Here is a 56227-nt window from a genome sequence, read left to right on the forward strand (position 1 = left end):
AACATTAGTGAATGACATTATGAAATAATTTAATAGTGTAATACTACTGTACCTACTAATTATTTGTAAGCGTAAAATAGTCCACACCTATTCAAGCAAGTGTGGACTATCGTATGATGTAATTAATTCTTTTTTATACGACATGTTTCAGGTAAACTTTCGGACCAAGGAAGAAGCTGATCTAGTTCATTGACATCTTCCATATTTATGTTTGGCAGTGATTCAAAAAGATAAGTTAGGTAGTTGAATGGATTTAGTCCATTCTCCTTCGCTGATTCCACAATACTATACGTAATGGCGCTTGCCTTTGCACCACGTGGCGTGTTTGCGAACATCCAGTTTTTTCTTCCTATTACGAAAGGCTTGATGGAGCGTTCGCTGCGATTATTATCTATCTCCAAACGACCATCCTCTAAAAACACCACTAACTTATCCCACTGATTCCGGCAATATTTGATCGCTTTTCCTAGAGCACTCTTTGGTAATACCTTTGGTGTTTGTTCACGAAGCCATGACGAAAAAGCGTCTAGAATTGGTTTACTTCGCTCTATACGTAGTTGATACCTTTTTTCGAAAGAAAGGTCTTTTATATCTCGTTCGATTGCAAATAGTTGATTACAGAAATGAAGGCCTTCGTTCGCTGTTACACTCGCTAACTGACTGGATTCAGGCAGTGCCTTCAAGCATCCGTAAAGCCGCGTCGGGCATGAGCCCAACAACCAGACAGTTTTACATTCGGAATTCCGTTGTAACCAGCGTATCCATCCACGTGTAAATATCCATGAAAACCTGAAAGAAAGTTTTGAGGATGCTTACTTGCCCTAGTTTGCTGATAATCAAATAAGATGATGACTGGACCCTCTTTCCCTGTGCGAAATAGCCATAGATAAGAGGTAGAGTTTGCTTGTCTGCCAGCCTCTCTCAGTACTTGTAGCGTCGTTTCATCCGCATGTAAAATGTCCTGCTCTATGAGCAGTTGGTGCATGCGATTATATAGCGGACTTAACCAAGTATTGGCTCCATGGAGCACCCAATTGGATATCGTTTGTCTTGATAGATTTACTCCTAATCTAGAAAACTGCTGTTCCTGGCGATAGAGAGGCAAACTTTCTACATATTTTTGGTTCATAATATATGCCATTGCGGAAGGAGATGCTAGACTCTTAGGAAATACAGGAACTGGCATTGGTGCCGTGACAATCGGCGTTTCTAGTTCTTGTTTCTCACAACCGCGGCAAGAGTAAACATAACGAACATGCTCCACAACCTTTACCTCTGCCAGAATTACTTTTAATTCTCTCCGCACTTCTGTACTCATCTCATGTAGGGAGTCACCGCAACACGAACAAACTTGCTCCGAATCGGATAATCGGTATTCCACCGTTTCCGTAGGCAAGTTTTCCAATTTCACTTCACGTTGGCCCTGTACTTTTTTACGATGATACGTAATCGTTTCCAACGTAGGCTCCTCTAGTTTAGGGTCCGCCACTACTTCTGCTTCGTTAAATAGTGGTAACTCTAGCTGGGCAGGGGTTGTTTTTTCGCTCGAAGAACCGAATTGACGTTGTTTACTATGACGGAATTGTTCCTCAAACCATTTTATTTTAGCCGTCAATTCCAGCGTTCTGTTTTTCGAGCGAATCACATTTTTGTTGAAGTTCATCTATTTGATTGGTTGAGTTAGTAGATGTCGATTTCATACTTAAAATATACTACAAAATAGTAGAAAAAAACCAATTTTTTTTGATTAGATTATGGTTCTTGCAGTCACTTCAGGATGGGCATGACGCTGTTTCATCGGTAATCCATCTAAAAGCCAACGCAACTGGCGATAGCTAATACTTAATGTAGAAGAACTGTCATCATCTGGCCATTCAAATGTACCGCGTTCTAACCGGCGGTAATACAGCCAAAATCCATTTGTCTCCCAATGTAGTATTTTCAACTTATCTCGTTTACGATTACAAAAGACAAAGAGGCAAGGAGAGAAGGGATCAAGTTCGAACCCTTCTTGTACCAAAACTGCCAAACCATCAATCGATTTACGAAGGTCTGTATTGCCACGGGCGAGGTAGACTCGCTCTATATTATTTTCGAGAAGCATTACGTGTTCAACGCCTTTATTACTTCTCTAAGGAAGTCAGGGTCAAACCCTGGCTTTACATCAATTGTTGCTTGTCCTATCTTGATCTGTAAGGTTTCTTTCACGATAATGGGTGATTCCTCTTTCACCATCATGGGAATCCATTTAGAATTAGTAGAATTTTCTTTTTTACCTGGACCTTCCACTTTCCTAATCCAATACTTTAGGCTATGAATGCTGACATTATTAGCCTTACACCAGTCGTGTTGGGTTTGACCACTTGCTCGTAAATTAGCGATCCGCTGTTCCCATTCTTTAAACAATGTTGCATTTGATTTTTTGGACATAAAAAACCTCCTCAAATTATGATTTGAAGAGATTATCTCAAAAACTAATACTGATTAAAATGTGGGGAGTATTTGACGCTTACATAATACTCAATAAAGATTGGTCACAAATGTTGTCCTATCAACGTTTGTGAGTTTTTTTGCATCCACCGTCGAACTTCTGCTTATATCTAAGATACGCTTAAACATACCACTAATTTGTATAACAACCCATGATCGACTCCTAATGCTACTTAATATGATAATACGATAAATCGCTATCTTGAATGGTAGATGTCATATAGAGGACATTACTATTCTGTTTGAACGCCTTTGTTAAAAGCATTTGGAATCTGTTTTAGGTATAATGTAGGTAGTGTTTAAGGATAATGTAAGAATTACTATAGATACTTTATTTTAAGAATGAAAGTGCCCCCAGTGCGTAAATGGTGGAGAAAACTTTAATTGCGATGTGTTAACTAAATATGACGATTTGGAAGTGCAGTGGCCAGATATTGTTCTATTCTTAAAAGCAGGTAAGGTTACCGTAAATGTATTGAATAAAACGGTAAAATTCTATCAGAATCTATAATTCGGGTCTAGATTCATTGCTTCTATTTACATATTTTTATTAAATGTACTGTCAGAACAGGTTGTACTTGTAGAAGGAAGCCTCCTATATTTTGATGATTATAAATTCTCGGAAATAGAAGGTATTCCATTTGTTGAAATAGAATACCCACAGTATAGAATGATACAGAGTGGTTATAAGCATGCTATTTCTTCCAAAAACGAATAATAGAAGTATTTAATCAAATAATTTTAACTAACATTTCTTAAGGAAGGAGGATTTTATGAAAAACAAAGCCGAGATTTTGGATCTTATCAATAAATTGGATGATCATATTGCAGATGATTTTGAGTCGCAAGATTTAGATTTTAAACAATGGAATTTTAGAAGTAGAGAAGATAACGTAAAAAAGATGATTACCTATGCTGTATGTATGGCTAACGGTGGTGGAGGTAGTGTAGTCTTTGGTGTAGTAGATAACGTAAAAGGAAGGGAAAATGCACTAGAAGGAATACCATTTGACATTGATACGACGATTCTTCAAAAAAGGATTTACGAAAAGACAGATCCTCATTTAACTGCAACTTTTGAAGATTTATTTGTAGAAAACATTCGATTGTTAATCATGCACACCTTTCCTGGTATGCCTCCATATACAACTACAGATGGAGCAGCAACAATTCGCCAGGGCAAAGATTGCATGCCGTTTACAGGGACATTAAGAAGGCAAATGATTGATACATCAGGCCAACTGGACTATACAGAAGAAATAATTTATGAAGATTGGACAACGATATTTTCTCATTCAGCAATGGAACGAGTACGAGAAATTATGAATCGTGAAAGAGTAGATGAAACACTTATCTCTTTAAGTGATGAGGACTTACTAAGAGCAATAGGTGGGTTGAAAGATAAGTATCTTACCAAAGGTGCATTGTTATTAGTAGGCAAGCCAGAAGCTATATCTAGAATTATTCCACAACACAAATGGTCATACAGAAAAATGATTAGTGATACAGATTACTCACACCGAGATGATGGTACACAACCTATTTCATTAGCATTATATGAATTAGAAAGATTTATTTCAGTAGATAATCCACTCGTTACAATTGAGTCGGGATTAGTTCACCCGGAATTTACTACATATCCTACAATTGCTTTAAGGGAATCTCTCCTAAATGCCTTTGGTCATAGAGATTATCGTATGTTAGGAACTGTAATGCTAAAGCATTATAAAGATCGATTAGTTCTTACCAACCCAGGACAATTTATTGGTGGTATTACACCTCATAATATTCTTCATCATCCACCAGTAGCAAGAAACAATCATTTAATGGACCTTCTTGATAGATTAAAGCTTGTTAATAGATCTAACCTTGGAGTGAAACGAATATTTAAATCATTGTTGATTGAAGGTAAAGAGCCACCAATCTACCGTGAAGTAGGTAATAATATAGAACTAACTTTTATTTCTTCTCCATTAGATCAATCATTTCAAAAGCTTGTACATGAGATATCGACTAAAGGTGTTCCTGTAGAGGTAGATCACTTGTTGATACTTCAATATCTAATGAGGCATGAGCAGATTGATACTAGCCACGCTGGATATATTACACAAAGAGGAACAGACCAAGCTAAAGAATTATTAAGTGTTATTATGAAAGACTTTGATTTAATTGAACCAATCGGTCGTGGAAGAGGTAGATATTATACTTTGTCGCGAAACGCTTATCGTCTTTTACAAGATAGTTTAAGGTATGAACGGTTACAGAACTTAGATAAAGAAGCGATAAAAACAAGGATTCTAACTGTATTAAAGGACAGAGATTTAACAAATGCGGAAGTCCGTCAGATAACGGGTCTAGATAGAAGGCAGGTCAATTCGTTAATAAAGGAAATGGCTACTGACGGAGTAAACATCGTTGGTCACGGTCGTGGTGCTAAATATACCATAAACAAGTAAATGTTCAATTTGAACAAATAAATGTACATTTAAAATAACTCAAATATATTGATTTAATGCATAATTAAATAATAAATGTACAAATAAATGTACATTTAAATGTATTTTAAGATATTTGTAAGAAATAAAAGTAAGGATTGCGGTTGTTGTTGGATTAACAGCTGCTGAAATTGATCATATTAACAGTCAATCAGTAGTAGTTTCTTTTAATAATGAGATTTAATGTTTCTTTTTCTTTAATCATTGTGTTCTCCTCTACAGTGAATGTATATAACATTAAATTTTTTTGCACAAATTTTACACATCGCCTAAAACCTAATAATATCAATACTTTCAGACCTATCTCGACCCCAACCACCAATCTAAAAGGTGTACAGCAACTTGTAAATGGGTGGAATTTAGACGTTATTTAAAATGTCATATAGTCTTCAGAATGATTGAAAAGAAAAAAGGGTAGTCAGTGTATTCCACGGACTACCCTTGGTTTTATCTCGGTAACTATTTTTTATTTCCTATATACCCTTTTAATAATTTGTCTTCTTTGCCTCAAGCGTTCTCCACTCACCTGATTCCACTTTTGGTGCACTTGCAGGCCCTATATGAGCACCAAATTGAACAAGCTTCCCTAAATACATGACCGATTGATTGAGCTGGTCCAGCTTTTTCTCAATACGGTATAGTAAATAAAAGGTAACGACAATGGGAAATCCGTATTCTCCAACAAGTGTCAACCATGCTTCCATTTTGATTCACCTCTTTTCTAAGAATAAATTTGTATCACTAATGTTGCATTAATTTAGTTTCACTATTATAAATACTCAAAATGTTCAATGAAGTTATTTTGTGCAAAGAAAAAGTCCTTTATAATGGATAAGTCAGGTGGTAATCCCGTCCAAATCCAATAATAAAGGACCATTCGCATGGATAAGATTACACGAAAAACTTCATTTGGACAATGGTTTTCACCAATAAATTTTCAATTATTTGAAGAACAAGTGAAAACAATGAAATTAGATATTTATACGAAAAAACTTACGACGGAATCATTCTTGAAGTTATTACTTTTTGCACAGTTAGAAGAGGTAGAAAGTCTCCATGCGCTAAGTGATTGTTTGTTTGATGATGAACTTCAAAAAGGTATTGATCTTGACTCCATTAGTATTTCTCAACTTTCACGACGATTGAACGGTATGAATCCTGATTTATTCCAACTACTTTTCCTTGATTTAGTCGCACAAATTCATGCCAAAACACGTTATACGAAGCTCATCATGCCATTAAAAATCATTGACTCAAGCACATTGCCACTTAATTTAACGAATCATAAATGGGCAAAGTTCAGGAGAACAAAAGCAGGGGTAAAACTACATTTACGTCTTGTGTTTATGGAAAAAGGGACTTCCTACCCCGAAAAAGCCTTGATAACAACAGCAAAGGAACATGATCGTGGTCAACTAGAAATCATGGTAGACGACAAGGAATGCATGTATGTGTTTGACCGCGGTTACCTCGACTATGAGCGCTTTGATCGCATGACGGACGATGGCTACTTTTTCCTTTCTAGACTACGGAAAAACGCTGTGATACGGGAAGTTTACGATTTTGAACTAGCGGAAGAATCATCGATTTTATCCGATCAAATGGTTGTGATTGGAACGACTCAAAACCGTGCTGAAAACTACTTCCGACTGTTAAAAGTGATTGATTCAAAAGGAAATGAACTTCAATTAATCACCAATCGATTTGATTTAAGCGCCGAAGAAATTTCAGAGATGTATAAATCTCGTTGGGCAATCGAATTATTTTTCAAATGGATTAAGCAACATCTCAGCATCAAAAAGTTCTACGGACAAAGCGAATGGGCGATCCAAAACCAAGTATTTATCGCACTCATTGTATTTTGTTTGCATGTTTTAGTTCAAATCGAAACGGATAGTAAGCGAAAAACCTTACAAATTAGCCGCTATTTAAGGGCTGCATTGTGGAAACCAGCGCATATTTGGCTTCGAAAGATTGAAGGAAAAGCCATTCCTTAAAAAGGATTTGTCGTCGTTGAACTAGTCAATTGTAAATAATTTCCCAAATGGGTGGAACCACCTTTGGTTCGGTATTTATCTTTTTGGCTCTGAACAGGAAGAACTTTAAAACTGAAAATTCAGTCAGTATTTATGCAACACTAGTGAATTTGTATAACATATACATTTTCAAACTCACTGTCTAGCTCCAGGCGCCATCTGCTCCTCGTAAACTCGTTCGCAAAGGTGCGAAGAAGATAGAAGATGATTCAGGACGTACTTGCCTCGTGTCAAATAACCTGCCCGATTAAAAGTATAAAGCGCTTTTTATCGTGCAGAACATTTGCATTTCAGTGATGAGAGGGTGCATTCCGCTTTTCGTATTGTCTAGCTTCATCCGCTATCTGCTGTGAAAAATAACCTTCCAGTTAGAAAAGTAAAAAACACTTTTCAACTGAAAGAACATTTTTCTTCGCAGATATACAAGCGGATTACGCTTTCCAAATAAAAAGGAGAGGTAAAAAACCTCTCCACTTCAATAAGTGCAATTTCAATTTGCTGAATTTGACGATCCACTACGCGGGCACCACGCTCCTGAACTAAATACCCGTTAAAGGGACGTAAACACTTTATTAGCAATAATAAGATCCATTACCTCCGACACTACTTGTGCACTCACAGGCTCTTGTGGTTCATCCATGGAGATAGTGACGTTTTCCCACATTCATTTGTGAAAAGTAACTCTAAACGTTTTGACATTTCGTTTCACCTCCTTCTTCTACTCATTTAGAAAATATCTAGATGAAATACTACGGGGAGTGACAGGCACTATTTTTTACAAGTTCCTCTCGTTTGCCCAGTCGGCCTTATTTTTAGTAAAATAGTGTTTGAACTTTACATCTAGAAAGAGGGTAAATCATGACAAAGCCATCCATTTATGGATTAACATTTGAACAACTAACTACGTGGTTATTGGAACGTGGCCATAAAAAAGGCCGTGCTGGTCAAGTTTGGGATTGGCTATATCGAAAACGAGCCACTAATTTTAACGAAATGAATGATGTTAACAAAGAATGCCTTCAAGTATTAGAAGACAACTATGCAATAGAAACCCTAGTGGAACATAGTAAGCAAGAAGCGTCCGATGGAACCGTCAAATTCTTATTTAAACTTGAAGACGGCGATCTCATAGAAACGGTCATAATGAGAAAAAATTATGGTTTATCTGTTTGTGTAACAACACAAGTAGGGTGTAATATTGGCTGTAGCTTTTGTGCCAGTGGTCTATTAACGAAGAAGCGCGACTTGACAACAGGAGAAATTACTGAGCAAATTATGAAGGTTCAGCTTTATCTAGATCAGCAAGGAAAAGGAGAAAAGGTTAGTCATATTGTTGTTATGGGAATTGGTGAACCATTCGATAACTTTGAAAATATGATCCATTTTCTCGAAGTGGTAATTGATCAAAAAGGACTTGCTATCGGCTCAAGAAGTATTACGGTTTCAACAAGCGGTCTAGTTGGGAAGATTTATGAATTTGCTGATCGAAAACTGCATGTAAACCTAGCCATTTCTTTACATGCTCCTAACGATGAACTGCGTACGAAAATCATGAAAATTAATCGAGTCTATCCAATTGCTAAGCTAATGGATGCGATGAAATATTTCTTACAAACAAACAGAAGGATTATGATTGAATACATCTTACTTAAGGATGTCAATGATCAAACTCAACATGCCCTTGAACTTGCAGAGCTATTGAAAGATATCCGGCAAGGCGTGGCAGTTAACTTAATTCCATATAATCCTGTCGATGAACATGATCAGTATCAACGGAGTGACCCGAAGAAGGTACTGACATTTTATGAGACCTTCAGAAAGAAAGGGATTATTTGCAGCATTCGCCAGGAGCATGGGACAGATATCGATGCGGCTTGTGGGCAATTACGAAGTAAGCAAATGAAGCAAGAAAAATAGTGGAAACACGCATGCTTTATAAAATAAGCGATGCGTGTTTTTCTTCATGCTTTAGAGCTTAAGTATGTTTTATTATAAAAGCAAATACTCCTATATTTTTTTGAAGTATAGAAGGTGAAAAAAGTGAATTCAAGTAAAATAGATTTGACTGCTAGTGAAATCGGATACTTATGAGGTATCTATCGTGCCCAAAGTCTATACCAGTCCAAAAGTGTAAAAGAACTTGAAAAAATGGCGTGTATTCCAGAAGTTATTTACATTGTCATTTACAGTCTTTAGGATGATAGAAGAAAAACGGGTAGTCACGTGTAATCCACAGACTACCCTTGATTGTATTTAGATTACCATTTTTCTTTATATCATATATACCCCTTTAATAATTTGTTTTCTTTGCTTCTAGTGTTCTCCACTCACCTGATTCCAATTTTGGTGCACTTGCAGGCCCTATATGAGCACCAAATTGAACAAGTTTCCCTAAATACATGACCGATTGATTGAGCTGATCCAGCTTTTTCTCAATACGGTATAGTAAATAAAAGGTAACGACAATGGGAAATCCGTATTCACCAACAAGTGTCAACCATGCTTCCATTTTGATTCACCTCCCTATTAGAATCTTCTACATAAAAAGGAGAGGTAAAAACCTCTCCACTACATTACAGTGCAACTTCAATTTGCTGAACTTGACGATCCACTACTCGTGCACCACGCTTTTGAACTAATGCTCCGTGATAGGATGTGAACACATTATTAGCAATAATAAGATCCATTGTCTCCGACACAGCTTCTGCACTTACAGGCTCTTGAGGGTCATCAAGAGAGATTGTGACGTTTTTTCCACCCTCATTTGTGAAAAGTAACTCCAAACGTTTTGTCATTTCCATTCACCTCCTTCTTTATCTAACGTATAAAATCCCTTGATTACATTGTTAAATCATACGTATTGCCGCGTTCTACACTTTCTAACTCATGCTTTTGAAGAGAAGCCAGAGCTACTGCTACTTGGAGCAAGTTCTCGCCTGTTGCTCTCGTAGCAATGTTTTGAAAGCTTTTCGTTTTGAAAATCGGCTCTCCTTCATCGGTATAACTAGTAATGAATGATAACGTCAGTCTTGAATTTACGATCTTTTCCATCGTCGTTCACCCCCTTTCACTATATAAGTATCAACTTCTAGTGAAAAAGGGTGCATTTATTTTTGAAAAATAGAAAGTTTTTTGGTTGATAGAAAAATCTACTAATATCAAAGGTTTCTTTTTATCGTTGATAGTCAACTTCGCCTCGGCCGGAACATGATAAGAGTGTTCTTCAAGAAATAGTGGAATGGGAGGGGAAGTCTTGTGGGGCTCCAAGGGAACATGGAAGCTGAGAAGTTGTTGCTAGGGTGTATCTTGATGAATAACTCGGTTATGAAGGAGTTGGTTATTCAGCCTGAGCATTTCTCTATCCTTCATCGAGATTTGTTTCGTGCCATGATAGAAATTTCGGTTCGAGGTGAGATGATTAACCGGGCTACTTTGTTTGAAAAGCTAGGGTCTAACTATATGAGTCAACTAAATATTGGCGAGATGATGGAGGCTGTACCTTCTGCTAGTGGATTTACATTTCATGAGGAGCTGGTTCTTCGTTATTGGAAAAATATTTTTTGCAGGAAACAGGAAATGTGGTTTCGGATGAGAAGGTAACGTCTTTTTGGGGAGAAATGACTATGCAGTGGGAGTCTCTGAGACTGGAAAACTGTATCGCGTACAGGTTGGGGCGTTTGCTAAAAGGGAGAATGCGGAGGCGATGGTGAGGAGGTTGGAGTTGAGGGGATTGTAATAGGGTCTATTAATGTGTTAGGTAACTATCATACATCTAGCTAAAAAAATAATAGTGGCCAAGGAACCTCTGGCTGGGTCCACTGCCACTTCCTTAAAATAAGGGTAGATATTACCTTTAAACGCAGAATATAGCTTGGTTAGGGTGAAAAGTGGGCCAAAGGGAAGTGGGCCAAAGGGACAGGTTCGTCGTCCCAGAAGTTAACGGAACAATGGGAAAATGAACCTGTTCCTTTGCCCCTTTTGCCTTTCACTCTGTGTAGGTAAACGTCATCTCCACCCTGGCTTTCAGTTCCAGTGTTCCTGGCTGTAGTGGGATGCCTTCTGTAGAAGCAGTGAGGTCCATTGTGCGAAAAGGGATAACGTCTGGCTGAATGATTTCTTCTACTTTTTTAGGGTTTGTGTGGAGGTGGACGTTGAGACTAGCAGCGATAGATGTCGCTTTTGTTTTCCCATCATTTACAGCACGAAGTAATGCTTGTTGGTAAAGAGCTGACGAGTTGTCGATGGAAAACTGGATGTTTCTGATCGTATTAGCACCGGCTGTAACCGCAGCATCGGTAACCCTTCCTGCCATAGTAACGTCTTTCAGTTGGATGTTCAGTAAATGGAAGCAGTGGGGACGGTTCTTGTTGCTTCTTTTGTAACCCGAAGGAAGCAGGAGAACCGTCCCCGCTGCTTCCTATTACAGCAACCTCCCCGTTACTGCCACAACAGCACAAAAGGCTTCTTAAAGTATTACCTCCATTTAGTTTAATGACTTTCCTTTTTGAAAGAAACGATAATAAAAATAATTCCAATAAGGAAGAATAACGCTATAAAAAGGTTATCTAATATTGGTATTGTTTTTGGATTAGTTGCATACTCTCCAGTGTTTATTTGTGCTGACCAATAGACGTATCTACTTAACCTTTCAATCGTAAAAATTAGTCCGCTGGTTAAAATGAATACAGAGCCTAAAATTAGACTTATTTTTTTATCCAAAACAGTACCTCCTTGATTTAATAAAGGAATTCAATTTTTAAAAAACCTAATTCTCCTTATTTATCTTCTCTAACTTTTCTATCCTGCTTTCAAGCTCTTTAATTTTAAAATCATATTCCATATTTTTAAATTGCTTTAATGAACGGTCAATTAAGCTTTGAACAATAAGGATAAATATACCAAAAAACAAAGGAGCAAAAATTAATAATATAAAAGAATCCAAATCAGCACACCCCATCTCTCTATCCTATCTTAACTAAACTGCTTCGTTAGTTTAATTTTGCAAACCTCCCCATTACTTCAATGTCTTCTTTACTCTATTTAATGTTACCACTAATCCCCTTTTATTTGGTATAAATATGTAAAAAAAAGTCTCTGCTTATTGCAGAAACGCTAACCCGTTAGTCAAAACTATTTATATACTTTATCTTCTAATTCCTCAATTCTTTGGAAGCAGTGGGGACGGTTCTTGTTGCTTCTTTTGTAACCCGAAGGAAGCAGGAGAACCGTCCCCGCTGCTTCCTGCTTCTTCACTACATTACTCTATCAACAGATACGTCTGAACCAACTATTAAACTTCCTTCAGCAATTTTATCTAAATGCCACCACCAATAATCTAAAGGGATATTGTTTTTAGTGGATAATTGGAAGTCATAAACTTTACTAATATGTTTTAGCATTTCGTCAACGTTGTTTAGGAGCATTAAATCATACATATGCAAAAGGGAGATTTCATAGTTGTCTAATTTACCAATTTTCTTCTGTATTTCTGTTCTATCATGCAACATACGCAGCTGTTCATAAGGGCTACAATCTAAGTCCCGCACATCTTCACCGTAATTTAAAACTTCTTGCTTGTACTGACTCATTTGAACACATCCTTTACAGTACCTAAATATGTATAACCAGGATTATATTTGAAATAGTTAGGGGAGACAAGGGGACAGGTAGGTTGTCCTAGGAGATTTGAGACAGTGAACCTGTCCCTATGTCCTCCCAGGTGCAGGCACTTTTTTCAGCTTTTGGAAGCAGCGAGAACCGTCCCCGATGCTTCCTTCTTAAATTTAATACTCCCACCAGGATGATACAGGAACAGGGAGTTCCTCAAGAAGAACTGTTTCTCCTATTTCTGGTGCTATGATATTTACATCTTGTGCTTCTGCTTCAAGCAATGCACGCTCAACTGGTTCTGACCAGCCATGATATGCTAAGGAAAAGGCTCCCCAATGCATAAGCATCATTGTCTCACCATTCACATCCAGGTGTGCTTGGACTGACTCCTCAGGGAACATATGGTTATCGGACCAACGCTCGTCATATTGACCTCCTTCAATTAAAGTAAGATCAAAGGGTCCATACACTTCTCCTATTTTCTTAAAGTGTGGAGCATATCCACTGTCGCCACTTGTAAATACTCTTGTTTCCTCCCCTAAAATTACCCAGCCAGACCACAACCTTGAATTTCTGTCGAAGAGACCTCTTCCAGAATAATGGTGAGCAGGAACGGAGGCTATCGTTAGGCCTTTCCATTCTAATTCATCCCACCAATTCATGGGGGTAATCCTTTCACTAGCCACTCCCCATCTTAATAAATGGGCGTCTATACCATGGGGAACAAAGAAATGCTCTACCTTATCTTTCAACGCAAGGATGGAAGGGTAATCTAAGTGATCATAGTGATCATGGGTAATAAAAACTGCATCAATTGGAGGTAATTCCTCCATAACATCTAAGATATCATCACTAAACCGTGTGCTTCCGATGAAAGAAACGGGAGAAGCAATGTTTCCGAACATTGGGTCTAACAGTATTTTTTTGTTATCTATACTTAGTAAAAAGTTCGAGTGTCCAAACCAGGTTAAACTGTCCTCTTCATTTTTTATTGTCTCCCAATCAAAGGTTGCAATTGGAATAGCTTCAAGTGGATGCTGGTCATCTACACCACTTATAGCATCTCTTAGTAACGAAAAAATGGTAGAGAAGTCCATGTCCATATCCAACTCAGCTTCATTCATATTCACAAAATCGCCGTCAACATAGTTATCAAATTGGCGATATAATTCTTTTTGTTCATTGGTTGGGCTTCCACCGAAAGTAGGATGTAACTGTAAAAAAAGAATTCCTGCTGTTAGAAATAGTAGTACAATGCCTAGTAATGCAATCAATATTTTTTGCCACTTTTTCATCTTTTTCCTCCAAAACAAAATATACTTATCTGATAAAATGAGTCTCTCATTCTATGATTATATAACGCTAATATGAACAGAATATGAATAGAAGCAAAAAATGACGAGAATTTTAAAAGAATTGCTTACTACCACCGGACACTAATAGTTTTTCAGTAGGGGAACAGGCTCCAACTTCTCCAACAGGTGTCTTTACTGTTTTGGGAGCGGGTTTTCTTATGGAAAAAGAGTGGAAGAACCGCCCATGGTTTAACGATAAATAGTAATAGGCTATAATGGTGGGGTATCAGTATTAACGATTAGATATCATTATTAGGTTAGTAGTATATATTGACAACGAGAAAAAATATCTTCTGAAGGTTGCGATTAGTCTTTATCAATTATATGTAAATACAAGGGGGAACCTTACTATGAAGGAAATGCCACTAGATCAAAAAGAACAACTATTATTTTTATTGAAAGCTCGTTTTGAGAAAAATATGGACCGTCATAAAGGAATGGAATGGACTAATGTTCAAGCTAAACTTGAAACTAATACGGAAAAACTGTGGTCACTAAATGAAATGGAACAAACAGGCGGAGAACCAGATGTCGTCAATTATGATGAAAACACAGATGAATACATATTTTATGATTGTTCAGCAGAAAGTCCTAAAGGCCGCAGAAGTGTTTGTTACGACCGTGAAGCGCTAGAGTCCAGGAAAAAACATAAACCGGAAAATAGCGCTATGGATATGGCAGTTAGTATGGGAATTGAAATTTTAACGGAAGAAGAATATCGGGAGTTGCAGAAACTAGGTAATTTCGATTTGAAAACGTCGAGCTGGGTGCAAACGCCTGATAATATTCGAAAACTAGGCGGTGCTATCTTTTGCGATCGTCGCTACGATACTGTCTTTATGTACCACAATGGAGCAGATTCCTACTATGGAGCAAGAGGATTTCGCGGCTCACTAAAGGTGTAAGTTATTGTAATGACAAGGCTAGGTTGAATTTATAATGGAGCTGGAATAATACCTTAATTTGAAGAGTGAAAAGCATGAGATCAGGAAGAATATATGATTTCATGCTTTTTATGTTGATTTCTCAATTTGAAGTTTGAGTAAAAATTTTCTATTTATGTTACAGTCACTTCTAGTGTTTATAGTAAGGTAGATCAACGTTGAATGGAGATTTCCAATTAAATAAAGATTATAAACTCAGAAATGTTGAAATCTCAACGTTTCTGAGTTTTTTGTTGTTAAGGAATTTATAGTTTGTAGGCATTGGAAGCACTTACATTTTTGCAGTATAAAGTCTGACTAGTGAAAAACTAATAGGATAAAAATACTATATATTAGTTGTTATTCTTGGGTGGAATGGTAATTAAGTAGGGGATAATGACAAGGTTTACCACATACACATTTTTAAAATAGATATTTTTCCAATTTGCTACCGACATAAATATATGTATAGCTTAAGAGTGGAGATTTATATTTCACATAGAGTGAAAGGTTAGCAGTATAAAACCCAATATCAATAGACGAATGGTACTTATTTACTATTTAAGTATAAATTTAACTTTAAAGGAAAATGTGTTACAAAAGCAGTGATTTAGAACGATTACTTTTGAGTTAACAAAGCGAGTATAATGATAATGTCTTTTATTTAATTACATAGTTTTCCATATAAACATGAGTATTACACTAGTTTTTTTTGTCTCATAGAAATAATGTAGAAGTTGGATGAGAAAAAGTTTTTATTCAATGGTGGTGCTAGATATGTTAACAATTGCTTATCATACTGATATTGGATTGAAAAAGAAAACAAACCAGGATGCTCTTTTGATAAAGACTGCAAATTCCTCTGTGGGGGAAGTAGGTCTTTTTGTTGTTTGTGATGGGATGGGGGGGCTTTCCCATGGAGAATTAGCAAGTGCATCCGTCATTCAAAGCCTGGCTTCTTGGTTCGATAAGGAACTACCAACCCTACTTTTTTCAGATTGCTCCAAAGATACGATAATAAATGAATTGCAAGACCATATTCAGAAGTTAAATGGAAAAATACGTTCCTATGGTGAACAGACCAATAGTAAACTGGGCACAACCGTCACAGCTTTTCTCATTTTAGATGAAGATTATTTTATTGTACAAATAGGAGACAGTAGAGCTTACCAAATTCACACTGAAATAAATCTGTTAACAAAGGATCAGACCTTAGTGTCGAAGGAAATAGAACGAGGGAATTTGACACCGGAACAAGGGAAAAAGGACCCACGTAGGAATGTGCTCCTGCAATGTGTGGGAGCTTCGCTGTCACTTAATATTCCTATCACTACTGGAAAAGTACAAAAAGACGCAATATATATGCTTTGTTCTGATGGATTTCATCATCGTATTACCTCACAAGAGTTTTATAAAAATCTTCATCCTGAGCAACTACATAATAAACAGCAAATGCAGGAAAAGGCGCAAGAGCTTGTGGAGTTAGCTAAACAAAGAAAAGAAACAGATAACATAACAGTGCTTTTGTTAAGGGTCTCCTAATGAAGAAAAGCGCAATGCTTATCGACTATCAAAGAGGAAACCTCAAGGTGATTTTACAAATGTTTTAATTAGTTATAAGACAGGGAAATCTCCCTTTCTTGTGGAGGTGTAATACTTTTGATTGAAATTGGAACAATCATTGATGAAAGGTATGAAGTTCTTAAAGAAATTGGTCGCGGTGGAATGAGTATTGTTTATTTGGCCATGGACAATCGTTTAAATAAATCCATCGTGATTAAAGATATTAGAAAGCGGGCTTATAGTAATAATGAACTACTTATTAATAGTTTAATCGTGGAAGCGAATATGCTAAAGAAATTGGATCACTGGGCGCTTCCAAAAATCTACGACATTATTGAAGGAAAAGATGGCATCTATGTTGTCATGGATTACATAGAAGGAGAGTCACTTAAGGAAAAGCAGCAACGAGAGGGTATATTTGACCCAGACTCTGTAATAGATTGGGGAAAACAATTAGCAGATGTATTGGCGTATCTTCATTTGAGGAAACCAAACCCAATAATCTATCGTGACATGAAACCAGATAATGTGATGCTTACTCCAGAGGGGAAAATTAAGCTTATTGACTTTGTGGTATAGCGAGGGAATATAAACAGGAAAGCGTAACGGATACGACAAATTTGGGAACAAAAGCATATGCTGCGCCAGAACAGTTAGCGGGAAAACAAACAGATGCAAGGACAGATATCTATAGTCTTGGAGTAACATTATATCACTTAGTAACGGGAAAGAGTCTATCCGAACCACCATTCGAAATCCGCCCGATCAGGCAATGGGACTCGTCCTTGCCCGAAGGTCTGGAACACATCATAACAAAGTGTACACAGACAGAACCAGAGAACCGATACGCAAATTGGGAAGAGCTTTTGTTCGACATGGAGAACGTTGCTAAGCTGACAAAGGATTACAAGAAAAGCATGGCGAAAAAACTTGCATATTTTTTGCTCCCACTTAGTTTATCTATCGTTTTTGGAACTACTTCCTACATAGGTTATGCAGAAATAAAGAAAGAGCAGTTCCAAGATTATATGAAGTTAATCAACGAATCTAGCCGATACATTATTAACGGAAACGAAGCTCAGGCGATTGAAGTATTAGAAATGGCCATCTCCACAGTGGACAGTACACGACCCGAAGCCTACATCAATCTGCTAGATCTATATATTAATAGAGGAGAAGCAGATGCAGGGTTGGCAAAAATGCAGTCGTATATTAGTAGTGGATACGGAAAGGTCCATGAAAACAGTCGTGTTCTATTTAAAGTGGGGATGACCTATTTTGATGTGAAGAATGATTATTCCAATGCTTTGAAGTTTCTCCACCAAGTAGATGAAGAGGTACTCCCAGAGGTTCAGTTTTACAAAACCCTGGCTACGACTATGAGCCAAATGAATATCGACTATGAAGTATTTTCAGAGAATTTAATAGAGTTGGAAAATTATAATGACGGACTGGCTAATACAAGAAAAAAAGTAGATAACTATCATTCATTAGCTAATATCTACAGTTCATATAAGGCGCAAATACCTGAGGCAAATACTAAGGTCATCGACTTGATTGAGAAGTCTCAAGATATTATTAACAGGCTGGATAGTGAGGAATTACACTATCGTTTCGAATTGGACTTCTCACATAAACTTGCTCAAGCATATCACAGTAGGGCAACCAATTCTGGGGCTCAGGAAAATGCTAGAAATGACTTTGAACAAGCTATTGAACATTATTTTTTACTGCTTGAACTTGATGTAACGAATCAGGAGGAAATAAAGCTGAGAATTGGATCTATTTATCAGCAAATGGGAGAAAATTCACAGGCAGCAGAGCAATTTCAGGCGGTTATCCAAGAGTACCCAGAGAGTACAGCGGCCTATGTGCGTCTGATGAATTTATTCCTTGATATGGAAGCCGCAAAAGCGGAAGGGAACAGAGACTACCAAGACGTTTTGGAGTATTTTCATGTAGCAAGGCAACTGCCTGGAGCAGGGGAGGATGACGGTCTAGAACGGCTGATTAGAAGGTTAAAGAATCTGAGATTGATAGATTAATAAAGGAGTGTCTTGGTGTTGGCCTATCAAATAATGTTTTACGGAGGAATGGTTGGGGCTGGAATTACTTTACTTCTCGCTGTCTTTCTGTTTATCCGTTTAAAAATTTGGATTGTTATAAAGGACCTTATGGGCTACAGCTCTGCAGTGAAACGTAGAAGTCCATCGAAATCAAAAGAAACAGGTGGGCTTTCAACCCGAAAATGGACTACATCGAGACTGCTTCCAAAACGGCAGAGGGGGAAAGAACAAGCTGCAGCAACTACAGAAATGCTAGAAACGGAAGCGGGTATAGCAGAAACTGCCTTATTAGAACAAGATCTTGAGGTGGAACAGACCGTACTACTGGATGATGAAGTGGAAGAGACTACATTGTTAACGAGTGAGTTGGAAGAAACAACGTTGTTGGATGAACTGGACAGCAGTGAGGAATTGGATAAAGATTTTTTTATCCAAAAAGAAGAAGTAATTATTGTTCATTCCCATAAAACAATTTCATAAGGAGGGATATCGTATGACAGCGGTTCTGACATATTATATAAAACTGGTAGGAAAAAACAAAGGTAGTCAAACTAGAGTAATGCTGCCAGAAGGCTTAGGGGGCACAGCTAAATGGGGCAAGGGGCTTTGGCGTGATATACAGTCTAAAAACGGAGTTCTTCTATATGGGAGGGAGCATGGCTATTACAATTCTACAAGTAATAAATTTCGAAACACTAACTTCGAAGCAATCAATCGAAGTGTTGCAAATCTGGGGGAAACTAAAGCGAAGGTTGCTTTTTCGTCTGCAGGAACAAACGCTTAAAAGTGGGCTAAAGGTGTGGGATGACTTCAACTGGAGAAATTCAACAACACTGACAAAGAGCGGAAAGGCACTTGGAATATTCGGAACTGGAATGATTGTCTATGATAATGCCCGACAACACGGTATTAAGTCGTCTGAATTTGTGGTAGATACAGTTATTGACGTTGGAAGTGCAGCTGGTTCCATGGCCGCAGGGGCTGCAGTTGGATCTTTGTTCTTACCTCCTGCAGGGACTGTGGTAGGTGCTGGTGTAGGTTTAGGGATAAATGCACTTGCTAATGTAGAATTTGGACCACCTCTCAATAATAGTGTCATAGGTTTTACAAAAGATATAGCAAACAAGGCAGTTGATGGTATTGCAAGTGGAGTAAGCTCGGTAACAAATAGTATAGGTAATAATTTGAAAAAAATATTTTGGTAGGTGGATTGGATGTTTAGAGATCTAAAAGAAGATAGTTTTGAGCAGCTAAAAGATGTAGCCTATGACCGGACACATCCTGGTAACATCATTGTTTTTTTATGGGGGGCACTTGTAATAAGTAGCGTTATCTTTGCCTTTACGTTTCTTGGAAGTGGTAGCGATAATGTCTCTTCTCCAATTTGGGAAGATGTTCTTACAGTAAGCAGAATACTGCTGATAATACAATTTATTTGTACGCTCCTATTTAGTCTTCCGAAGATAGCGTATTCCTTTCAACGGATACAAATACTTTTCGTTTGTATTGTATCTCTAAAAGTTTCATTAGAATTTTATCTTGGTTTTTTTCTTTTAAGGGCGGATCGTAATTTACCCGAAAACATGGATCAATGGGGCTTGTTTGCAATCCTTGGAGGAATTGTGATTTTGGTGTTATCTATTATAAGGGCTCTAGCAAGAGTACGGAAAGGTCACTTTACATTAGGTGGAAAGGGGCTATATCATTTTCAGCAATCAAAGGGGTACGTCAGTTTACCAATTATATTTACTGCCTCTGTTTTTGGGGGGATCTTTGGTAGAATCCATTTTGAAACAGCAACAGGACAGCTATTTGAGGTGCTTATGTTCTTGCTATTGGCCATTGTGATTCAATATATAATTGCGATGGTTTGGCCAGAATTTCTACTTATCAGTTATTGTAAATTTCGCTTTTCTAGTTTTATAGTTCAAGAAGAATCAAAAAGTCATAGGGGGCATAGAAAGAAAAAAAAGGAAACGGAGCCATTATCCTTCTGGGTGTTGAAACCTATTTCCGTAATTAAAAGTAGAGCAGGTTTATTAAGGGGAGAAAAAGCACCGTTTACTGCATTGGTTATTGTATGGATTCAAGGTAGCACCGTCTTTTTTCTCATTCTCTTACTCCTTTACTTAAGAAATGCTGCACGAGGTGTCATTGAAGTGACTCTCGTGGAGGATATGATTTCCTACTTGGTTGTTGGAAGTGTTTTTTCATTCATTACTGTATTAATCCTAAGGATCTTTTTTACCTTTGTGACTAAGATGAAAGCTATTCGATGAATAGACTCCTAGTCACTTATAGTAAGGATATAGACCTTGAAGTGAAAAGAGAATAAGAGAATTTTAATTGGAGGCAAGAAATGTTTCATAGATTACAAGAAGAACAAGTCGCAAAGTTAAAAGATGTAGCGTACGAGCGGCTTTATCCTGGGAGTATTTATATTTTCTTATGGGGTGTTCTATTCGCTAGCAGTGCTGTTACAGCAATTACGAGCTTTGCATTTAACTATAGCATATACATTAATGCTTCTTATTGGGAAACAGTTATTACAACTAATTATGTTTTACTGGCTATTCAAGCTATAGGAACGTTGCTCTTTTCCATACGTAAAATAATGTTCAAATTTCAAAGAATACAAATGATATTTGTTTCTATTCTATCCCTAAAATTGTCCCTTGAGTTTTACCAGATTTTTTACCTCATAAGAGAAGATAGAGGATTGCCTTCCATGTTAGATACAGGAGTCCTTGTCATTATAGCTGGTGGATTAATATACCTCCTCTTTTCCACAATAAGAGCTGTGAAAAGAGTAAAGCAAGGCCATTTAAGAAGCGGTGGGGAAGGCTTATACCAATTTCAACATTCTAAAGGATATGTTAGTTTACCAATCATTTTTGCTTTTTCCGTATTAGGGGCGATGTTAGCTAGAGCAAACGTTGAAACAGCTATTGGAGAGGTTGCTCAAGTACTACTATTTTTACTAGCGATGATACTTATTCAATATGGTATAGCAATGGCTTGGCCAGAATTTTTGCTTGTTACATATTGTAAATTTCGTTTCTCCTCCTTTATTGTTCCAGAGGAAAAAATCAATCAATCAAAAAGACATAGGGAGACGAAGAAAGTGCGAACTAAGGATAGTTATCCATTGACATATTGGGTGACCAAGCCTTTCACAGTTTTGCGCTCTAGGGCAGAATTAATAGGAGGAGAAAGAGCACCATTTCTAGCTCTATTTATTGTTTGGCTCCAAGGAACGCTGCTTTTCTTCGTTATCTTTTGTTTACTTTATTTAAGAAATGCTATGCAAGGAGCAATTGTTGTGGAAAATGTTATGGATGATGTGTTCGTTTATCTATTCCTTGGAGGAGTGGTCTCCATAATTTTGATAGGATTTGCACGACTAATGCTCATGTTCGCAAGAAAGCGAAAAACGGTTTAAAGATGCTATCGAAATAAAGAAAAACTTTGACCTTGCAATAGGTAAAGTTGGTATTCATGATCGAAGACAAGAAATATAGTCCAATAGGTGGTGAATATATGAAGATAAAACGAGGTCCACTAGTTTTAAATAACGTGCTAAGCACTCAAAAAAGAGTTCATGTAAATGAATGGGAGATGCAGCGAAAGAAATAAGAAATGCCATTATTAAAAATGGCTTATATGCGACAGGTCCGGTCGTTTATAAAATGAGTAACTATGATGAAAGAACGAACGAAGCAGATTTCTTCTTTTATATTCCTGTAAATCACCCCGTAGAATTGAAAGAGAATGAGCAGTTTGCCTTTATGGGGTTGTGGGAGTTTACAGATACATTACTAGTAAGACATGCGGATTTAGATGAAGATTTAGACGAATCTTACAATATTCTCCTAGAATGTGCAGATGCTTATCATCTCACTTTAATAGATTCTTTTTATCATGTTTATTTAGATGTGTATGGCGATGGAGTCATTGATGTTTTTGTTCCAGTCGAAGAGGGGGGCGGAGAATGAATGTTGTAAACCCCTTAGATTCCATACGGTATACGAATGTGGTTTCAAGGAAGTATCAAATTCATTATACCGCTATGGAAGATGTGATTAAAGATTTCGTAACACAAATTGTTGAGCAGGAAGCAACATTGAAAGGACCATTATTCTACTCGTTAAGTAATGTACCAATGGATGAAATTTTGCATATTGAACTATTCATGCCCATTAAAGAAGACGATATCGCTTTAACAGATGATTACTATTTTCATAGTTACTTTAGTATAGAAGACATGGTTTCCCTTTGTTTATTTAATGACTTTGAGGCAAAAACAGAGGTTGCCTACAGGGTATTGATTGATTATATGGAAGAGAATAAATTAAAGCAAATTACCCCCATTTTTCATGTTCTTTCTGGAGATGAGGACTTTCCTTATATTTATGTAAAAATCGGTATAACGTTAGAAGAAGTTATGGAGAAGACTAGCGTCGACAAAATGGAGTAAGGAAGTTACATATGAGGATGTAGGAGGAAGTCGTCATGATTTTAACACTATTTGATAAGGGAAAAGCAGTTACTACCGTTTTACCCCATAGGGTGACAGGTCAATACATACTTTCTTCCTATGATCAGGAAATTATGGCCGTAGAAGGGGAAAACGGCAACTGGTATTTAAAGTCGAATAAACAAGCATATTTGAAGGATACTCATCAACAGCGTGTTAGGAAACTTCAAATAGTTCCCTTCCAAACGTATACCATTTTTAGGGAAAAGGGGCCAGTTGCTTTATTATATGTGGAACCGCCGACAGATGGAAGAAATGAATTTACAAGACACCAGGTCACTGCAAGTGAAATAAATATTGGCAGATCACAACAAGCTCAGATTTGCTTTAGGAATCAATTAGTGTCGAATCTTCATTGCCGGATCGTTTACGATACAGAAGGGAATGCGGTGGTGAAAGATAATGGTAGCTCCAATGGCACGTATGTGAACGGAGAGAAGGTAACGGAAGCAAAGTTGAATATTGGTGATGTTCTTTATGTTATGGGGTTGAAAATCATCTTTAATGGACGTCTCCTTTCATTAAATAATCCGCACCAATCCGTACAGAGAAACGCAAAGTGAAATAGCCAACCAAGCTAAGCGATTAACAAACTAGTTGAATCCATACTTTTTACTTAAAGGAGGGGAAAAAATGGCTGTAGAAGGAATTAAAATATCGTTAGGAGAAGTTAGTAAGACAGCATCGCAGATTCGAACGTTAAATGCTTCATTGTCTGCCAATTTGGAAGAAATCAAAAAGGAAATGAATGCCTTATCGCAAACGTGGCAAAGCGATGCCTCCAATACGATTCGTGGTAACTTTAATGCATTAAGTCCGCGATTTGAAGAGTATCGTCAAGTAGTAGACAGCTATGCTAAATTCTTAGATAATACCGTAACAAACTATAACGCTGCGGAAACGGCAATTAATAATAACGCGAATGCATTTAAGTAGTATTACCTTTCATGTTGCTTGGTGAAGTGAGTGGCAAAGACTCATGCGGGATAAGGAATAGTAGAAGACCCCACGGTGAGTATGAATTTTGTGAGCGAGGCTTACCTTGTTAGCAAAAGTGTCTGCCTTTATACATTCTAACCAACAACATTTTGTAGCACCCATGCAGTTTTCTTTTTGCATGGAGATTCAACGGGCAATTGGCTGTTATGGCTAATTGCCCGCCTTTAAAAAATATGGTCATTATACATACATTTATACGAATTATATAACTGTGAATATTTTAATGGAATGAAGTCAATGGCGAAAAGGGGGAGTCGTGTTTTGCAGCTAAAAAAGCGTTTGCTAATCAGCTTGATAATCGTAATAGCAATAGTAATTGGAACGGGCTGTATGAATGTAGAGAAAAAGCTGTTAGCTGATTTGGAATCAAAATACGATAAGGAGTTTGTCATTGAACACTATGATAAAGGTGGCTTATTTTATTCATCAATACCAAAAGGAATTACTGCGACAGCTCACATAAAGGGAGAAGAAGATGTTGTTTTTACCATCCGTGAACGAACTAGAGAGAAAGGCACTTTCAATGATTCCTATTTATTAGCCCGCTGGGGAAAAGAGTTAGAAGTTAACTTAGCTGAGGATATTGAAAAGAATTTGCCTGAAGGAGCGGAGTATCGAGTTTTTCTACGTTCTGCAGCGGATACCTTCGACGAGTCCATGAATGATCTTCAGGCAGAGGAATTTATTCAATCGAACCAGGACATGGCAGTGGTACTCCTCGTAAGTATAAAAGTATTAAATGAACCTGATGTAGAGGCTTATAGTGAAGGGATTTATAACTTATACAAGTTAATACAAGGGCTTGGTACGGAAAGGTACAGAGTGTCTGTAGGATTTCTAGATGAGTCAGAAGATATTTCTAACTTCTTAAAAACGGCCTTTGTTAACAATATAGGTTGGGATAATCTAAATGCGAAAATGTATGGGGTAGCCTACATTGATGAAAGATTCAAAGATAGTATCACTAATAGTGACGCTGTAGTGGAGAGGTACAAAACCATGGAGGAGAGATAAGTGGGGGAAATAGTCAATGTCAAAAAGGAGGAGTCGTGTTTTGCATCTAAAAAAGCGTATGATAATCAGCTTGATAATCGGAATAACAATAGTAATTGGAACGGGCTGTATGAATGTAGAGAAAAAGCTGTTAGCTGATTTGGAATCAAAATACGATAAGGAGTTTGTCATTGAACACTATGATAAAGGTGGCTTATTTTATTCGTCAAGACCAAAAGGAATTAGTGCGACAGCTCACGTAAAGGGAGAAGAGGATGTTGTTTTTACCATGCGTGAACGAACTAGTGAGAGACACTTTCAATGATTCCTATTTATTAGCTCGTTGGGGAAAAGAGTTAGAGGTTAAATTAGCTGACGAAATTGAAAAGAATTTGCCTGAAGAAGCGAAATATCGATTATCTCTCTATTCGTCATTGGATACCTTCGATTTATCTATGAAAGATCTTCAAGCAGAGGAATTTATTCAATCGAGCAAGGATATGTCAGTTGAACTGCTCGTAAGTATAAAAGTACCAAATGAACCTGATGTAAGTATTTATAGTGAAGGAATCTATAATCTATACAAGCTAATCCAGGGGTTTGGTACAGAAGGGTATCGAGTTTCCATAGGTTTTGTCGATGAATCAGAAGATATCTCAGATTTCCTTAGAACGGCCTTTGTTAACAATATAGGGTGGGATAATCTGAATGCAAAAATGTACGGGGTTATCTACATAGATGAAATATTCATAGATAAGATTACTAACGTAGATGATGTGGTGGAAAGATACAAAACAATGGAGGAGCGATAGTTGATGCCTTTAAATAGTTTGACAGATGAAGAGTATCTTATGTTATCAAACCTGTCAGTATAGATTCAACAGTATTTTTGCTTAAAATGTCTTCCCATGCATTTAATCGTATTTCAAAAGAATGATAAGCCTTTTCATAGAGTGGAAATAGTCAATGTAAAAAAGGAGGAGTCGTGTTTGTCGCTAAAAAAACGTATGATAATAATCATGATAATCGTAATAGCAATAGTAGGAGGGGCAGGCTGTATGAATGTAGAGAAAAAGCTGTTAGACGATCTGGAAGGAAAATATAATAAGGAATTTGTCATTGAACACTATGAAAAAGGCGGCTTATTTTATTCTACGGGGTCAAAAGGTATTAGTGCGACAGCTCACGTAAAGGGAGAAGAGGATGTTGTTTTTACCATGCGCGAACGTACTGGAGAGAAGGGAACTTTCAATGATTCCTATTTATTAGCCCGCTGGGGAAAAGAGTTAGAAGTTAAATTAGCTGCGGATATTAAAAAGAATTTGCCTGAAGGGGCAGAATATCGTATTCTTCTTCGTTCCGCAGGTAATACCTTTGACGAGTCCATGAATGATTTACAGGCAGAGGAATTTATTCAATCAAACCAGGACTTGGCAGTGGTACTTATCGTAAGTATAAAAGTATCAAATGAACCTGACGTAAGTATTTATAGCGAAGGAATTTATAATCTATACAAGCTAATGGATGGGGTTGGTACGGAAGTATTCATGGTGTCCATTGGATTTGTAGATGAATCTGAAGATATTTCTGATTTTTTAAGAACGACCTTTGTTAACAATATAGGATGGGATAATCTGAATGCGAAAGTATATGGGATTATAAGTATAGATGAAAGATTCAAAGATATGATCAATAATGAAGATGCTGTGGCAGATTGGTATGAAAGCATGGAGGAGAGATAGCCGATGCCTTTAAATAGTTTAACAGATGAAGAGCATTATTTACTGCTAAGGCTGTCTTATATCAATATTGATCCAATGAGGAATGTGGGGCAGGGGGTTAAGTCGTTAACTCTTCAACAATTTATTACTGATGCAAGGCGCTATTATACTGATGAAGAAGATGATGGTGTTTTGTTAGAAATTAAAGAAATTGAAGAAATACTGAAAAACAGTACAAACCTACAAGAAATTAGATTAGTAGGCTACCAAAACAATAATCCAAATAGTGGAAATAACAGTAGTGGTGCATCAACGTCAGGATTTGTTGGATATGCTTTTGAAGATGCAAATGGAAATGCAGCGGCTTTATATCGAGGTAGTGAAGACCTTACAGATAAGGACCATTTGCGGACAGATTGGTATTCAAATGTGGAAGCAGGGTTTGGGAAAGAAATTCAGCAGCAGGTGGAAGCAAATGCTTTTTATGAAAAACATGTGGCACATGCTGATGGGGAGAAGCTTTTATTAGGGCACTCTAAAGGGGGAAATCTAGTAACACATGTTTATACCAATCACCTTGAAGATCCCACCTTGCAAGCCTACGTTGTCAATGGGCAGCCGATTCACTGGATAAACTTAACGAATGAGCAACGACAGAGCTTAATGAGTGACAATTACACGTTTATTGTACACACGGGAGATTTTGTCTCCGCTCTTGGCTTTGCTCCCTATGTTGATAAGACAGTAACGATAAGCAAAAACAGTTGGGTGGATCATATCAATCCAATTTATCCTCATAGTTTAGTGAGTGTTACATTTAAAGAGAGTGGGGAATTTTCTGAGTGGATAGAAGGGCCATCACCAACCAGAAGGATCGCTAACCCTATTGTGGAAACAGCTATGAAAGGCATGGAAACTCTCGGTGCAATAATAACAGGAGATTTGAAACAAGCAGGGGAAAACTTTAAGAATTTAGTTGGTAGCCTTACTTATACGATTGTAAATGGTGCACTTGTTATAGTTGAAACAACAATAAAAGGGTTAATGGAAGAAGCAAAACGAACAATAGATTCGTATATTAGTGGGCTAAAAAAAGTTGGGCAATTTTCCAAAAAGCTCATTGATGGTACAAAATCCTTTTTTAATAATATGATGTCTAGCGCTAGAAAGATGAAAGATGTAGTTTCGGGGATATTTAGCGGACCAGGAATATCTATCGAGCCGTATATGAAAGTTAACCTACCAAGAACCGCCTATTATAGTGCTAGATTACAAACGATAAGAAAAAGGATTAATCAATTGAATCATGGAGTGAATATGCTACGTGGAGACGTGAATGATGTGTTCGGTTTAAATCGGGTTCTTTGGATGACGTCCAATCTAGTAATGTCTTCGGATAGAAGAGTACAATTGAATATAAACTATTTAAATAACATGGCAGCTTTACTGGAGCGGAATGAAAGAGACTTAGTTAATAAGGCTAATTCTCTTAAAATGTAAATATATAGATTAATTATTTTAGGGGTCGGTAACATGATTAAATGGTTGGATTTCTCATCTAATAATGATGGACAATTAGTGAAATTGCTAAATAGAAGCGAAGTTTTGCGAAGGGAAGAATTAGAGTCTTTAAGCACACATGATGAAGGTGTTTCTGGACTTGTTCCCTTCGCTTTGGCTGAACAAGCTAACGGATGGGAGTTTAGTTATCATTTAGAGAATATGATTACGCTTGAGAAACATTTCGGTGAAGGATTGACGAAGGAGAAAATCGTCACCTCTTTCTTACCTATTTTGAAGCTTATAACAAACTTTCAAGAGAATGAGGTTGACTTAAATAAGCTTGTTTTACACGAGCGATATATTTATCTAGACCAATATAATCAACCGTATTTTATTTATGTACCATTTCAACCAAGTGACTTGGAAACCACCACACTGTTGCAGTTTTTCCGAAAGATACTTTCGAAATTTCCCTTTGAAGAAACGGATGACCTTGTCTTTTTCGTCAAGTTACATAATTATTTGATTCAGTCAGATACAAGTGATATATCTGCTTTAAAAGAAAAATTAATGGAAATGGGTGGTATAGAGGAAGCCACTGGGAGTATTTCTCCGGTATTGGATATGGGGGGGAATGCACACTTTTATAGTCCTACTAATAACTCCATAGATGCCTATTCCTCTAGGATACAAGATAAGAAGGAAGGCAAAACGAGTACTCCTTCAGACCTCCTTTCGGCTCATAACGAGAGTGTTCAATCTACCTCCTTCTTTTTACAGAGAAGTGATGGAGAAGATGGGCCAGAGGATACAAAAGGAACTACTGTTCTTGGTACATTGGAAATGGAGGAGGTAGAAGGAACGACGACACTGGACGATGTTGCTTACAAACCTCATCTTCTGCTCCTCTCTACCAATGAAAAAATTATACTTACAAAAAGCACGTTTACGATTGGAAGAGACTCAAACAATACGGATTACACGCTCTCCAGTAAAGTGATAGGACGAGTGCATGCAAAAATCCTTTCTTCAGATGGTGTTTATTTTATTAAGGATAACAATTCCCGTAATGGCACATATGTCAATGGAGTAAGGCTTCAGCCAATGGAAAGAATGAAAGTGAAGCATGAAGATAAGATAAAGATGGCAAATGAAGAATTTGAGTTTCGAATATTTTGAATATGGTGTGGGAGTAGCAAGCGCTCGTGACTTGAAAGTGTACACACTAAGGAATAATAATGCTACAGTTGTTTTGTTACTTTAGATGAAGAAAAGGAGAGCAGGGGTGCAAATTGACCTTGTTCTCTTTTTTTCTACTGTCTTTCCATCATTCTCTGTTTATAAACATCTGTCTTATCTATTATCATCCAAGCATATAAATTGATATTTCTTTTTGTCGAATGTATATTTAGATCCAGGACAAAATACCTATTTTGAAAAAGGCATACTTACTCGAAAGGTAAGGACGCAAAGCCACGGATCTAAGGCGTATTTAGTTATCAAGGAATGACTACTGATAACTAGTGTAAGCTACGATGGCCGGGTTGCAAAAAAAGCGAGGATACCCATCCACCTTTTTTTGAGGTGGGTTTTTTATACTTTTGAAATAAGGAAGTTTACTAAAGGGAGAAAGTCTACGAAAACGACAAGCTATCATGTTTTAGTACGCATATAGCTAGATGTTCGTTGTAAACCGCTTTTCTATCTAAGTTGTTAGGAAAAAAATGAAGTAGCCCCCACAAGAAACGCAACAAAAGTGATTAAATCACTATAAAAGGAGAAAAGAACAAATGAAGAAGATATCAATAAGAAATAGTTTATTTACGAAAATAACATTCATCACATTACTATGTATCGTAGTTCCTATGCTGGTTAATTTGTTTTATACTACCCATCAATCTTCTGAGGCATTAGAAGAAGAGGTCATAAACTCACTATCACATGTTACCAATGAGAAGAATAGTCAAGTTGACCTTGTTTTTGCTTCACAATTCGCATTGGCTGATTCCGTTGTTGAGGATCTTTATGTTCGTAACTTTTTTATCAATCTAGAAGACACAAATGAAGTGGATCAAAGCGAGCTTACTAGAATAAGAAATAGATTAGAAGAGAAAATGACTAATGCAGATGGATTATATGAAAATGTATTCTATTCTTTTGATGGAAGCGCCTTTGTTGATGGTGTAGGTGGAGCATCCGTAGGACACGTTTTTGATCGGGAGAATGAGGCTTATTATTATGAGCAGCTAGAGAATCCAGGAGTTGCTGCAAGTGATTATATGTATTCTCCCATAACTGGAAGGCCAGTAATTGCTGTTTCCGATTCTATTCTTAATAATGCAGGGGAAGTAATCTCTGTTTACGTCATTGCATTGGATGTGAATAAATTAACAGAGCAGTTAGTAACAGGAAATGACGATGATTCTATACACACAATGATTATAGATCCAAGTGGATTAACTATTGCCTCTAAGGAAGAGGAATTTACTCTGAATCTTAACTTTAGTGAGGAAGAGAATCTACTACCTTTTTTTGAAAAAATGGGAGAAGAAAGTATAGGCAATGGATTCATTATGTTAAATGGCGTAGAGAATATTGTAGCCTTTGAGAAAAATGAAGATTTTGGTTTTTACGTCATAACCTATATGCCGGTAGAGCAATATACTTCTAGTATAAAGGAATTAGCTAATGGAATTCTTCTAGTCATTGTTGCAAGTTTAGTAATCACTAGTATTGCTGTTGTGCTATTTGTAAGATCCTTTGTTAAGCCTATCAAGCTTCTCTCTACAGCTGCAAAAAATATTGCAGGTGGTGATTTAACAACAACGGATATCAAAGTTACGAATAAGGATGAGGTTGGAGAACTAGCTAGCTCGTTTCAGATTATGGTTGCAAACCTTAGAAACATGGTAGAACAAATACAAGTAACTTCGGAAAAAGTGGCATCTTCTGCAGAGGAATTTTCTGCTACATCGGAACAGTCAGCGGAAATTAGTAAGCAAGTTGCGGCAGCAATACAAACGGTTGCGCTTGGAGCAGAAACGCAGGCGCAAAATGCCTCTACAAGCTCAGGGATGGTTCAAGAAGTAACGACAGGTGTAACGCTTATCTCACAAAGTGCCCAAAATGTTACAGATGCTGCATCAGATACAACAGATAAAGCAAATTCAGGTGCGTTACATATCAAATCATCTATTTCTGAAATTGAAGCAATGAATCAAGCAATTCAAGATGTTGCCGTAAAAATGGAGAATTTAGGAGAACGAACACAAGAAATTGGACAAATTGTTGGAGTAATCACCCAAATTGCGGACCAAACCAACTTATTAGCACTCAATGCTGCCATTGAAGCTGCAAGAGCGGGAGAACATGGAAGAGGCTTCGCTGTTGTTGCGGATGAGGTAAGGAAACTGGCAGAGCAGTCCAAACAATCTTCTCAACAGATTTCCAACCTCATTAAAAGCATTCAAGTGGAAACAGCAGAAACAGTAACTTCCATGATTGCAACTTCTGAAACATCAGCAGAAGGTATTGAAGCTATAAGGTCAGTAGAGCAAACATTTACAGATATACGTGGTTCTGTTCGAAATGTGACAAAACAACTAGAAGAAGTATCTTCTGCTACAGAGCAAATGAGAGCATCTATGGAACACATAACAACGAACATGAATGAAATTAATAACATTTCTACAGATACCGCTTCTAAAACACAAGAAGTGTCAGCTTCTGTGCAAGAGCAGCTAGCATCAACGAATGAGATTGCAAGCTCATCTATTGAAATGGCAAAGCTTGCAGAAGAATTACAAGAGCTGGTAGAGAACTTTAAACTAAATCGGTAATGGATGATCTCAAAATATTGATAATAGAAAACAATAGATAAGTTTAGTAGCGAACAGATATGCTCTGTTCGCTATTATTATAGGAAAAATCTATTCATTGCATTTACATATAGAGTGATAAGCGTTATTATTATTTTATTATGGTAAAGCACTAATATAATGAAGTGTGAAGTGTAGTTCCAAAAATAGTATAGACTCCTAAGTTTTTCTATCGATCACATAAGTAATAGAGAGCTTTGCAAAGAGGTAATCAAGTTATATCTTCTGAGCGAAGTTTTTTCTTATTGTTGAGTAACTAGGAAAGGAATAAGAGTAGTTTGTAGATGATAGGTTCCTAGTTTTAATAAAATAAGAGAACAATGGCTTCATTCGCTTGATACATGATAGGAGAGGCGATTCATGAGTTAGTGCTTAGCGCATTTGGTCCTTGATTCTAGGAGTAAACTATATGGTTTTTTATAACAGAAGGGAGTAATCGTATGAAGAAAATTGCTATTCTTGGTAGTAGTGGTGGGAACTTATACAATTTAGGAGGGAAGTCCCCTGAGAAGCTACTTCATGAGATTTTTGCACAAAGCGATGTAGCTGAAATAAGTATTTCTAAGATTCAATTCATCGCTGCAGCTGAGTCCATGGATGGGGCAAAGGATTCAACAAAAGCATCCATATACAGTATCGATGAAAACGGTGGGCTCGTTCGTAGTTATAGTGGAATACTATCTGATGTAAATGAAGAAGCAAGTAAATTAGACAAGGAAATTGCTAGTAAAATTAGAGAAGGGGAAGTAGACGGACTTGTTACGATGAGTATTGATCCAGAGGGTTCTAATAAGGAAGCTATTATTGCAGCAATCGAGAAGAACATTCCGATCGTTGGTACAGGTGGAACTTCCATGGCTCTTATTTCTGCAAAGGGTGCAAATGTCATATCCACATCGGGAACAACTGGAACGACTAATAGAACGAGGGCAATTACATATATCTCCTCTCTTTGTAAGCATTGGGGAATAAAATATAAACCTATTATTGGAAGCTCGTCGGTGGCAAAGTCAGAAGGAACGGTGAACGTATTTAGGAATATTAATATTCGTGGGATCATGGTGTCCGCATTGCCAGGTTTTATCGCAATGGCAATTATCCTGGCCTTAAGTAAAATACCAGGTTTATCTGGGTTAGATGACGTCTTTCAGGTTATGATACAAGCATTACCTGTGGTAGTAGCCGTAATTGCGGCAAAACAGGTGTCTGAGTTAGAGGAAGTATCCATCGTAGCGGGTGTGATTGCAGGGGTATTGTCCGTAAATGGCGGAATTATCGGTGGTATTCTCGGTGGGATAGGTGCAGGTATTTTTGTACAACTATTGTTTCATAAGTGTGTGCAATGGCGATTCCCGGCAACTACCGTTAATATTGTCGCTGGTGGTTTAGCTGGATTATTCTCTGGAGTAATTGTTTACTTTCTTATTGCACCTATTGCACTGCAAGCGGGAGACTTAGTTAAATTGGCGATCGAATCTACAATTGCTTTTAGTCCTATTTTAGCAGGTTTAATTGCTGGATTATTGATCTGGCCAGCTATCTTAGCGGGCGTGTATCATGCTGCGATTCTACCTATTGTTTTACTAGAAATGGAGAGAACAGGTGTTAGTTTCTTAGGTGCTGTTGATATGGTAGGTCTTGTCATGGTTTCTGCGGGTATCACATTGGCAAACATTGTAGGACCTAGGGATAAGGGAGAAGCAACGGCGGCAGCCCCTGGATTTGCGATCAATATGGGCTTCGGAACGTTTGTTGAAGCAGCGTATCCATTTATGTTTTCTAACAAAGTTGTCTTTGGTGGAGCTATTTTATCAGCTGGCGTTGGAGGAGCGCTCGTGGGAATGTTAGATGTCCGTGGTACAGCCTATGTACCGACTTTCTTTTCTCCTCTTTTATCGAATAATACAACTGGCATGATCATTGCGATGTTAGCAGCGCTTATTCTGTCTTTCACTATTACATTCGTCGCTAATAAAGCAGCGAAAAAAGCCAATGCGAAAAATACCGGACCAGCTGTTTTAAGTAAACAAGATGCCGAACAAATGTAATACTAGAAACATAATAAAAAGAAGATACAGCTATCATCAATTGAAAGTAAATAAAAGAACCATTCTTGCTACTTACCTAGTGAGAATGGTTCTTGGTTTATTAAATAGTATTTTTGATATTTTTACTATTTACCGCAAAAAAGGAAACAACTCTTCGTCATTGAAGTGTTGTTAAAGGTTCCGTTATTTTAATTCTCGATTTTTAAGCTACTTCCGATAATACTCCACAAGCTCTGGAAATTCTTTTATTTCTTGTTTCCCTTTTTCACTAAGCAGATACACGCCTCTTCTTACACGAATGAACCAGCCGTAGTAATTTTTACTTAGAATTGATTGTGTTTTGTTTCCTGTGCCCATTTGTAACAAAGCCTTCGGTGTTAATTCGCCATGTTGTTCTAAGTAACATGCAATCTGGACGCAATTTTCTCGATAAGCAGTCATAATCTGTTTTCTACTGGAGCCACCAATATTATAATCTGCACTTCGTCCGTTTATTTCTTTAATCATAGCTTGTCTGAGGTATTTGGCTTTCCCCATGCTAATTGGCCGGTGAAAGGGAGTTGGTTCCAAAATTATTTCGACTCTTTTTCGCTTTTCCGAAAAGGAAACGAGGATGAGACCTAACTCTAATCTCTTAAGTAGGTGACAAATGTTTCTCCATTTTTTAGCGCGTGGGTTATGTTTCTTCGGTTTCGGAATAGCAATATACACATGTTCAGACAGCCGTTGCCTTTTTGTAGCTTGTATGAGAAGGTCAACAGTTAGGTTTAATTTTAATTCAACAATAAGTAAAAGGTCATCTTTCATCGCTGCGATATCGCAGTCTTTGACCTCTCCGTGAACTTCATATCCTTTACGTTTAAAATACTTTTGGATAGGTTCATATAAGTCTGACTCTTTTAATTTCTCCTTCAAAGCTAGCACCATCCAGTTAAAAATACTAGATTCATTTTACCATAGGGAATGGTCTGGTGCTTCCTTCTAGTAGATTATATGAAATAATTCCTTAGATTTTTCATTATTCCAAGGAGATATAATAGTAGAAGAGGATTAGTAGTGGGGGGAATGGTCAACTTATTAAGTACCAGATTGCTCCCTTGTCTGGTCTGTATTAGGTGTAGGCACTTTTTTCAGCTTTTGGAAGCAGCGAGAACCGTCCCCGATGCTTCAAATACGAAATTGTATAAATTAAGAAAATAATGTTAAAATGACTATAGTCTAATAATGACTGTGGTCATTATTAAAAATTGGAGTGTGTATAAAATGTTACGAGATAAGCGGAAAAAGGAACTTAAACAAAAAATTTTTTTAACGTCTATTGAGCTCTTTAAGGAGTATGGGTATGACAACGTAACAGTGGATAAAATTGTTTCCGCTTGTGGAATTGCTAAGGGAACGTTTTTTACTTATTTTTCAAAGAAAGAGCATGTGTTACTACACTTAGGTAACTCTCAGATTGAATTAGTAAAGGATATAATTCAAAAGCACCAGGAGACACATCTGGAAAAAAGGCTACAACTCATTTTTAATGACTTACTCACAGTGTATGTAGAACATGGAGATTTACTAAAACGAACATTATCTGAAACCATTCGCTCTGCTTTAAAGGAAGAATCAACAAATATAGTAAGGTTTAAAGAAGTTCTTACAGAAATAATTGAAGAATCAATGAACAATGGAAACTTTGAAAGTCGTTTTGATCCTCAACATATTGCTTCAGTTCTAGTTGGAAATTATTTTAACACACTTGTTATGTGGTCAATTGCAGAATCAGAAGAAGATCTGAAACATATTTTTCAACTACAATTTGAAATCATATGGAAAGGAATTTCAAACAATCGTTAATCAGATAAAAATAAGGAGGGTGAGATTATGTTGCCATTTTTCGTTTACTCTTCAGTAGCAATGCTAACATTGATTAGTTTTATTCATTTTTATTGGATATTTGGAGGAAGATGGGGGATCAATGCTGCAGTACCCGAAAAAGTGGGTGGTCGTTATTTGTTTGCTCCTAGGATCATCGAGACTCTTATTGTTGCGCTAGGGTTATTATTCGTTGGATATATGTTACTAGTGCAATTCAATGCCATTCCTTTCTTTCAACCGAATGTATGGACGAAAACAATTTGTATACTATTTACCATTGTCTTCTTTTTAAGAGCAATTGGTGACTTTAAATATCTCGGTTTTTTTAAGAGAATAAAACATACTACATTCGCTAAGTATGATACTAAATACTATTGTCCTCTATGCCTTTATTTCGGAACTTCCTTTTTGCTTGTGTGGTTATAGTTTTTATCCACATAGATCAGTTAAGACAAAGCGTGAAGTTGGTAGTCCTGATTAGTGGGTCAGAGATTATGGATTAGCGAGAGCTAGTTTGTTTGAAAAATCGACTAGGCACCAGTATATTGTACTACCCCAGTGCGGTATTTGCTTTAATGTGGGGAGGGAGATACTTTATTTAGCTTTTGGAAGCACCGAGAACCGTCCCCAGTGCTTCCTTAAATAGTGAATGGATTGACCTTTCTATTGATGAACATCATGTTAGAAAAGAGGTTCTTTACCATTTAAGAAGAGAAAACCACATTACCCGTAGAATAAGTCGTTATTTAGGTGAGAAAAGCATTGAGGAGAGAGAGTTAAATAATGTAATTAGAGAAACAACACATGAGGAACTAATGACGAGTATAGAAGAGACTTATGAAGAGCTATTGAAGGAGATTGAAAGGGAATATAGAGAGGGAGTAGATCAATAAAAGAGTTTTGGTCGTAGAAATGAATATGAATATCATCCATGATGAACAGGGAACATTATCGATTAAGTTTATGGAGATTTTTCCTTACTTCTTGCAGCGCTTGTCTTGTTCAAGGAACAGGTCAATGATCGTAATCTATAGCTCGATTATCTTAAAGATAGTTTTTTTCAATAGTTTATGTAAATGTTAACTAGACCATGGAAAACTTGTATTATAAAATATGATATGTATAGATATATAGGTTATAGGTATGGGAAGAATGGAACGTATGGTATTTGCTTACCTGTTATTACCCCTCTTACTATAATGAATATCTTGGGTGAATACAATATTGTATTTTTAAAGGAAAGGAGAAAATACTGTATCTTGTAAAAAAGGCGGATGCAGTTTGAAGTAAAGTGCAAGGTGTGCCTGCGCTTCTTCTAGGGTAGAGCGAATGGAAAAAATACTAATTATTGAGGATAATGTAGATGTAAGCAAATTGTTAGCAGAGACTTTAGAAAGTGAAGGGTATCAAGTGAGTACGGTACTTGATGGGATGGATGGTTTATATGAAGCACAATGTAATCAATACAATTTGATTTTATTGGATATCATGCTTCCATATAAAAGTGGTGAGGAAATCTTAAAAGAAATTCGATCTCAACATGACATTCCGATTATTATTATATCTGCAAAAAGTATGGTCACTACTAAGGTTGACTTATTGCGTTTAGGTGCGGATGATTATATAACTAAGCCATTTAACCTAGACGAAGTTGCAGCTCGTGTTATGACTAATCTGCGTCATTATAATAGCCAGAAAAAACGAAAAAATATATTGAAATATAGAGATTTGGAATTAGATTTGACGAAAAAACAATTGACTATATCCGGGGTGGAAATAGAGCTTACGGGCAAGGAATATTTTATTATGGAATTATTCTTGCGTAATCCTGAAAAGGTATATTCTAAAAGTAACATTTATGAATCTTTATGGAATCAAGATTACATTGGAGATGATAATGCGGTGAAAACGCATATCAGTAATTTGCGAAATAAATTAAAAACTATTAACTCAGAAGTAGACTATGTAGAAACAGTCTGGGGGTTAGGATATCGCTTGTATAAGGTTTAAGTGAAAAATTCTTAAACCTTTTTTTATTTCTTCACCTTTTCTTAACTTTTAGTGATTATAGTTAAATTCGAGGTGATGGTGAATGGCAGATTACATATTAAAAATAAAGGAATTAACAAAGACATATCGTCAGGTGGATGCATTACGCAACGTATCCATTACATTATACCCTGGAAAAATATACGGCCTCATTGGAAGTAATGGGGCGGGTAAAAGTACGTTAATGAGTGTCATTGCGGGCCTTACCTTTCCTACATCAGGTAGTATAGAGCTTTTTGGGAAAGATAATGCTCGAGCAATTCAAGCAGAACGTAAAAGAATAGGATGCATGATAGAGTCACCAAGTCTAAATATGAGTTTATCTGCTAAGGAGAACATTAGGTACCATAGAATTTTGCGGGGTATATCTAATGTAGAACTTGAGGATGAACTAATTGAGTTAGTTGGATTGGGAGATACAGGGAAGAAACAGGTGAAAGATTTTTCACTTGGAATGAAACAGAGATTAGGAATTGCTGTCTCATTGATTAACAATCCTGAGTTACTGATCTTAGATGAGCCAATTAACGGGCTTGATCCATTAGGTGTTAAGGAAATAAGAATATTACTTAAGAAGTTATGTGAAGAACAACATATAACTGTTCTTATTTCCAGTCATAATTTACCGGAGTTATATCAGGTAGCAACAGATTATATTATTATCCATGATGGTGAGATTAAACAAACCTTGACTCTCGGAGAACTAGAGAATAAATGTCAGAGACATATCCTTATTGAATGCGAAAAGCCAGAGGATCTATTAGTATTATTTGAAAACGAGTTAGGCACAACGAATTATAAGATAATGCCTGATAAGACTATCAAATTATATGATTATGTTGATAATAAGAGAAAAGTAGCCACTAAAATTTTTGAGAATGGGATTATTACAACCAATTTTTCAGTTGAGGGAGATACATTAGAAAATTATTTTATTTCTGTTATTGGGGGAGAAAAGAATGATTAATATCATTCAGGCAGATCTATATAAATTTAAAAAGTCAAAATCTATAAAAATTCTGTTTTTAATTATGTGTGCTGCCGCTGCTAGTGTGACATTCGTGTCGTACTTAGTGGCACAAGGAACGATAGGTATGGAAATAAGTGGGCCCATTTCAGGGTTAAGTGATGTTATGACAATAGCAATTATCGGACCGTTTTTAGCAGGGATATATATATGTAGTGATTTTAGCAATAAATCGATCAATGATACTATCTCTTCTTGTGGTATGGGGAGAGGAGTTGTTATTATAAGTAAAGCGATTGTTTTTTATTTTCTAGTACTTCTTATGATATTACCCTACGCAGTAGTTACGGTCATTGCATTTACCACGGGAGCAGAGTTTGCAGAACCGTTTTCACCATCTGTATTTCTCCATATACTAGCAAATCAGACGGATTTAAGTTTAACTGGAGCAGTAATTGGCAAAATGCTTGTGATAATGTTTGTTATGATGCTAGCTTATGCATCACAAATGAGTATAGCTATCATACTAGCTTTTGTTATTAGAAAGACCTCTTTCGTAATATTCATAGGCTTCGGGATTATTTTAGTATTACAAATCCTAGGAGGAATAGGAACAGAGATCTCTGCTATAGAAAACATTCTTTCCATAACCCCTTTTTCGGTAAATAATCAGGTGCTAGCAATGGATGCAGAAGTAAGTGATATAGTAAAAGCGATCGGTGTCTGTCTATTATTTATGGTTTGGATGCTTAGCATAGCTAATGGAGTATTTAAAAAGTCAGAAATCAAATAAATGGAAGGCGGATACTATTGAAGATTGTAGTTGTTGTACTGATAGTAATAATTATTGTATTAGTCATCTATATCGGACTTATGCAACTACAAGTGCATAAAATAAATATGCAACTTGAAAAACGATTAAGAGAAAATACCCGTCAGCCTGTAAGTATTGAATTAATCAATAAAGACATCAATAGATTAACTGCTAACATAAATAAGTACCTTAAGGTGGAGGAACATCTTCGCCTTAAGGGAATACGAGAAGATAAGATGTTCAGGGAATTAATTGTTAATATTTCACATGATTTGCGCACACCACTTACAGCTGTTAAGGGTTATCAGCAGTTGATGAAGAAAGAACAGTTGTCTCAAGAACAAAGGAAAAGGCTGGAAATCGTAGAAAAACACACAGGAGATCTAGAGATGCTAATTCAACATTTTTTCGAATATTCATACCTAACAAATGCAGAGCCACAGATTGATCTAGAACGAACAAATCTTAATAGTCTTGTAGGCGATAGTCTTGTTACTTTTATTCCTTATTTGGAAGAGAAAGATTTGTCCCTACGACTAATAGAATCACAATCGATCTTTGTACTAGCTGATAAACAATTAGTTAAAAGAATTATAACGAACCTTATACAAAATTGTATTCAACATTCGAAAGGAGTTATTGTGGTAAGTTTACTAGTGGAAGAGAGTGCTGTCATTTCCTTTAAAAATCCTGTAAAGGATCTACCACATACTGAAGAGGCGCTGCTGTTTGAACGTTTCTATACTGGTGACAAAGCTAGGACTAAGTCAGGTGGACTTGGTTTGGCTATCGTAAAACTGCTTGCTGAGCAGATGGGAGGGAGCACCCAAGCAATTATTGAGGATCATACATTAGATATCCGCGTTAGTTTACCACTATACAAATAAGTAATCAGGGGTCATGTTTATAACAATCTCAAGCTTAGCTCATAAATGTTGATAAACCAATGTTTTTGAGTTTTTTTTGACACATATAAAAACAATAATTGTGCATTCTTTTTCATAGAAACCACTCCTGCTCAGTATAAGGTAGACTGTACTGTGAGAGCATCAGCCAGATTAATTCTCTACGGCTATTAACACTTGTCTTTAAGAAAATCGACTTCAGATGATCTTGTACAGTATAGGTTGAAATAACTAAGCTTTCGGCAAATTCCTTAGTGGAATAGCCTCGTAGGAGTCTTACTATCAATTGTTTCTCACGTGAAGATAGTCCATAACAGTTTATCAATAAATCTAGGACTTCTTGAGGTTTGGCAATTTCAATAATGATTGCATACTCCGTAGTGTTCTGTTACAACACCAGTAGATAGAAGAGTGTTAGGATCAGTCTGTTTGGGCAAGTGTCAACATAGAATCAATAAACTCTCCATATTATGTGATTCACTATTAAGGACACTCCATAAGTGGGCCAGCCTTATCTATTTTTTATATATCAAGCCTCTATTTGTATATTCAAAAAGATAGCTGTCGAGGGAGCCTTGCATTTTTAATAGTTAAGAAAATTAGAAATTAGGTAGAGGGCTTAGAGATTGTAGCGTGTAAAGAGAGTCGGAGTGAAATCTGAATGACAGCAGTGAAAATAATAGATTAGCTATAGATGGAGAAAACCCGATCCAATAGATGATCTATCCTGTTATGGGATCGAGTTTTTATATGGCATAAATCAACCTTAAATTATGTTTCACTTACGTTAGTTGTTGTTCTGCAAATTCACGATATAGTTCATGGGATTTTACTAATTCTTGGTGAGTGCCTATCCCAGTTACTTCGCCTTTTTCGATAAAAATAATGTTATCGGCATTAACAATAGTAGATAATCGATGGGCAATGACAAAGGTCGTTCGTCCTTCCATGAGTCTACTGAGTGCTTGTTGAACGATGCCTTCTGATTGGCTATCAAGGCTTGCTGTTGCTTCATCCATCATGAGTATTTTAGGATCTCGTAAAAAAGCACGGGCGATAGCAATTCGCTGCCTTTGGCCACCAGATACCTTTACTCCCCGTTCTCCGACCTCTGTATCCAGTTTTTGAGGGAACTCTTGAATAAATTGATCAGCATAAGCCATTTTTGCAACTTCCCACAATCGTTCGTCAGAAATAGAATCTGAACTTTCTAATCCATAGCAAAGGTTTTCTCTAATTGTTCCAGCCATCATAGGGCTGTCCTGGGATACATAACCAATTTGTGTACGCCAAGACTCCATGGACAAGTCCTTAATTGGAGTTGATCCAATCAGAATCTCTCCAGAGGTAGGTTCATAAAAACGTTCGATAAGACCAAAAAGTGTTGTTTTCCCACCACCACTAGGACCAGCAAAAGCAATCATTTGACCGGGATGTACATCAAAGGAAACATTTTTTAATACAGGATCTTCCTTACTATAGGCGAAGGATAAATTCGAAACATGAATAGGTTGATTGGCTATATTTACCTTTAGTCCATCTTGTCCTTCCTCAACATGCAGCTCTAGAATTTCAATAATCCGTTCTGTAGCCCCCTTCGCTTTTTGAAGTTGGGTAAAGAACATGGCGAAGGATGTAATGGGAAAAATTATTTGGAAAAGATAAAGTAGAAAGGCAACAAGAGCTCCAGTTGACATGGATCCCTCTGCCACTCGAATTCCGCCATAGCCAATGATAATGACAATTACAAACATTATAACGGTATATATTAGTGGACCAATAATAGCAAAGATACGTGCTTCTCTTAAGCCGAAGCTTAGCAGCTTCCTAACGCCTGTTAAACCTTTGTTTTCTTCTTCTTTTTCTGCATTGGATGCTTTCATTAAGCGTATTTCCGCTAATGTCTGTTGAACACTACCAGTGAAGGTCGCTGTTTCATCTTGTAACCCACGAGAAATTTTGGCCATCTTGGAACCTAGTGGAATCATGATTATTGCAGTAACTGGAACGGATATTAACATTAATAATGTCATTTTCCAATCCATAACTAACAAAATAATCACTGCACCAATAATCGTGATTATTCCGGTAATGAATTGAGGAAAATGCTGTGAAATCAAATCCTTTACAATTCCTGTATCGTTCACAACACGACTCACTGATTCGCCACTTTTGTTTTTGTCAAAGTAACTCACAGGCAAGCGGATGAGCTTAAACCACATCATCTCGCGTAATCTTGCAACACTTTTTTGCCCCACATAAGCAAGTAAATAGGTGGAAACTCCATCAATCAATGCTTGGACGATAAATACAGACCCAATTGCAATGAGGAGGACGATATTTATAGATTCCATAGAGAATCCGTCGACCATCTCCTTTGTTAATAGCGGAATAGTAAGACCAACTAATGTTGTAATGAGACTACCTAATAGCCCAAACGTTAATGCGAGTTTAGGTAATTTTGTCGATAGAATTAGTCTTATAAATGGTTTTATTCCGTTTTTTTGTTTTATGTCCATATATCTAGCTCCTTTAAAACTTTATTGTATGAGGATGGATAATTTTTTCTGGAAGAAATAAAAAATGTTCTCTTAAATATATTACCTTATGTTTAGCGATTTACCAGTATGAAGTGCGTCAAACAGTCTATTAATCCATGGATGTTAACGATATCTTCAGTTTGGTCGCTTTCCTGCTGTCTTCCTATATTTAACCGAATGCAAAAGATTCCATTGTTTTATGTAACAATGCGAGTATAATGAGAGGAAGGATGTCATTTCATGACCAGAAAAATCAATAATTAGGAAATTATAGGATGTTATTTTTCCTATTACGGGATAATGTCTTTAAGGCTAAAGGCTTATGGGGGAATACTACTGAGGTTGCTTCAGTCAGGACCAGAAACTGTCTAAAATGAAATGAGAAGATTCAAAAAAAACATATATAGGAGAATGTATGATGAGCGAACATAAAATATATATACTCCTAACGCGTACAGGAACAGTTCTATCGAGAATGATCCAACTCTACACAAGAAAAAATTATAACCATGCATCTATATGTTTTGATTCATCTTTCTTAGAGGTTTATAGTTTTGGAAGGAAGGTTCCTAGAAACCCATTTATCGGTGGGTTTGTGAAAGAGGATATTCGTGCAAGTTTCTTTAGTCAAGCAAGGTGCGCCGTCTATAGCTACACCGTTACAGATGATGAGTTGCAAAGAATGATAACTTATATAAGAAAAATAGAGGACGAAAAAGATCGTTATCGTTATAATTTATTAGGGTTGTTTGCTATCACAGTGAATAAACAAATTGATAGAAAGTACGCTTTCTTTTGCTCGCAATTTATCGCAACAGTTTTACAAGAGTGCGAGGTTATGAAGTTTAACAAACCCCTTTCCCATGTGACTCCTTACGATCTAGTGGAAGGAACGAACGTTCAACTGGAATATCAAGGAACACTAGCAAACTTCTATAAAAAAATCGATTTAGAAACCAATAGAAGTGTTGGTATACCTCATGGAGAGTGGCAACCAGTATTGGAAAGAATGTCATAGTTACAGACGATAAGTGCCTGCCCCAAAAAACGTAGAAATGTTTTACGTGTTAAGGGGGCAGGCATTTTGTTCAAAGATAAGTATTCATTTTTGGACTTAGAAAGTTGTCTAGCTCCAGGCGCCCTCTCAGGTCCTCGTGTCAAATAACCTGGCCGATTAAAAAGTAAAAAGCACTTTTTATGTCTAGCTACATCCGCATTTCGCCGGGAGACAGGATGTCGACATGACGCCTTGCGCTTTTCTTATGAGTACGTAAAAGTCATTTCAACGATGGCTTTGACTTGGAGTGTTCCTGGCTGGATTGGAACTCCTTCTGCAGCGGAAAGGTCCATCGTCCGGAAAGGGATAATATCTGGCTGAATTATTTCTTCTATTTTTGTTGGAGTTGCATCAAGGTTAACATCAACACTAGAAGCAATAGACTCTGCTTTTGTTTTCCCATCATTTACAGCAGAAATTAATGCATGCTGGTATAGTGTAGAGAAGTTTTTAATGGAAAACTGGATGTTTCTAATCGTATTGGCACCTGCGGAAACCGCAGCATCGGTAATCCTTCCAGCCATGTTTATATCCGTTAGTATAATGGTAAGTATATGATTAACTTGATAGCCACGAAATGTTTGCTTTCCGTCAATATAGTCATATTGAGGGTCCATCCGATATTCCACTGTTTGCATGTCATCTTCCGAAATTCCAATGTTTTTTAAGGTTTCTATCACTGTAGAAATACGACGTGAATTCTCTTGTTGTGCTTCCCCTAGAGACGAAGCTTCCGTAATAGCGCCGAGGCTTATCGTTACAGTATCAGGTGGACTTGTCATTATTGCTTCACCACGCACCACTATCTTCCCATCTTTATAAGGATTTGCAAGTGTACTTGGCTGCTGACCTGAGTCCTTATTTTTTGATGGGGCTTGGTAGTAATGCTGTTGGTTATAAGGATTGGTATACATATGGGAACCTTCCTTCTTACTATAAATTTATCATATATATATGCCTATTGTAGGGATAGGTTCGTGTAATTAGTTGTTGGAACAATTCGTGAAAGGACATAGATAACCTTTAGCCTAGGGAGCTGCTCTGGTAAAAATCGATACAATTACTATGTTTCTAACTTCCAACCTACTATGTGAAAGAACGGATCCATATCCTTTTCATTTTGTATAGGAGCTGTATAATAATAATACAGATTATTTAAAGTGGAGTATTTTTACTTTTAGGTTATATCGGAGGTCTGTTCCATGAAGCGGGTCGGGATTTTAGGTGCTGGTATTGGAAGTTTAGTGGCTGCGGCGTATTTGAGTATGCACGGTTATCGAGTAACCATCCTGGAGAAAGCTACGACTGTTGGGGGCAGTGCAGGTTATTATTTTAAAGACAAACGAACCTTCCCAACTGGTGCAACGATTGCGTTTGGACTAGAACAGGACGGTCTGTTAAAGGAACTGCTGGATGAGTTGAAGATTGCCGTGCCTTGCTCTGTTATGGATCATCCAATGGATGTTGTCTTATCTGATCGGATGGTGTCTATTTGGTTGGAGCAGAGCAAATGGGAGAAGGAGCTAGCTCGTGCTTTCCCAGAGAAAAAAGAGCAAGTGTTGAGCTTCTGGTCTGAACTAGCCACAATAGGGGAGGATGTCTATCTTTTTACAAAAAGAAAAATAGCCTTTCCCTTAAGGGGTTATCAACTACATTCTTTAATCAGGTTCTGTTTTCAACATCCGTTAAGGACGTTGCGATTGGGAAAAAATAGTCTCAGGACCGTTTATGATTTAGTAAAAAAACACAAGTTAGATCGCTATCCCATTTTTCATGAATTTTTAAATGCGCAGCTAGTGGATGCGGCCCAAACCTCGATTCATAAAGCTGCTTTGTTACCATCTTCGTTAGCTTTAGACATCTATCGAAGAGGAAGTTTTTCCATTCCTGGTGGGTTTGCTACCATCGTAAAAAGGTTGGAAGAGAAGATAAAGGAAAAGGGAGAGATACTCAAGAAAACGGAGGCTCTCCATATAAACTATCATAAAGATACTAAGTGGACGGTAGATACGAAAAAAGAGATGTTTACGTTTGATGTTTTACTTAATGGGATAGGAAAAGAGTTGAAGAACGGGGAGGAAGTGTCGAAGAGGAAAGAAACGTTAGAAACTCCAACTCCAGGTTGGGGCGCTCTCCGTGTGGATGCAATTGTTTCAAGTGACATTAAAAAAGACATAGAGAATCGTGTAGGCAAGGTGCATTTGCCATTTGCATTTCAAATAGTTCCATCAAGAGAGAATGCAAAACTATTTGGGGATGAGCATGGACCAGTGTATGTTACTTTGCATCCTTCTCGAATTTCCTCTGGAGAAGTGGTCCAAGAGGAAGTTCTACTAACAGCCTCCGTTCACACACCTGTATCCAAGTGGATAGATCTAACAAAAAAGGAATATATTCTGCAAAAGGAATTGCTTGAAGGCGCAATGTATCAGGAGATAGAGCGAGTAGTTCCATCCTTTAAGAAGAATGTCATTAACACGTACACAGGAACACCAAAAACGTATGAAAGATATACTGGAAAAACGCAGGTTGGAGGCTTTCCTATGACGGTTCTTCAATCTATTGTTCGACCGAGTGGGAGCAAAGGTACACATCCCCATTATTATGTAGCTGGAGAAACAGTATTCCCAGGACCAGGCACATTATCAGCTGCTTTAAGTGGCTATTTTGCAGCAGAAGCTATCCTGCGTATGGAAAAATAACAATCGCAGTGAAACCAGCAGTATAGTAATGAACTGGAGGAGTCTTCAAAGGAGAAAAGGGCACATTTAAGCCCTTTTCAATGGAGGGAAACTTTAGCCACACGGTCAGCAGGGGTACTATACAAAAACATTCTACTTTGTATAGATAATGTAATATATTAAAAATACCTACTATTTGCTTGTATCATAAACTATTTTTTATAAAAAAAGAAAAAACAGTAAAACTTCCATGATAGCAACCGACTTTCCGGTACAAACCACTTTCGATTTTTCAACTATAAGCACATTTTTCAAAAACTAGGGTTCGTCCTATACGAAATGTTCCTCTCTTGCATAAGTTGGGAGTGAGGATGATTGAAGAAGATTTCCTCAAATTTATGTATGAAGGAGGTTTTTGTTTTGACACACAAACATCACGGAACTGGTGCGTTCGCTTTTGTCGTGGTAATTTTCGTATTGCTAGTCATTATCGGTGCTGTAGTGGCTACACCTTACTACTAAATGGAATGATCAGCGGAAAAGGGAGCAATCCTCATTTTTATTAGAGGGAGCTCCCTCCATTTAGTGTTGTAGGTAGTTCATAATCGGGAAGGAGTGAATACCATGTCTTACTATCCTGGGTATGAGTCTGGATGCTACCCTCATGGTGGTTATCAAACAGGCTTTGCTTTAGTGCTAGTGCTGTTTATCCTTTTAGTCATCATTGGAGCAGTACTTGTTTGGTAATTAGATTAGTAACGTTTGTAGAGGGGAACCAGTACCTTGGTATTGGTTCCTCTTTTTATCTATCGCTAAGGGGAGAAACGGTACCTGACCTGACACGATGTTCTTTTCAAAATGAACAAAGACAATCTCTACCACTTACTTTATCGGCTTTTTTCGTCATCATCAAGAGTCTCTCCTAGAAAGTATTTTAAAAACGCTTGAAGTTGACCGGTCGGACAGTTAGTGTTAAAGTGGAAATAAGTAACATGTAGAAGGATGGTTGAAATGACACAAGATCGAAGAATTAATAAGGGAAATGAAACTAAAGAACGCATTCTTACTGCAGCTATGAGAATCATTTCCGAAGAAGGCATCGAGGGAGTGAGCGCCAAAAAAATAGCTGACCGTTCAGGAATTAGTAAGAGCAATATTTTCCACCATTTTGGATCTGTAGAGGAAGTTTTACATGTGATTTTTGAGAACCTACTTGCTTATCTAGTGGAACCAGTGAAATCACATCAAGGCCCTGACTTAGAAGCGTTTCTCCTTTTCCTTGGGGAAAGTATCTACTTATTAAATGAAGAAGAAATATTATCATATTCTGTTTTGCTAAATTTTTATAACACTAGCTTACACAACGAAAAATATAGAGCCTATTTACTAATGACTAAGAATGAAATGATTGATGCCATTGCTACACAATTAATGCGCTATAGTTCTCAAAGTAAAGAAAAACTCTTAAAAATTTCCGAAATGATCATTATGACATTAGATGGTTATGGTCTCCATTTTTTACTAGACTCTGATAAAGATATATGTAAAGAAAGTTGGACTTTACAAGTAGAAACATGGAAGTTTTTATTAAAGTAAGTATCTGCCATGTTTTAACGCTATAAAATTGACCGTTCGGACGGTCAGAAAGGGTGTTCTATGATTAAAATTCCACATTTTTTTCATGAAATTCTAGGTGAATTTCAGACAAAATCATCCTTAGTTGTTATTGCTCTTTTTGTACTTGTTTCTGGTTTTGTAATAGGTATTATAGGCTTTGATGATTGGAAAAGTTTATCTTTAATAAAACAAATCGTCACGTGGTTTTTGTTCTTAGATATCTCAGGAGGAGTTGTAGCAAACTTAACAAGGGGAACCGATATGTTTTATGATCGGTATCCAATGAAAAGATGGATCTTTATAGCCATCCACATTCAACCAATTATCCTTACATGGTCAATGGGAATTCCAATTCATTATGGTGCTATGATTTGTATCTACACTTTAAGTAGTGCAGCGCTTCTAAATTTAATTAGAGACTACTCCATACATCACCTTTTAGCTGGTAGCTTAACAGGTTTAGGCTTGATCATAGTGGTTTATTTGAGTGAAACTGCGCCTTTTTTTGCTTCTACTTTATTCATTTTTTATGTTTTTAAGGTGTTATATAGCTTTTCCGTCTTTCACCATAGGGGGGAACAAAATGCTGATTAATGAAACTCATATATCCTTACTATCTCAAGCATTTGAGAAAGATCCTATGTTTGTTCATCTTTTCTCAAACAGGAAAGACAAAGACCAATCAAAAGTTTTAATTAGATTTATCATGAAGCGAAATCGCTTACTAGATGGTTTAATCCTTACCGATCATGCTAAAGAACCTAGTTGTGTGGCTATTGTGGATCGACCAGTGAATCTTAAGCGTATTTCTATAATGTCTAAGATTAGATTAAATATAGAGATGTTTAAATTGATATTTCAGCTACCCCTACATGTGCTTAGATTCTTAACTAAGTATCAAAAACAAACATTTTCTAGTGCACCAAATGAGCCCCATTACTATTTGACCATGATTGGCGTAGAACCTGTCTCTCAAGGAAAGGGCATCGGTTCAAAGGTTTTAAGAGAGGTTCATAACATTGCTGAATCATCTCAACCTTCCTATCCTATTGCACTAGATACAGAAAATCGGGAGAATGTCGATTATTACAGAAGTTTTGGGTATGAGCTGAAGGAAACTATAATAATCGATGGCATAAAGGTATATTGTATGACTCGGCCTGCTGAATAAATTAAATATTCACAATCTGTCACAAGCGTTGCAATGACTTGTTTCTTCTGTTTTTCTCCATCAAGTTCTAGTTCGACAATAAAACACTTTGCTCCGCATTTCATCGAGTACGCCTCCTCTGTTTCAATATGAAGCTTTGCCAATGTACCAATGTAGTAATTCTTTATCGGTCTTGGTATGGAATCCTGTGTAGGTATACTGACGAAATCAGCAGAGGATTTCTTTGAAGTATTAGATAAAGGTGACTATTTTCTACTATCTTTTTATGGTGACAGTGCGGTAGGTATGGGGTTTTAAGATAGTGATGAAATATGTGAAAATAAGTAGATAAACAAACGAAGGTGTATAGTGAATTTATGAGTTGCATTACTGCAGCTCTTTTTTTTACTTTCATTCTGTTCTGGAAAGGGTGTTTAAAATATAAATGGCAGGAGCCTTCAAGAAAGAATGTGCAAAAGACTCGGATGCGTTAAAAGTTTATTTGGAGAAGTAATTATTGTATAATATTTATAGTTTTGTGACTCGTTGTCTCAATTATGAAAGCGATTACAATGAGGTTGCTTGCTGAACTAATAGAACCTGCACTCTGGTTGCTATGGTAAACAATGAAGATGAGGTGTTGATAATGATACAACAAGAGAAACAAGGATTGAATCCATACCTTCCGTCGTGGGAGTACATTCCCGATGCGGAACCATATGTCTTCAATGGTAGAGTCTATATCTACGGCTCCCATGACCGTTTTAATGGACATGTATTTTGTTTAAACGATTATGTATGCTGGTCGGCATCAGTAGATAATCTAGGTGATTGGCGATACGAAGGTGTGATTTACAAGAAAACAGATGATCCCTTAAATCCTTCTGGAAATATGTGTCTCTATGCGCCTGACGTCACGGTTGGACCAGATGGAAGGTATTATTTGTACTATGTTTTAGATAAAGTTTCCGTTGTATCCGTAGCGGTTTGCGATACACCAGCAGGGAAATATGAGTTCTATGGATATGTTCATTATGCAGATGGAACACGTCTCGGGGAAAGGGAAGGAGATCAGCCGCAGTTTGATCCTGGCCTACTGACCGAAGGGGAAAAAACATATCTGTATACTGGCTTTTGTGCAAAGGGAGATACATCAAGAAAAGGAGCGATGGCCACCGTTCTCGGACCAGATATGCTAACTATTTTAGAAGAACCAGTATTTATTGCCCCAAGTGAACCATATAGTGCAGGCAGTAGTTTTGAAGGACATGAGTTTTTTGAGGCACCATCCATGAGAAAGGTCCATGATACGTATTATCTAATTTATTCTTCGATTGCAATGCATGAACTGTGTTATGCTACTAGCCAACATCCAACAAAAGGGTTTGAGTACAAGGGTGTTATTGTGAGCAATAATGATCTTCATATTGATTCATATAAACCAGGGGATAAACCAATGTTTTATGGTGGAAATAACCATGGTAGCATCATTGAAGTGAATGGAAACTGGTACATTTTTTATCACAGGCATACAAATGGATCAAGCTTCAGCCGTCAAGGATGCATAGAGAAAATTGACATCCTAGAGGATGGATCAATCCCACAGGTCGAAATGACATCCAGTGGTTCCAATGATGGAGCTCTTATTGGACGTGGAGAGTATCCTGCATATCTTGCATGTAATCTTTTCTGTAAGGATGATGCAGTTTATACAGGTGAGTTATGGATGGACAGCCAATTCCCTAAGATTACCCAGGATGGAAAAGATGGCGATGAGGAAATCGGCTATATTTCTAATATGCAAGATTCTGCTACTGCTGGGTTTAAGTATTTTGATTGTAAGGATATAAAGAATGTAAAAATTAAGGTGAGAGGATATTGTAAGGGTGTATTTGAGGTGAAAACATCATGGGATGGTGTTACTTTAGCGGAAATACCAGTTGACTTTACGAATGTTTGGACGGAATACTCTACTCCCATCGAGATCCCTAATGGAATACAGGCACTATACTTTACCTATAAAGGAGATGGCAGCGCTAGCTTAGCTTCCTTTACTCTTGAATAGAATTGGAATAATTACTACGGCGATAATAAAATAGTGATTTTAAATGCCTGATCCCAACGCGGTAAATCTATTCAGTGGTTGGGTATCAGGCACTTTTGTGTCCTTTTCCGAAAAAAATGACGAATTGTGTTAGAATAAATGGAAAACAAATTGCCATTTATACACTAGAAAGGTTCGTTCATCGATGATAATAGAATTAGTAATTATATTTTTCATCTTACTTTTTGGCAGTTTTGTCCAAGGAGTCAGTGGTTTTGGTTTTGGGCTCATAGCCATGAGCATGTTGCCATTCTTTTTTACTGTAAAAGAAAGTACACTTCTCGTTATATCTTTAGCACTAGTACTATCCACAAGTATCGCTTTACAAATGTTCAAGCATATTCAATGGCGGTCTCTTATTGTTATTTTAGGGGCGGCTATCGTTGGGCGGATAGGGGGGTTCTATATTCTCCACCACTACGGTGAGATGGACATCTTGAGAGTGTTCCTTGGTGTGTTCTTAGTTTTGGTTGTTATCTATTTGTTCTTAAGTAAACCGCCGAAGCCAGATACAATAGTGAATGAAACTTGGCTTCCTATCCTACTCGGATTTTCAGGGGGGCTTATTGGAGGTATCTTTGCGGTAGGAGGTCCATTTTTTGTTTTCTTTTTTCTACTGCTCTATCATGACAATAAGTATACATATAGTGCCAACTTACAAGTGACATTTGTGGTTACTGCCGTGATTACTGTAGTCTTACACGGTACAAGTGGAGATTTTTCCATGGAGTTTTTGAGTTATTTTCTTGTAGGATTAATTAGTGTTTTGCTTGGATCACGGATAGGAGTCCATTTCTTTAAGAAACTTTCTCAAAACAATATTAAAAAAATCGCGGGAGTGATAGTGGCCATAGCAGCTTTAAATTTGATTATATTTGGGTAAGGTTGCATATCCGACTATAACTAGGTAAATCAGCCAGTTAGATAAAAAACGATAGGTGCCTGATCTCCAGAGAGTTTATACACTACTCGCTGGGGATTAGGCACTATTTTTCTATCTTGGATAAATGTATTCTTAATAAAGAGATTTGCACGACAAAGATTCATCATTAGATGGCTTAAAACTACTTTCCTATATGTTTATGGAAACCCTCCTCTGTTTTTCCAAAATCAGAGGGATACCTAGGGGACAGGGTTCCAAATAGGCGATCCCAGATGATGGTGTAGAAGCCGTAGTTGTAGTGTTCTTGCTGATGATGCTGCGCATGATAGGTACTTGTTGAAATCCATTTTAAAATGGGATGTTTCACCCATGAATTTGGAAATGGCTCCACTCCAAGATGGCCAATCAGACCGAATACAACATTGAGAAATAGATAGCCAGATATGCCAATCCAGGAAGCGGGATAAATGGTTAATACAATAATCCATAGTAGTCCAAAACCTAAGTTTTCAAGAGGGTTTAGTGCAAACAAAGTGATGGGTCTTGGATCTTCATAACGATGGTGGGTACGATGGATGAGCGGATAGACTATTTTTAGATGCGCTAATCTATGGAAGACATACATGGCAAAATCCATAATTAGAAGTAAAAAGAGTATATCAATCCAGTCAAAGAAGCCAAAGCTTGTGCTTAAGACAATGACATCATTTTTCCATAAATAATAGCCGAGGATAGTCACGGCGGTATTAAGAAAAACGGACAACAATGCTAAATAAATTTCAGATGGACGTGAGGTTATGAGAGATGCAATCCGTCTTTTGTAAAACCATTGAACAATTTTATTTCCAACAACAATGCAGCTCAATAAAATGATGAAGTTTAATAGAAGCAAAAAAGGTATGACGATTGCCCAAGAAGCATCTATTAACCAGTTTAGAAAGGGTTCGAACATCATTTTCCCTCCTTGTGTACGATTGTTAATATTTGAATATTCTTAAGTTTATTCAACCATTTCAGTAATGTCAATCTAACTGGAAAAGTACTTGCCTTAGAGGTGAATTTTTTTGTTTTTTTTGTTGAAAGATGTTTAACTTTCACGAAAAAAGGAATGGCATTACTATACCGTTACTATTAAAGGAGGAGATAATGATGAAAAAAACAACCAAAATTTTAGCACCTGTCGTAGGAATTGGATTAGTTTTTGGAACTGCAGGTGTATCAGCGAATTCCTCGGTAACAGTAGAGCCAGGTGATACCTATTGGGGAATCTCGCAAGGGTATGATAATGTGTCCGTAGATGATATTGTGGAAGCGAATGATTATGCTCCAGATGCCCTACCGATTGGAGCAGAAATTAACATTCCAGTCGAAGGGGAGAATGGTTCAGATGTAGTAACACACGTTGTTCAACCTGGTAATACACTATCTGGAATTGCTGCCGAATATGATGGTGTATCAGTGGATGATTTATTCCAATTAAACCCAGAAGTTGACCCGTATGCGCTGCAAATCGGTTCAGAAATTAATGTCGTTGACTATGATAGAGAAGCAGGCGAAGATTACCTCTATCACACCGTTCAACCAGGTAACACTTTCAATGAAATTGCTAGTGTTTACGATGGTGTAACAGTGGACATGCTAGTCGATGCTAATCCAGATGTGGATCCGTATGAACTGACTATCGGATCGCAGGTAGTAATACCATTAAGATAAGGGAAATGACACTAATAATATGGAGTATGGGAACAATTCGTTCTCATGCTCCTTTTGCAATTTTATAGGTTACTGTGCTGAACCTCCAGTGCTTGCAATTTTTACTGCAGTTGGCTAAGGTTGTTAGTACCTAAAGCGAAAAAACTATTATGCGTAGGTGGTCCCAAAAACAATCAATCAAATCAGACTACTGATATTAATATTGAATTTACGCTACTATAATAGATAGACTTGGGTAAAGATGAGATAAGAATATGTAGGAAGGAGTTGTCGGTATGGTCGGAGTAGAGTTGGATATGGTTGTGACAGATAGCTTAAAAGCATTGGAAATATACGGAAATATATTTGATATTGAGCGTTTGGAGGTTTCAAACCTTCCTCGTGGTGAAAATGAGGTAGTATTTACTTTATTCGGAGTTCGTTTTCATTTGTTAGATGAGAACCCAGAATTCCATTTGATCGCACCAAGTCCTGACGACCCTAAAACAAGCTGGGTGAATGTGACTGTTCCAGACATTGAGAAGACCTATGCCAAGGCTATGGATTTAGAGTGTATGGAGATACAACCGGTTACTGATATTCCAAGTCATGGAGTGTCAAACGCCATATTCATGGACCCATTTGGTTATATATGGATGCTTCACCAAGTACATAAAGAGGTTAGTCATGAAGAACGTATACAGCATTGGGAGGAAAAAAGAGGTAACAGTGATGAGTAGTTTTGGCAGTCTTCATGAAAAACAGGGAAGACACGTTTTGGTATTTGAACGAAAATATTCATTTAGTCCTGAAGAAGTTTTTCGTTGTATAACAGAGCCTACTTATTTCACACAGTGGTATCCTTTTGCTACTGGAGATATGGACTTTCGTGTTGGTGGAAAATTAACGTTCAATGATGGTGAAGGAACAAAGTATGAGGCGGTTATTACCGAATTAAATCCTCCATTTACCTTTTGTTTTAGGGAAGTGGAGGATTTAATAGAAATAAGAATTTCTGCATCCGTTCAAGGTTGCACCATGACATTTAGTCATACGTTTGATGATCGAGCAATGGCGATATATACAGCTACAGGGTGGCATAGATGCTTGGATGTTCTTGGTCAGTTAATTCATGGTCGCATAGTAAAGTGGGAAGATAATGCACTTGAATTACGTGAATACTATAAAGAAAAGTTTTGATAGAAATGGAAGTATTTTTAGAGTTGTCACGGATTAGTGGTAGCGGTCTAGTGTAAGAAGATGGGGGAACATGACTCTAACGGGTTCCGTATCCTATCGCAAAATCGTAAAATGCAAATAAAATTGTACACTAATTTGTACCTATATTTGTAACTTAATTTGTGGAAATTCAATATAAAAAGCTCGGTTTACACATCTGTGGACCGAGCATTTTTATTCGTTTTTTTATTTCCTTGTGTCACAAATGCATACGTTTGTTCAATAAACCACTCCTTATTCATGATTCAACCTTACCCATCCATAAAAGACTGGAGTAATTCGGACCAATGAGAGAATCAGCAACATAGGTTGATATAATAAGGGTAGAAACCTCCCTTAATTAGGAAATCGCACCTAAAATAGTGAAAATAGATGGAAAAATTCCCGCTATTTACTTGATACACATGATAATTTTGACTTCTGTGTAAGCTTAAAGGGAAAACTTC

At 37.1% G+C, this 56227-nt stretch carries 62 protein-coding genes, 1 pseudogene and 1 riboswitch; of the genes and pseudogenes, 45 read left to right on the forward strand and 18 right to left on the reverse strand.

The genetic code is table 11. From position 1 onward, the window contains the following. Positions 1-122: 122 nt before the first annotated feature. From tnpC to tnpA, 3 genes and pseudogenes are all read right to left on the reverse strand, one after another. Positions 123-1700 (reverse strand): annotated as a pseudogene (gene tnpC / locus ACERII_RS21650) (IS66 family transposase). A 47-nt stretch (positions 1701-1747) separates the two neighbouring features. After that, positions 1748-2104, reverse strand: coding sequence for an IS66 family insertion sequence element accessory protein TnpB (tnpB, locus tag ACERII_RS21655; protein WP_373645055.1), 357 nt, complete (start codon positions 2102-2104; stop codon positions 1748-1750). Further along, a complete protein-coding gene (gene tnpA, locus ACERII_RS21660) occupies positions 2104-2430 on the reverse strand; it encodes an IS66 family insertion sequence element accessory protein TnpA (protein ID WP_373645056.1) in 327 nt (108 codons plus the stop codon). The genes tnpB and tnpA overlap by 1 nt, the downstream gene beginning before the upstream one ends. Positions 2431-3263: 833 nt before the next feature. On the opposite strand from tnpA, the gene ACERII_RS21665 reads away from it, so the two are divergent. Next, positions 3264-4946 (forward strand): RNA-binding domain-containing protein, encoded by a 1683-nt coding sequence (locus ACERII_RS21665; protein WP_373645057.1) that lies wholly within the window; start codon positions 3264-3266, stop codon positions 4944-4946. Positions 4947-5470: 524 nt separating this feature from the next. On the opposite strand, the gene ACERII_RS21670 is transcribed toward ACERII_RS21665, so the two are convergent. After that, positions 5471-5689: a YvrJ family protein gene (locus ACERII_RS21670; RefSeq protein WP_373645058.1), complete on the reverse strand. Its 219-nt coding sequence runs from the start codon at positions 5687-5689 to the stop codon at positions 5471-5473. 177 nt (positions 5690-5866) lie between these two features. Here ACERII_RS21670 and ACERII_RS21675 point away from each other — a divergent pair, with 177 nt between their 5' ends. Beyond that, positions 5867-6982, forward strand: a complete 1116-nt coding sequence (locus tag ACERII_RS21675) for an IS4 family transposase (protein WP_373645059.1) — start codon at positions 5867-5869, stop codon at positions 6980-6982. A gap of 589 nt (positions 6983-7571) precedes the next feature. Here ACERII_RS21675 and ACERII_RS21680 read toward each other — a convergent pair. Next, a complete protein-coding gene (locus ACERII_RS21680; RefSeq protein ID WP_373645060.1) occupies positions 7572-7685 on the reverse strand; it encodes a DUF2922 domain-containing protein in 114 nt (37 codons plus the stop codon). A 194-nt stretch (positions 7686-7879) separates the two neighbouring features. Here ACERII_RS21680 and rlmN point away from each other — a divergent pair, with 194 nt between their 5' ends. Continuing rightward, positions 7880-8938 carry a dual-specificity RNA methyltransferase RlmN gene (gene rlmN, locus ACERII_RS21685; RefSeq protein WP_373645061.1) on the forward strand — a complete coding sequence of 353 codons (1059 nt, stop codon included), beginning with the start codon at positions 7880-7882 and terminating at the stop codon, positions 8936-8938. 373 nt (positions 8939-9311) lie between these two features. On the opposite strand, the gene ACERII_RS21690 is transcribed toward rlmN, so the two are convergent. The 3 genes from ACERII_RS21690 to ACERII_RS21700 form a co-directional block, all read right to left on the reverse strand. Then, positions 9312-9530 (reverse strand): YvrJ family protein, encoded by a 219-nt coding sequence (locus ACERII_RS21690; RefSeq protein WP_373645062.1) that lies wholly within the window; start codon positions 9528-9530, stop codon positions 9312-9314. Between the two features lie 64 nt (positions 9531-9594). Next, positions 9595-9816 (reverse strand): DUF2922 domain-containing protein, encoded by a 222-nt coding sequence (locus tag ACERII_RS21695; RefSeq protein ID WP_373645063.1) that lies wholly within the window; start codon positions 9814-9816, stop codon positions 9595-9597. A 43-nt stretch (positions 9817-9859) separates the two neighbouring features. Beyond that, complete coding sequence (locus ACERII_RS21700) at positions 9860-10072, reverse strand: DUF1659 domain-containing protein (RefSeq protein ID WP_373645064.1); 213 nt, start codon at positions 10070-10072, stop codon at positions 9860-9862. Between the two features lie 204 nt (positions 10073-10276). Here ACERII_RS21700 and ACERII_RS21705 point away from each other — a divergent pair, with 204 nt between their 5' ends. After that, positions 10277-10621, forward strand: coding sequence for a DnaB-like helicase N-terminal domain-containing protein (locus tag ACERII_RS21705; protein WP_373645065.1), 345 nt, complete (start codon positions 10277-10279; stop codon positions 10619-10621). 28 nt (positions 10622-10649) lie between these two features. Next, complete coding sequence (locus tag ACERII_RS21710) at positions 10650-10757, forward strand: SPOR domain-containing protein (protein ID WP_373645115.1); 108 nt, start codon at positions 10650-10652, stop codon at positions 10755-10757. 249 nt (positions 10758-11006) lie between these two features. Here ACERII_RS21710 and ACERII_RS21715 read toward each other — a convergent pair whose 3' ends face one another. The 5 genes from ACERII_RS21715 to ACERII_RS21735 all read right to left on the reverse strand — a co-directional run bounded on the left by ACERII_RS21715 (position 11007) and on the right by ACERII_RS21735 (position 13905). Beyond that, positions 11007-11417, reverse strand: coding sequence for an SIMPL domain-containing protein (locus tag ACERII_RS21715; protein ID WP_373645116.1), 411 nt, complete (start codon positions 11415-11417; stop codon positions 11007-11009). A 92-nt stretch (positions 11418-11509) separates the two neighbouring features. Continuing rightward, the gene (locus ACERII_RS21720; protein WP_373645066.1) at positions 11510-11740 is read right to left on the reverse strand and encodes a hypothetical protein; all 231 of its coding nucleotides are present in this window, start codon (positions 11738-11740) and stop codon (positions 11510-11512) included. Between the two features lie 46 nt (positions 11741-11786). Continuing rightward, a complete protein-coding gene (locus ACERII_RS21725; protein WP_373645067.1) occupies positions 11787-11963 on the reverse strand; it encodes a hypothetical protein in 177 nt (58 codons plus the stop codon). A gap of 310 nt (positions 11964-12273) precedes the next feature. Beyond that, positions 12274-12609: a hypothetical protein gene (locus tag ACERII_RS21730; RefSeq protein WP_373645068.1), complete on the reverse strand. Its 336-nt coding sequence runs from the start codon at positions 12607-12609 to the stop codon at positions 12274-12276. Between the two features lie 195 nt (positions 12610-12804). Beyond that, entirely contained in the window at positions 12805-13905 is a 1101-nt protein-coding gene (locus ACERII_RS21735) for an MBL fold metallo-hydrolase (protein WP_483867435.1), read from the reverse strand. Between the two features lie 431 nt (positions 13906-14336). Between ACERII_RS21735 and ACERII_RS21740 the strand changes: the two genes are divergently transcribed. From ACERII_RS21740 to ACERII_RS21840, 21 genes are all read left to right on the forward strand, one after another. Further along, positions 14337-14891, forward strand: a complete 555-nt coding sequence (locus ACERII_RS21740; protein ID WP_373645070.1) for a DUF4256 domain-containing protein — start codon at positions 14337-14339, stop codon at positions 14889-14891. A gap of 795 nt (positions 14892-15686) precedes the next feature. After that, entirely contained in the window at positions 15687-16451 is a 765-nt protein-coding gene (locus ACERII_RS21745) for a PP2C family protein-serine/threonine phosphatase (RefSeq protein ID WP_373645071.1), read from the forward strand. Positions 16452-16568: 117 nt separating this feature from the next. Next, a complete protein-coding gene (locus tag ACERII_RS21750; RefSeq protein WP_373645072.1) occupies positions 16569-17051 on the forward strand; it encodes a serine/threonine protein kinase in 483 nt (160 codons plus the stop codon). Positions 17052-17092: 41 nt separating this feature from the next. Further along, positions 17093-18517, forward strand: coding sequence for a tetratricopeptide repeat protein (locus ACERII_RS21755; RefSeq protein WP_373645073.1), 1425 nt, complete (start codon positions 17093-17095; stop codon positions 18515-18517). Positions 18518-18535: 18 nt separating this feature from the next. Beyond that, on the forward strand, positions 18536-19018 hold the full coding sequence (locus tag ACERII_RS21760) for a hypothetical protein (protein ID WP_373645074.1): 483 nt from the start codon (positions 18536-18538) through the stop codon (positions 19016-19018). 13 nt (positions 19019-19031) lie between these two features. Continuing rightward, on the forward strand, positions 19032-19322 hold the full coding sequence (locus ACERII_RS21765) for a hypothetical protein (protein WP_373645075.1): 291 nt from the start codon (positions 19032-19034) through the stop codon (positions 19320-19322). Between the two features lie 13 nt (positions 19323-19335). Continuing rightward, positions 19336-19743 carry a hypothetical protein gene (locus ACERII_RS21770; protein ID WP_373645076.1) on the forward strand — a complete coding sequence of 136 codons (408 nt, stop codon included), beginning with the start codon at positions 19336-19338 and terminating at the stop codon, positions 19741-19743. Positions 19744-19752: 9 nt separating this feature from the next. After that, on the forward strand, positions 19753-20817 hold the full coding sequence (locus ACERII_RS21775; protein WP_373645077.1) for a hypothetical protein: 1065 nt from the start codon (positions 19753-19755) through the stop codon (positions 20815-20817). Positions 20818-20897: 80 nt separating this feature from the next. After that, complete coding sequence (locus ACERII_RS21780) at positions 20898-21980, forward strand: hypothetical protein (protein WP_373645078.1); 1083 nt, start codon at positions 20898-20900, stop codon at positions 21978-21980. 169 nt (positions 21981-22149) lie between these two features. Continuing rightward, complete coding sequence (locus ACERII_RS21785) at positions 22150-22533, forward strand: DUF5085 family protein (RefSeq protein ID WP_373645079.1); 384 nt, start codon at positions 22150-22152, stop codon at positions 22531-22533. Next, positions 22530-23015, forward strand: a complete 486-nt coding sequence (locus ACERII_RS21790) for a DUF5085 family protein (protein WP_373645080.1) — start codon at positions 22530-22532, stop codon at positions 23013-23015. The genes ACERII_RS21785 and ACERII_RS21790 overlap by 4 nt, the downstream gene beginning before the upstream one ends. 35 nt (positions 23016-23050) lie before the next feature. After that, entirely contained in the window at positions 23051-23638 is a 588-nt protein-coding gene (locus ACERII_RS21795; protein WP_373645081.1) for an FHA domain-containing protein, read from the forward strand. A gap of 70 nt (positions 23639-23708) precedes the next feature. After that, complete coding sequence (locus ACERII_RS21800) at positions 23709-24011, forward strand: pore-forming ESAT-6 family protein (RefSeq protein ID WP_373645082.1); 303 nt, start codon at positions 23709-23711, stop codon at positions 24009-24011. Between the two features lie 324 nt (positions 24012-24335). Beyond that, positions 24336-25088 (forward strand): hypothetical protein, encoded by a 753-nt coding sequence (locus ACERII_RS21805; RefSeq protein WP_373645083.1) that lies wholly within the window; start codon positions 24336-24338, stop codon positions 25086-25088. Positions 25089-25128: 40 nt separating this feature from the next. Further along, on the forward strand, positions 25129-25392 hold the full coding sequence (locus ACERII_RS21810) for a hypothetical protein (protein ID WP_373645084.1): 264 nt from the start codon (positions 25129-25131) through the stop codon (positions 25390-25392). Next, positions 25346-25879 carry a hypothetical protein gene (locus tag ACERII_RS21815; RefSeq protein WP_373645085.1) on the forward strand — a complete coding sequence of 178 codons (534 nt, stop codon included), beginning with the start codon at positions 25346-25348 and terminating at the stop codon, positions 25877-25879. The genes ACERII_RS21810 and ACERII_RS21815 overlap by 47 nt, the downstream gene beginning before the upstream one ends. Positions 25880-26056: 177 nt before the next feature. Continuing rightward, on the forward strand, positions 26057-26809 hold the full coding sequence (locus tag ACERII_RS21820; RefSeq protein WP_373645086.1) for a hypothetical protein: 753 nt from the start codon (positions 26057-26059) through the stop codon (positions 26807-26809). A 3-nt stretch (positions 26810-26812) separates the two neighbouring features. Then, positions 26813-28288, forward strand: coding sequence for an Mbeg1-like protein (locus ACERII_RS21825; RefSeq protein WP_373645087.1), 1476 nt, complete (start codon positions 26813-26815; stop codon positions 28286-28288). A 33-nt stretch (positions 28289-28321) separates the two neighbouring features. Beyond that, positions 28322-29470, forward strand: a complete 1149-nt coding sequence (locus ACERII_RS21830; RefSeq protein WP_373645088.1) for a DUF6382 and FHA domain-containing protein — start codon at positions 28322-28324, stop codon at positions 29468-29470. A gap of 252 nt (positions 29471-29722) precedes the next feature. After that, a riboswitch (cyclic di-GMP riboswitch) is annotated at positions 29723-29843 on the forward strand. A 238-nt stretch (positions 29844-30081) separates the two neighbouring features. After that, a complete protein-coding gene (locus ACERII_RS21835; protein ID WP_373645089.1) occupies positions 30082-32130 on the forward strand; it encodes a methyl-accepting chemotaxis protein in 2049 nt (682 codons plus the stop codon). 479 nt (positions 32131-32609) lie between these two features. After that, a complete protein-coding gene (locus tag ACERII_RS21840; RefSeq protein ID WP_373645090.1) occupies positions 32610-34217 on the forward strand; it encodes a PTS sugar transporter in 1608 nt (535 codons plus the stop codon). 207 nt (positions 34218-34424) lie between these two features. Here ACERII_RS21840 and ACERII_RS21845 read toward each other — a convergent pair whose 3' ends face one another. Next, positions 34425-35132: a DUF2161 domain-containing phosphodiesterase gene (locus ACERII_RS21845; protein ID WP_373645091.1), complete on the reverse strand. Its 708-nt coding sequence runs from the start codon at positions 35130-35132 to the stop codon at positions 34425-34427. Between the two features lie 348 nt (positions 35133-35480). On the opposite strand from ACERII_RS21845, the gene ACERII_RS21850 reads away from it, so the two are divergent. The 7 genes from ACERII_RS21850 to ACERII_RS21880 all read left to right on the forward strand — a co-directional run bounded on the left by ACERII_RS21850 (position 35481) and on the right by ACERII_RS21880 (position 40800). Continuing rightward, positions 35481-36062 (forward strand): TetR/AcrR family transcriptional regulator, encoded by a 582-nt coding sequence (locus tag ACERII_RS21850; protein ID WP_373645092.1) that lies wholly within the window; start codon positions 35481-35483, stop codon positions 36060-36062. Between the two features lie 27 nt (positions 36063-36089). Then, positions 36090-36509, forward strand: coding sequence for a DUF3995 domain-containing protein (locus ACERII_RS21855; protein WP_373645093.1), 420 nt, complete (start codon positions 36090-36092; stop codon positions 36507-36509). 179 nt (positions 36510-36688) lie between these two features. Then, the gene (locus ACERII_RS21860) at positions 36689-36976 is read left to right on the forward strand and encodes a hypothetical protein (protein WP_373645094.1); all 288 of its coding nucleotides are present in this window, start codon (positions 36689-36691) and stop codon (positions 36974-36976) included. Between the two features lie 436 nt (positions 36977-37412). Then, positions 37413-38093: a response regulator transcription factor gene (locus ACERII_RS21865; protein ID WP_373645095.1), complete on the forward strand. Its 681-nt coding sequence runs from the start codon at positions 37413-37415 to the stop codon at positions 38091-38093. Positions 38094-38175: 82 nt separating this feature from the next. Next, on the forward strand, positions 38176-39099 hold the full coding sequence (locus ACERII_RS21870) for an ABC transporter ATP-binding protein (protein ID WP_373645096.1): 924 nt from the start codon (positions 38176-38178) through the stop codon (positions 39097-39099). Further along, a complete protein-coding gene (locus ACERII_RS21875) occupies positions 39092-39892 on the forward strand; it encodes a hypothetical protein (RefSeq protein WP_373645097.1) in 801 nt (266 codons plus the stop codon). The genes ACERII_RS21870 and ACERII_RS21875 overlap by 8 nt, the downstream gene beginning before the upstream one ends. 17 nt (positions 39893-39909) lie before the next feature. Next, complete coding sequence (locus ACERII_RS21880) at positions 39910-40800, forward strand: sensor histidine kinase (RefSeq protein ID WP_373645098.1); 891 nt, start codon at positions 39910-39912, stop codon at positions 40798-40800. 112 nt (positions 40801-40912) lie between these two features. Here ACERII_RS21880 and ACERII_RS21885 read toward each other — a convergent pair whose 3' ends face one another. Both ACERII_RS21885 and ACERII_RS21890 read right to left on the reverse strand, forming a co-directional pair. Then, entirely contained in the window at positions 40913-41143 is a 231-nt protein-coding gene (locus tag ACERII_RS21885) for a helix-turn-helix transcriptional regulator (RefSeq protein ID WP_373645099.1), read from the reverse strand. Positions 41144-41600: 457 nt separating this feature from the next. Further along, entirely contained in the window at positions 41601-43337 is a 1737-nt protein-coding gene (locus tag ACERII_RS21890) for an ABC transporter ATP-binding protein (RefSeq protein WP_373645100.1), read from the reverse strand. Between the two features lie 439 nt (positions 43338-43776). Here ACERII_RS21890 and ACERII_RS21895 point away from each other — a divergent pair, with 439 nt between their 5' ends. Beyond that, positions 43777-44376 (forward strand): hypothetical protein, encoded by a 600-nt coding sequence (locus ACERII_RS21895; RefSeq protein WP_373645101.1) that lies wholly within the window; start codon positions 43777-43779, stop codon positions 44374-44376. Positions 44377-44618: 242 nt separating this feature from the next. Here the strand turns inward: ACERII_RS21895 and ACERII_RS21900 are convergent, their stop codons facing one another. After that, positions 44619-45329 carry an SIMPL domain-containing protein gene (locus tag ACERII_RS21900; RefSeq protein WP_373645102.1) on the reverse strand — a complete coding sequence of 237 codons (711 nt, stop codon included), beginning with the start codon at positions 45327-45329 and terminating at the stop codon, positions 44619-44621. A 288-nt stretch (positions 45330-45617) separates the two neighbouring features. Between ACERII_RS21900 and ACERII_RS21905 the strand changes: the two genes are divergently transcribed. The 8 genes from ACERII_RS21905 (at position 45618) to ACERII_RS21940 (ending at position 52850) form a co-directional block, all read left to right on the forward strand. Continuing rightward, positions 45618-47117, forward strand: coding sequence for a phytoene desaturase family protein (locus ACERII_RS21905; RefSeq protein ID WP_373645103.1), 1500 nt, complete (start codon positions 45618-45620; stop codon positions 47115-47117). Positions 47118-47516: 399 nt separating this feature from the next. Then, positions 47517-47618, forward strand: coding sequence for a YjcZ family sporulation protein (locus ACERII_RS21910; RefSeq protein WP_373645104.1), 102 nt, complete (start codon positions 47517-47519; stop codon positions 47616-47618). Between the two features lie 102 nt (positions 47619-47720). Then, a complete protein-coding gene (locus ACERII_RS21915) occupies positions 47721-47843 on the forward strand; it encodes a YjcZ family sporulation protein (RefSeq protein WP_373645105.1) in 123 nt (40 codons plus the stop codon). A 264-nt stretch (positions 47844-48107) separates the two neighbouring features. After that, positions 48108-48692 (forward strand): TetR/AcrR family transcriptional regulator, encoded by a 585-nt coding sequence (locus ACERII_RS21920; protein WP_373645106.1) that lies wholly within the window; start codon positions 48108-48110, stop codon positions 48690-48692. Between the two features lie 60 nt (positions 48693-48752). After that, on the forward strand, positions 48753-49307 hold the full coding sequence (locus ACERII_RS21925) for a hypothetical protein (RefSeq protein ID WP_373645107.1): 555 nt from the start codon (positions 48753-48755) through the stop codon (positions 49305-49307). Beyond that, a complete protein-coding gene (locus ACERII_RS21930; RefSeq protein ID WP_373645108.1) occupies positions 49297-49884 on the forward strand; it encodes a GNAT family N-acetyltransferase in 588 nt (195 codons plus the stop codon). Before ACERII_RS21925 ends, ACERII_RS21930 begins: the two co-directional genes overlap by 11 nt. A gap of 625 nt (positions 49885-50509) precedes the next feature. Beyond that, positions 50510-51928 carry a family 43 glycosylhydrolase gene (locus tag ACERII_RS21935; protein ID WP_373645109.1) on the forward strand — a complete coding sequence of 473 codons (1419 nt, stop codon included), beginning with the start codon at positions 50510-50512 and terminating at the stop codon, positions 51926-51928. Positions 51929-52112: 184 nt separating this feature from the next. Continuing rightward, positions 52113-52850, forward strand: a complete 738-nt coding sequence (locus tag ACERII_RS21940) for a sulfite exporter TauE/SafE family protein (protein WP_373645110.1) — start codon at positions 52113-52115, stop codon at positions 52848-52850. A gap of 181 nt (positions 52851-53031) precedes the next feature. Here the strand turns inward: ACERII_RS21940 and ACERII_RS21945 are convergent, their stop codons facing one another. Beyond that, positions 53032-53802, reverse strand: a complete 771-nt coding sequence (locus ACERII_RS21945) for a sterol desaturase family protein (RefSeq protein ID WP_373645111.1) — start codon at positions 53800-53802, stop codon at positions 53032-53034. Between the two features lie 197 nt (positions 53803-53999). Between ACERII_RS21945 and ACERII_RS21950 the strand changes: the two genes are divergently transcribed. The 3 genes from ACERII_RS21950 (at position 54000) to ACERII_RS21960 (ending at position 55742) form a co-directional block, all read left to right on the forward strand. Further along, positions 54000-54563, forward strand: coding sequence for a LysM peptidoglycan-binding domain-containing protein (locus ACERII_RS21950; protein WP_373645112.1), 564 nt, complete (start codon positions 54000-54002; stop codon positions 54561-54563). 275 nt (positions 54564-54838) lie between these two features. Beyond that, entirely contained in the window at positions 54839-55282 is a 444-nt protein-coding gene (locus tag ACERII_RS21955) for a VOC family protein (RefSeq protein ID WP_373645113.1), read from the forward strand. Then, on the forward strand, positions 55230-55742 hold the full coding sequence (locus tag ACERII_RS21960) for an SRPBCC domain-containing protein (RefSeq protein WP_373645114.1): 513 nt from the start codon (positions 55230-55232) through the stop codon (positions 55740-55742). The genes ACERII_RS21955 and ACERII_RS21960 overlap by 53 nt, the downstream gene beginning before the upstream one ends. The last annotated feature ends 485 nt before the right edge of the window (positions 55743-56227 follow it).

The sequence above is a fragment of the Evansella sp. AB-rgal1 genome (assembly GCF_041820985.1).
In the GTDB taxonomy this organism is placed as follows: domain Bacteria; phylum Bacillota; class Bacilli; order Bacillales; family Salisediminibacteriaceae; genus Evansella.

What these genes read in the sequence shown, in the direction of transcription:
- tnpB (WP_373645055.1), bottom strand. Translation starts at nt 2,104, where the DNA reads ATGCTTCTCGAAAATAATATAGAGCGAGTCTACCTCGCCCGTGGCAAT.
- tnpA (WP_373645056.1), bottom strand. Translation starts at nt 2,430, where the DNA reads ATGTCCAAAAAATCAAATGCAACATTGTTTAAAGAATGGGAACAGCGG.
- ACERII_RS21665 (WP_373645057.1), top strand. Translation starts at nt 3,264, where the DNA reads ATGAAAAACAAAGCCGAGATTTTGGATCTTATCAATAAATTGGATGAT.
- ACERII_RS21670 (WP_373645058.1), bottom strand. Translation starts at nt 5,689, where the DNA reads ATGGAAGCATGGTTGACACTTGTTGGAGAATACGGATTTCCCATTGTC.
- ACERII_RS21675 (WP_373645059.1), top strand. Translation starts at nt 5,867, where the DNA reads ATGGATAAGATTACACGAAAAACTTCATTTGGACAATGGTTTTCACCA.
- ACERII_RS21680 (WP_373645060.1), bottom strand. Translation starts at nt 7,685, where the DNA reads ATGTGGGAAAACGTCACTATCTCCATGGATGAACCACAAGAGCCTGTG.
- rlmN (WP_373645061.1), top strand. Translation starts at nt 7,880, where the DNA reads ATGACAAAGCCATCCATTTATGGATTAACATTTGAACAACTAACTACG.
- ACERII_RS21690 (WP_373645062.1), bottom strand. Translation starts at nt 9,530, where the DNA reads ATGGAAGCATGGTTGACACTTGTTGGTGAATACGGATTTCCCATTGTC.
- ACERII_RS21695 (WP_373645063.1), bottom strand. Translation starts at nt 9,816, where the DNA reads ATGACAAAACGTTTGGAGTTACTTTTCACAAATGAGGGTGGAAAAAAC.
- ACERII_RS21700 (WP_373645064.1), bottom strand. Translation starts at nt 10,072, where the DNA reads ATGGAAAAGATCGTAAATTCAAGACTGACGTTATCATTCATTACTAGT.
- ACERII_RS21730 (WP_373645068.1), bottom strand. Translation starts at nt 12,609, where the DNA reads ATGAGTCAGTACAAGCAAGAAGTTTTAAATTACGGTGAAGATGTGCGG.
- ACERII_RS21740 (WP_373645070.1), top strand. Translation starts at nt 14,337, where the DNA reads ATGAAGGAAATGCCACTAGATCAAAAAGAACAACTATTATTTTTATTG.
- ACERII_RS21745 (WP_373645071.1), top strand. Translation starts at nt 15,687, where the DNA reads ATGTTAACAATTGCTTATCATACTGATATTGGATTGAAAAAGAAAACA.
- ACERII_RS21765 (WP_373645075.1), top strand. Translation starts at nt 19,032, where the DNA reads ATGACAGCGGTTCTGACATATTATATAAAACTGGTAGGAAAAAACAAA.
- ACERII_RS21775 (WP_373645077.1), top strand. Translation starts at nt 19,753, where the DNA reads ATGTTTAGAGATCTAAAAGAAGATAGTTTTGAGCAGCTAAAAGATGTA.
- ACERII_RS21780 (WP_373645078.1), top strand. Translation starts at nt 20,898, where the DNA reads ATGTTTCATAGATTACAAGAAGAACAAGTCGCAAAGTTAAAAGATGTA.
- ACERII_RS21785 (WP_373645079.1), top strand. Translation starts at nt 22,150, where the DNA reads ATGGGAGATGCAGCGAAAGAAATAAGAAATGCCATTATTAAAAATGGC.
- ACERII_RS21790 (WP_373645080.1), top strand. Translation starts at nt 22,530, where the DNA reads ATGAATGTTGTAAACCCCTTAGATTCCATACGGTATACGAATGTGGTT.
- ACERII_RS21795 (WP_373645081.1), top strand. Translation starts at nt 23,051, where the DNA reads ATGATTTTAACACTATTTGATAAGGGAAAAGCAGTTACTACCGTTTTA.
- ACERII_RS21800 (WP_373645082.1), top strand. Translation starts at nt 23,709, where the DNA reads ATGGCTGTAGAAGGAATTAAAATATCGTTAGGAGAAGTTAGTAAGACA.
- ACERII_RS21825 (WP_373645087.1), top strand. Translation starts at nt 26,813, where the DNA reads ATGCCTTTAAATAGTTTAACAGATGAAGAGCATTATTTACTGCTAAGG.
- ACERII_RS21830 (WP_373645088.1), top strand. Translation starts at nt 28,322, where the DNA reads ATGATTAAATGGTTGGATTTCTCATCTAATAATGATGGACAATTAGTG.
- ACERII_RS21835 (WP_373645089.1), top strand. Translation starts at nt 30,082, where the DNA reads ATGAAGAAGATATCAATAAGAAATAGTTTATTTACGAAAATAACATTC.
- ACERII_RS21840 (WP_373645090.1), top strand. Translation starts at nt 32,610, where the DNA reads ATGAAGAAAATTGCTATTCTTGGTAGTAGTGGTGGGAACTTATACAAT.
- ACERII_RS21850 (WP_373645092.1), top strand. Translation starts at nt 35,481, where the DNA reads ATGTTACGAGATAAGCGGAAAAAGGAACTTAAACAAAAAATTTTTTTA.
- ACERII_RS21855 (WP_373645093.1), top strand. Translation starts at nt 36,090, where the DNA reads ATGTTGCCATTTTTCGTTTACTCTTCAGTAGCAATGCTAACATTGATT.
- ACERII_RS21865 (WP_373645095.1), top strand. Translation starts at nt 37,413, where the DNA reads ATGGAAAAAATACTAATTATTGAGGATAATGTAGATGTAAGCAAATTG.
- ACERII_RS21870 (WP_373645096.1), top strand. Translation starts at nt 38,176, where the DNA reads ATGGCAGATTACATATTAAAAATAAAGGAATTAACAAAGACATATCGT.
- ACERII_RS21875 (WP_373645097.1), top strand. Translation starts at nt 39,092, where the DNA reads ATGATTAATATCATTCAGGCAGATCTATATAAATTTAAAAAGTCAAAA.
- ACERII_RS21890 (WP_373645100.1), bottom strand. Translation starts at nt 43,337, where the DNA reads ATGGACATAAAACAAAAAAACGGAATAAAACCATTTATAAGACTAATT.
- ACERII_RS21895 (WP_373645101.1), top strand. Translation starts at nt 43,777, where the DNA reads ATGAGCGAACATAAAATATATATACTCCTAACGCGTACAGGAACAGTT.
- ACERII_RS21900 (WP_373645102.1), bottom strand. Translation starts at nt 45,329, where the DNA reads ATGTATACCAATCCTTATAACCAACAGCATTACTACCAAGCCCCATCA.
- ACERII_RS21905 (WP_373645103.1), top strand. Translation starts at nt 45,618, where the DNA reads ATGAAGCGGGTCGGGATTTTAGGTGCTGGTATTGGAAGTTTAGTGGCT.
- ACERII_RS21915 (WP_373645105.1), top strand. Translation starts at nt 47,721, where the DNA reads ATGTCTTACTATCCTGGGTATGAGTCTGGATGCTACCCTCATGGTGGT.
- ACERII_RS21920 (WP_373645106.1), top strand. Translation starts at nt 48,108, where the DNA reads ATGACACAAGATCGAAGAATTAATAAGGGAAATGAAACTAAAGAACGC.
- ACERII_RS21925 (WP_373645107.1), top strand. Translation starts at nt 48,753, where the DNA reads ATGATTAAAATTCCACATTTTTTTCATGAAATTCTAGGTGAATTTCAG.
- ACERII_RS21930 (WP_373645108.1), top strand. Translation starts at nt 49,297, where the DNA reads ATGCTGATTAATGAAACTCATATATCCTTACTATCTCAAGCATTTGAG.
- ACERII_RS21935 (WP_373645109.1), top strand. Translation starts at nt 50,510, where the DNA reads ATGATACAACAAGAGAAACAAGGATTGAATCCATACCTTCCGTCGTGG.
- ACERII_RS21940 (WP_373645110.1), top strand. Translation starts at nt 52,113, where the DNA reads ATGATAATAGAATTAGTAATTATATTTTTCATCTTACTTTTTGGCAGT.
- ACERII_RS21945 (WP_373645111.1), bottom strand. Translation starts at nt 53,802, where the DNA reads ATGTTCGAACCCTTTCTAAACTGGTTAATAGATGCTTCTTGGGCAATC.
- ACERII_RS21950 (WP_373645112.1), top strand. Translation starts at nt 54,000, where the DNA reads ATGAAAAAAACAACCAAAATTTTAGCACCTGTCGTAGGAATTGGATTA.
- ACERII_RS21955 (WP_373645113.1), top strand. Translation starts at nt 54,839, where the DNA reads ATGGTCGGAGTAGAGTTGGATATGGTTGTGACAGATAGCTTAAAAGCA.
- ACERII_RS21960 (WP_373645114.1), top strand. Translation starts at nt 55,230, where the DNA reads ATGAAGAACGTATACAGCATTGGGAGGAAAAAAGAGGTAACAGTGATG.